The following is a 57,671-nucleotide window of genomic DNA, read 5'->3' on the forward strand; positions in this document are numbered from 1 at the left end:
CATCCATCCGCAGGTTCTCCATGGCGCCCTTGACGTCCTTGGTCCAGGTGCGGATCGCCGGCGCCTCGCCGTCGATCGCGGTCTTGGCGGTGCGCAGGAAGTTCGTCACGGTGACGCCGGGGATCTCCACCGGGTACTGCATCGCGAGGAAGAGACCGGCACGCGCTCGCTCGTCGACGCTCATCTCGAGGACGTCCTCACCGTCGAGGGTGATGGAGCCGCTCGTGACGGTGTACTTCGGGTGACCGGCGATCGTGTACGCCAGGGTCGACTTGCCGGAGCCGTTGGGGCCCATGATGGCGTGGGTCTCGCCGGTGCGCAGCGTCAGCGTCACACCGTTGAGGATCGGGGTCGTGCCGGCATCCGTCTCGACCGTCACGTGGAGGTCGCGGATCTCGAGGACAGACATGGTGTTCCTTACTCGGTAGTTCGGGGAGTCGTGGAGGGCGCGGCCGTCAGGCCGACGCCTTGGTCACGGCGGGGTCGATGAGCACGTCGTCGCCGTCGATCACGACCTCGTACACGGGAACCGGCTCGAAGGCCGGGAGGTTCAGGGGGTGGCCGGTCCGCAGCGAGAACGCGGATCCGTGCGCCCAGCACTCGAGCGTCTCGCCCTCGACGAAACCGTCGGAGAGCGAGATGTCGCCGTGCGTGCAGACGTCGCCGATGGCGTGGACCTCGCCGTTGCCGTCGAGCACGACCGCCATGGCGACGCCGTCCACCTCGACCCGGCGGGCCTCGTCCTGCACGAGCTCGCTGAGCCCGCAGACGCGGGAGGCGCTCACGCCGCGGCTCCCTCGGCCAGCTCGCGCTCGATGGCCTCGATCAGCTCGGTCTCGAGCTCGGGGATGCCGATGCGCTGGACGATCTCGCTGAGGAAGCCGAGCACGACCAGACGGCGCGCCTCGCCCTCGGCGATGCCGCGGGCCTGCAGGTAGAAGAGCTGCTCGTCGTCGAAACGACCGGTCGCGCTCGCGTGTCCGGCACCCTGGATGTCGCCGGTCTCGATCTCGAGGTTCGGGATCGAGTCGGCGCGGGCGCCGTCGGTGAGCACGAGGTTGCGGTTGGCCTCATAGGAGTCGGTGCCGGTGGCATCCGGTCCGATGAGGACGTCACCGATCCAGACGCTGCGCGCGCTCTCGCCCTGCAGCGCGCCCTTGTAGAGCACGTCGCCGACGGTGTGCGGGCCCTTGTGGTGCAGGTAGACCTGCGACTCGAGGTGCTGACCGGCGTCGGCGAACGACAGGCCGTACAGGCGCCCCTCGGCACCGGGACCGGCCAGCTCCACCGACGGGTTGACGCGCACGACCCCGCCGCCGAAGCTCACCACGACATGGGTCAGCTTCGCGTCGCGGTCCACGCGCGCCTGGTGCGAGGAGGCGTGCACCGCGTCGTCGTCCCAGCGCTGCACCGAGACGACCGTGAGGTCGGCGCCGTCGCGGACGAGGATCTCGACGTTCTGCGCGTGATGGACGCTGCCCTCGTGACGGAGCACGACCGTGCCGCGCGAGTTCGGCTGCGCCTCGATCACGACGTGGGCGTGCGCGAGGCCGCCGGTACCGGTGAGGCGGACGACGATGGGCTCGTCCAGCTCGACGTTCGCGGGGATCCGCAGCAGGGGCGCCTCGGGCTCGTGGGCCCACGCCAACGCGGCGGGCAGGTCTTCCGGCCGGAAGTGCTCACCACGCGGGGCCTCCCCGACGGCGAGGCGCAGCTGCTCCACCGCGTCCGGGGCGGTCACCTCGACGCGCATGATGCCCTCGGGGCCCGCCTGGTCCACGAACAGCGGCGCGAGGCGGCTGATCGGGCTCAGCTTCCAGTTGACCTCACGGCCGGTGGGCGTGCCGAAGTCGGCGGGATCGAAAGAGGTCGGGCGCTCGGACCGCGTCTGGACGGGAACGACGGATGCCACGAGGGCGGCAGGATCGATATGACCCTCCGCCGCAGCGGCGGGGGTCTGGGTCGCAGTCGACATTTAGCCTACGGATCCTTCCATGCCCATCTCGATGAGCTTGTTGAGTTCGAGGGCGTACTCCATGGGGAGCTCGCGGGCGATCGGCTCGATGAAGCCGCGCACGATCATCGCCATGGCTTCGTCTTCCGGGAGCCCGCGGGACTGCAGGTAGAACAGCTGCTCCTCGCTGACCTTCGAGACGGTGGCCTCGTGACCGAGCTGGACGTCGTCCACGCGGATGTCGATCGCGGGGTACGTGTCGGAGCGAGAGATCGTGTCGACCAGCAGCGCATCGCAGCGCACGGTGTTCGCGGAGTGGTGGGCGTTGGCATCCACTCGGACCTCGCCGCGGTAGCCGGCGCGACCGCCACCGCGGGCGATGGACTTCGACACGATCGAGGACTGCGTGTACGGCGCCATGTGGATCATCTTCGCGCCGGCGTCCTGGTGCTGCCCGGGACCCGCGAAGGCGACCGAGAGCGTTTCGCCCTTGGCGTGCTCGCCCATCAGGTAGATCGACGGATACTTCATCGTCACCTTGGAGCCGATGTTGCCGTCGACCCACTCCATCGTCGCGCCCTCGTGCGCGACCGCGCGCTTGGTGACGAGGTTGTAGACGTTGTTCGACCAGTTCTGGATCGTCGTGTAGCGCACGCGGGCGTTCTTCTTCACGATGATCTCGACCACGGCCGAGTGGAGCGAATCGCTCTTGTAGATCGGGGCGGTGCAGCCCTCGATGTAGTGCACGTAGCTGTCTTCGTCCGCGATGATCAGGGTCCGCTCGAACTGACCCATGTTCTCGGTGTTGATGCGGAAGTACGCCTGGAGCGGGATCTCGACGTGCACGCCCTTGGGGACGTAGACGAAGGAGCCGCCCGACCACACGGCCGTGTTGAGGGCGGCGAACTTGTTGTCGCCGGCCGGGATGACCGTGCCGAAGTACTCCTCGAAGAACTCGGGATGCTCCTTGAGCGCGGTGTCCGTGTCCATGAAGATGACACCCTGCTGCTCGAGGTCTTCCCGGATCTGGTGGTAGACGACCTCGGACTCGTACTGCGCGGCCACGCCGGCGACGAGACGCTGACGCTCCGCCTCGGGGATGCCGAGCTTCTCGTACGTGTTCCGGATCTCCTCGGGGAGGTCCTCCCACGACTGCGCCTGCTTCTCGGTCGAGCGCACGAAGTACTTGATGTTGTCGAAGTCGATCTCCGACAGGTCGGCACCCCACGTGGGCATGGGCTTGCGGCCGAAGAGCTGATAGCCCTTGAGGCGCGTCTTCAGCATCCACTCGGGCTCGGACTTCAGGGCGGAGATGCCCCGGACGACGTCTTCGTTGATACCGCGCTGCGCGATCGCGCCCGCGGCATCCGTGTCGTGCCAGCCGAACTCGTATTGCCCCAGGCCCTCGAGCTCTGGTCGGTCGATGAGTACATCGGACATGGTGGTCACTCTCCTTCTCGGGCCGCAACGGTGTCATCCGCCCCGGCATTCCGCGACGGACTCCGGTCGGAGTCACAGGAACGTCGCTGGTGGGCCCGCTCGAAGGCGCTGGCTGCGCGCCTAGACTGTCAGAGGTGCGAGGCGCGCGAGCGCTGCACCGGAAGACCCTTCGATTCTACAGGCAACGCCCGCTCCCGGCACGGCACGCGCAACCCTCGCGGCCCGCCCGAGCGCCCCGCCGCCAGGAGGCTGCGCGCATGTCCACCGCTTCGTCCCCCCGCGTCCTCCGACGCGTCGTCGACTGGCTGCCCGCGACGATCGACCGTCGCGTCCGCGTCCTCGCGTGGCTGTCCTTCGTGGCGGAGGTGCTGATCATCGGCACGGGCGGCGCCGTCCGGCTGACCGGATCGGGCCTCGGCTGCCCCACGTGGCCGCGCTGCACCGCCGACTCGCTCGTGAACACCCCCGAGATGGGGATCCACGGGATCATCGAATTCGGGAACCGGACGCTCACCGGCCTCGTCGGCATCCTGGCCCTCGCCGTCCTGGTCCTGATGTGGCGTCTGCGCCACGAGCGGCGCGCGATGTTCATCCTCGCCGCCGTCGTGCTCGGCGGGATCGTCGCTCAGGCCGTCGTCGGCGGCATCACGGTCCTCACGGGCCTGAACCCCTTCATCGTGGGCTTCCACTACATCGCCTCGGTCGCACTCGTCACGGTGTGCGCGGCGTTCCTCACGCTCATGTACCTCCCGGCCGGGCCGCGCGAGCGCGTCGTCCCCGCCTGGTTCGCGGGACTGGTGCACGCCACCACCGGCGTACTCGCCCTCACCGTCGTCTTCGGCGTCCTCACCACGGGCGCCGGTCCCCACTCGGGCGACGCGGCGGCGGTGCAGCGCAACGGCTTCGACGCCGAAGTCCTCGAGCACGTGCACTCCTGGCCCGGCTACGCCCTGTTCGCCCTGACCCTCGTGATCGTGGTGCTCGCGTGGCGTCTGCAGCTGCCCGTGCGGCGCTGGGCGACCGCCCTGCTCGCGGTGGAGGTGGTGCAGATCGCGGTGGGCCTCTACCAGGCGCGCAACGGCCTGCCCGAACTCGCCGTCGGCGTCCACATGGTGCTCGCCGCCCTCGCCGCCGCGGCCATGACCGTCGTCGTGCTCCGCCTGAAGGCTCCCGCTGCGGCGCCCCGCACCGACGCGCGCGACACGGTGTCCGCAGCGCGGCGCTGACCCTAGCCCCTCATAGGGGATTCATCGAGGGCCCAGAGGCGACGCACCGATCAGTGCGAGACTGTGGACGCTCCGGTGCCGACCGCGCCCGGAGATCGAAGGAGTTCTTCCATGCAGACCCGCCCCCGCCTGGTGACCAGCATCCCGTTCTGGGTGCTCCTGGTGCTATCCCTGGCCTCCGTGATCGGCGGACTGGTCATCGTCTTCCAGCAGATCGACGCGATGCAAGCGGTGCTGAACGACCCGAATGCGACCGTCGTCACGGTCTACGTCGCCCAGTCGTGGGCGATCGTCGGCGCCGCCGTGATCGGCGCCGGCGCCATCGGACTCGTCGCGACGCTCGCCGTCGCCGCCGTGGTGTCCACGCGCCCGCGCGCCGACGTCGCGGTCGAGACGATCGACTGGACCAGCGACGACGAGAGCGCGCCGTTCGTCGCCGCTCCCAGCGTGGCCGCTCCCAACGTCGCCGCCGCGACGACGACCGCCCCGGCCGCCCCCCTCGTCCTCGAGGATGCCGACATCGAGACCCCGTCGGACGCTCCGGCTCCCGCCGAGGCCGCCGCGGCGAGCCACGACGCCCCGAAGCTCGACACGGGCGACGAGACCCCGCGCGCCTGATCGCCCCGCACGACGCGAAACGCCCGCTCCCTCACGGGGGCGGGCGTTTTCGCGTGGACCGGGTGGGCTCAGAACGGGAGGAGCGGGTCGACCGCGATCGCCACGAAGAGCAGTGTCAGATAGGTGATCGACGCGTGGAACACGCGCATCGGGCGGGGCTCTCCGCCCTGCACGGCGCGCGAGTAGAGGCGGTGCGACTCGTAGACGAACCAGCCGCCGAAGACCAGCGCGGACACGCTGTAGACCAGACCCATGGATGCCACGGGGATCAGCAGCAGCGAACACGCCACCGTCGCCCAGGCGTACAGGATCACCTGCAGTCCGACCTGCGACCCGCTGCGGGTGGCACCCAGCATCGGCACGTCGACGTCGTCGTACTGGTCGGCGTACTTCATCGACAGCGGCCAGTAGTGCGGCGGCGTCCAGAGGAACACCAACGCGAAGAGGATGAACGGCGCCCACGAGAGCGAGCCCGTCACGGCGGACCAGCCGATGAGCACCGGGAAGCAGCCCGCGATCCCGCCCCACACGATGTTCTGCTCGGTGCGGCGCTTGAGGATCATCGTGTAGATCACGACGTAGAAGAAGATGGCCGCCGCCGACAGGCCGGCCGCGAGCGGGTTGGTGAACACCCAGAGCCACACGGTGGAGACCGCGGCCAGGGTCCAGGCGAACGTCAGCGCGCCGCGGGGCGACACCTCGCCGGTGACGAGCGGCCGGTTCTCGGTGCGCTGCATGTGCGCGTCGATGTCGCGGTCGAGGTACATGTTGAACGCGGCCGCCGAACCGGCGCTCAGCGAGCCGCCGATGACGGTCGCGAAGATGAGCCAGATGTCGGGCAGACCGCGCGCGGCGAGGATCATGACCGGGACGGTCGTGACCAGCAGCAGCTCCAGCACACGAGGCTTCGTCAACGCGACGTAGGCGCGGACCGTGCGTCCGAGAGAGCGGCGATCGGTCGTCGCAGTGACGTGCGACGTCGTCGAGATGTCCATCGTCCCCCGGGGTAGAGCGTGCGAATCCCTCCGATTCTATGGCATCCCCACCACACCTCCGGCCGACTGTCGACCCCCTCGGGAACAGTCTCGGGCGTTCGCACGTTCTCGGTATGCTGGCGATGAACGCGCGCCCCGCGCCGACCACCCCACCCCACTCCCGCTCCTACGGCGTCGAGTGCGGCGTCGGATCGTGACCCGGGCGCAAAGTGACGAGAAAGGCACCGTGTTGTCGGACTTCGAATGGGATGAGATCGATCGGCGCGCGGTGGACACCGCACGCGTTCTGGCGGCGGATGCCGTCGAGAAGGTGGGGAACGGACACCCCGGCACCGCGATGTCTCTCGCACCGGCCGCTTACCTGCTCTACCAGCGCGTCCTGCGCCACGACCCGGCCGACACGCACTGGCCCGGCCGCGACCGCTTCATCCTCTCGGCGGGGCACTCCTCGCTGACGCAGTACGTCCAGCTCTACCTCGGCGGGTTCGGCCTCGAGCTGAGCGACCTCGAGGCGCTGCGCACGTGGGGATCCCTCACTCCCGGCCACCCCGAGTACGGTCACACGGCGGGCGTCGAGATCACCACCGGCCCCCTCGGCCAGGGTCTCGCCTCCTCCGTCGGGTTCGCGTACGCCGCCCGCTACGAGCGGGGTCTCTTCGACGCCGAGACCCCTGCCGGCGAGAGCCCCTTCGACCACTACGTCTATGTGATCGCCGGTGACGGCGACCTCCAGGAGGGCGTGACCAGCGAGGCCTCCTCGCTCGCCGGCCACCAGGAGCTCGGCAACCTCATCGCGATCTACGACTCCAACCAGATCTCCATCGAGGACGACACCAACGTCGCCTTCACGGAGGACGTCGCGAAGCGCTACGAGTCCTACGGCTGGCACGTCCAGACCGTCGACTGGAAGAAGACCGGCCAGTACGTCGAAGACGTCGCCGAGCTCCACTCCGCGATCGAGGCCGCCAAGGGCGAGACGAGCAAGCCCTCGCTCATCATCCTCAAGACGATCATCGGGTGGCCCTCCCCCGGCAAGCAGAACTCCGGCAAGATCCACGGCTCCGCGCTGGGCGCCGACGAGCTGAAGGCCACGAAGGAGGTGCTCGGCTTCGACCCCGAACAGCACTTCGCGGTCGCCGACGACGTCATCGCCCACACCCGCGAACTGGTGAAGCGCGGCGAAGCCGAAAAGGCCGCCTGGCAGCAGAAGTTCGACGCCTGGGCCGAAGCGCACCCCGAGCGCAAGCAGCTGTGGGATCGCCTGCAGGCGCGCGAGCTGCCCGCCGGCATCGCCGACGCCCTCCCCGCCTTCGCGGCCGGCAAGGACGTGTCGACCCGTGCCGCTTCGGGCACCGTGATCAACGCCCTCGCCGCCGAGCTCCCCGAGCTGTGGGGCGGTTCGGCCGACCTCGCCGAGTCCAACCTGACCACGATCAAGGATGCCAAGTCCTTCATCCCGACCTCGTGGTCGACGCACGAGTGGTCCGGCGACCCCTACGGCCGGGTGCTGCACTTCGGTATCCGCGAGCACGCGATGGGCGCGATCCTCAACGGCATCGTGCTCCACGGCCCGACGCGTCCGTTCGGCGGCACGTTCCTCATCTTCAGCGACTACATGCGCCCGCCGGTGCGTCTGGCCGCCCTGATGAACATCCCCACGATCTTCGTCTGGACGCACGACTCGGTCGCCCTCGGTGAGGACGGTCCGACGCACCAGCCGATCGAGCAGCTCGCGACGCTCCGCGCGATCCCGAACTTCACGATGGTGCGTCCGGCGGATGCCAACGAGACCGCGGTCGTGTGGCTCGAGATGCTGCGCCGCACCGCGGGCCCCTCCGGCATCGCGCTCACGCGTCAGAACATCCCCGTGTTCGAGCGCGGCGAGGGCGCGGCTTCGGGCGACGAGTTCGCCTCCGCCGAGAACGCGGTCAAGGGAGCGTACGTGCTGGCCGAGGCGGCAAACGGCGAGCCCGACGTCCTCCTCATCGCCACCGGCTCCGAGGTGCAGCTGGCCGTCCAGGCCCGCGAGACGCTCGCCGCCGAGGGCATCCACGCCCGCGTCGTGTCGGCGCCGTCGCTGGAATGGTTCGCCGAGCAGGACGAGGCGTACCGCGAGTCCGTGCTGCCCTCCTCCGTGAAGGCGCGCGTGTCGGTCGAGGCCGGCTCCGCGCTCAGCTGGCACGGCATCGTCGGCGACGCCGGACGCTCGGTCGCGATCGAGCACTTCGGCGCGTCGGCCGACTACAAGACCCTTTTCCAGAAGTTCGGCATCACGGCTGAGGCCGTCGTCGAGGCTGCGCGCGAGTCGCTCGCCGCGGCCCAGAAGTAACCCGAGGAGAACAGACACATGAGCACTCCCACCGAAGACCTGTCCGCCGCGGGCGTCAGCATCTGGCTCGACGACCTCTCGCGTCAGCGCATCCAGTCCGGCAACCTCGCCGAACTCATCCAGTCCCGCAACGTCGTCGGCGTGACCACCAACCCGACGATCTTCGCCGGCGCGCTCTCGAAGGGCGAGGCGTACGAGGGTCAGGTCCGCGAGCTCGCCGCCCAGGGCGCCGGCGTCGACGAGGCGATCTTCTCGATCACGACCGACGACGTGCGCGACGCCTGCGACATCTTCCTCCCCGTGTTCGAGTCCACCGGCGGCGTCGACGGCCGCGTGTCGATCGAGGTCTCCCCCGACCTCGCCCACGACACCGAGGCGACCGTCGCGCAGGCGAAGGACCTGTCCGCGCGGGTCGACCGCCCGAACGTCCTCATCAAGATCCCCGCGACCAAGGCCGGCCTCCCCGCCATCACCGAGGTCATCGGCGCGGGCATCTCCGTCAACGTCACGCTGATCTTCAGCCTCGAGCGGTACGCCGAGGTCATCGACGCCTACCTCGCCGGAGTCGAGAAGGCCCGGGACGCAGGGCACGACATCTCGACCCTCCAGTCGGTCGCGTCGTTCTTCGTCTCGCGCGTGGACACCGAGGTCGACAAGCGCCTCGCCGCGATCGGCACCGACGAGGCCGCCGCCCTGAAGGGCAAGGCGGGTCTCGCCAACGCGCGCCTGGCGTACGAGCTCTACGAGCAGAAGTTCGCCGAGGACCGCGCGAAGGAGCTCCTCGCCGCCGGTGCGACGGTCCAGCGTCCGCTGTGGGCCTCGACCGGCGTCAAGGACCCGGCGCTGCCCGACACCCTCTACGTGACCGAGCTCGTCGCGGCGGGCACGGTCAACACCATGCCCGAGAAGACGCTCGAGGCGACGTTCGACCACGGTGTCATCACCGGCGACACCATCACCGGTGCGTACGCCGAGGCCCACGAGGTCTTCGACCAGCTCGCCGCGGTCGGCGTCGACTTCGCCGACGCGACGCAGGCGCTCGAGGACGAGGGCGTCGAGAAGTTCATCGCCTCGTGGCACGAGCTGCAGCAGACCGTCGCCACCGCGCTCGAGGCCGGAAGCGCCCAGGCCGCGAAGTGACGTTCGCCGTCAAGGTCACCGGCCACGTCGAGTCGGTCGTCCACGCCGAGCTCCCGGCGCTGGTCGATTCGCTCGTCGCGTCCGGCATCACGGCCGGGGACTCCAGCCTGTGGGGTCCCGCGGCCGAGGATGAGGCATCCCGTCGGCTCGGGTGGGTGCAGGCGGTCTCCGTCTCGCGTCCGCTCGTGCCCGAGATCACCGCCCTGCGCGACGAGTTCGTCGCGCAGGGCGTGACCCGCGTCGTGCTGGCCGGGATGGGCGGCTCGTCGCTCGCGCCCGAGGTGATCGCGCGTTCCGCCGGTGTGCCGCTGGTGATCCTCGACTCGACCGCGCCCGGCCAGGTCCTCGCCGCCATCGACGGCGACGCCGAAGCCGGCGGGCTGCGCGAGACCGTGCTCGTCGTTTCGAGCAAGTCCGGGTCGACCATCGAGACGGATTCGGCCCGGCGCGCGTTCGAGGCCGCCTACCGCGACCTCGGCATCGACCCCGCGGAACGCATCGTCGTGGTGACCGACCCCGGCTCGCCGCTCGATCAGGCGGCGCGCGCCGACGGGTACCGCGTCTTCACCGCCGACCCCACCGTCGGCGGCCGTTACTCGGCGCTCACCGCCTTCGGGCTCGTGCCGGCGGGTCTCGCCGGCGTCGACATCGACGACCTGCTCGACGAAGCGGATGCCACCCTCCTCGAGGTCGCGATCGACTCGCCGGAGAACCCGGCGCTGGTCCTCGCGGCGGCGATCGCGGGCGGCGGCGCATCGCGCCGCGACAAGCTCGGGCTCGTCACCGACGGCAGCCACCTTCCGGGGCTCCCGGACTGGATCGAGCAGCTCGTCGCCGAGTCGACCGGGAAGGACGGGACGGGGATCCTCCCCGTCGTCCTGCTGCCCGTCTCCCCCGAACTCGAGTCGAAGCCCGCCGACCTGCAGGTCGTGCGCTTCGTCGATCACGCCGACGCGTTCCACCTGTTCGACCGTCACGAGGGCGAGATCCTCGTGAGCGGCTCGCTGGGCGCCCAGTTCGTCGTCTGGGAGTACGCGACGGCGATCGCCGGGCGCCTGCTCGGCATCGACCCGTTCGACCAGCCCGACGTGGAGGCGGCGAAGGTCGCCGCGCGCGGTCTGCTCGAGGAGCGTCCGGAGCCGGCGGCACCGGCGCTCGTGCTCGACGGCGTCGAGGTCCGCGTGTCGGACCCCGCACTGGCATCCGGGGGCACGCTCGCCAGCGTGCTCGACGCCCTGTGGGCGCTCGTCCCGGCCGACGGCTACGTCAGCGTCCAGGCGTACGTGAACCGCCTCGATGTCCCGCAGCTCGCGGGACTGCGAGAGCTCGTCGCGGCCGACTCCGGTCGCCCGACGACATTCGGGTGGGGACCCCGGTTCCTCCACTCGACGGGCCAGTACCACAAGGGCGGACCCGCCACCGGCGTCTTCCTTCAGATCACCGAACGCACCGACGTCGACCTCGAGATCCCCGGTCGCCCGTTCACGTTCGGTCAGCTCATCAACGCACAGGCCGCGGGCGACGCGAGCGTGCTGGCGGAGGGCCACGGCCGTCCCGTCGTCACGCTCACGCTCACCGACCCGCAGGTCGAGGTGCTCTCACTCTTCGAGGCGGCGCAGTAGAAGCATGGTCGTAGAGATCTCACCCGGTCACAATCCCCTCCGCGATCCCGAGGATCGCCGGCTCAATCGCATCGCGGGTCCGAGCGCCCTGGTGATCTTCGGCGTGACGGGAGACCTGTCGCGCAAGAAGCTCATGCCGGCGGTGTACGACCTCGCCAACCGCGGTCTACTGCCGCCCGGATTCGCGCTCGTGGGTTTCGCCCGGCGCGACTGGGAGGATCAGGACTTCGCGAAGGTCGTTCACGAGTCGGTCAAGCAGTACGCCCGGACCGAATTCCGCGAGGAGACCTGGCAGGAGCTGCTCGAAGGCATCCGCTTCGTCCAGGGCGAGTTCGATGATCCCGAGGCGTTCCGACGTCTTCGCGAGACCGTCGACAAGCTCGACGTCGAGCGGGGCACGATGGGCAACCACGCCTACTACCTCTCGATCCCGCCGAAGGCGTTCCCCCTCGTCACCACGCAGCTCAAGGCCTCCGGCCTCGTCGGCGAAGGGGACCAGAAGACCACGGGGTGGCGTCGCGTCGTCATCGAGAAGCCGTTCGGCCACGACCTGGCCTCGGCGCGGGAGCTGAACGAGGTGGTGGAGAGCGCGTTCCCCGCCGACTCGATCTTCCGGATCGACCACTACCTCGGCAAAGAGACCGTGCAGAATATCCTCGCGCTGCGTTTCGCGAACGAGTTGTACGAACCCATCTGGAACCGCAACTACGTCGACCACGTGCAGATCACGATGGCGGAGGACATCGGGGTGGGGGGTCGTGCCGGCTACTACGACGGCATCGGCGCCGCCCGCGACGTCATCCAGAACCACCTCCTGCAGCTCCTCGCCCTCACGGCGATGGAGGAGCCCATCAGCTTCAACGCCGCGGATCTCCGCGCCGAGAAGGAGAAGGTGCTCGCCGCGGTCCGCCTGCCCGAGAACCTCGCCGAGGCGACGGCGCGCGGGCAGTACGCCGGCGGGTGGCAGGGCGGCGAGAAGGTGCTCGGCTTCCTCGAGGAAGACGGCATGAACCCGGAGTCGGTCACCGAGACCTACGCCGCCATCAAGCTCGAGATCAACACGCGCCGGTGGTCGGGTGTGCCGTTCTACGTGCGCAGCGGCAAGCGCCTCGGCCGTCGCGTCACCGAAGTGGCCGTGGTGTTCAAACGTGCGCCGCAGCAGCTGTTCTCGCGCAGCCAGACGCAGGAGCTGGGGCAGAACGCCCTGGTCATCCGCGTCCAGCCCGACGAGGGCGTCACGATCCGCTTCGGCTCGAAGGTCCCCGGCGACGGCACGCAGGTGCGCGACGTCACGATGGACTTCGGCTACGGCCACGCCTTCACCGAGGCCAGCCCCGAGGCGTACGAACGCCTGATCCTCGACGTGCTGCTCGGCGATCCGCCGCTGTTCCCGCGGCACGAGGAGGTCGAGCTCAGCTGGAAGATCCTCGACCCCATCGAGGAGTTCTGGGCCGCCGAGGGGGGACCGCTCGAACAGTACTCTCCCGGGTCGTGGGGGCCGGCTTCCGCCGACGAACTCCTCGCCCGCGATGGCCGCACCTGGAGGCGTCCGTGATCATCGACCTGCCCGACACCACCGTCAGCGCGATCTCGAAGAAGCTCGTCAGCGTCCGCGAAGAGGGCGGCGCGGTCGCCCTCGGGCGCGTGCTGACCCTCATCATCGTGACGCATCACGGCGCCGAGGAAGAGGTCATCGAGGCCGCGAACGACGCGTCGCGGGAGCACCCGATGCGCGTCATCGCCGTGCTGTTCGGCGATGAGGACGAGGAGCCGCGCCTCGACGCGGAGATCCGCGTGGGCGGCGACGCCGGTGCGAGCGAAGTCGTCGTGCTGCGCGCTCACGGGGCGGCCGCGTCGAACGCCGAGAGCCTGGTCACCGGCCTTCTGCTCCCCGACGCCCCCGTCGTGGCCTGGTGGCCCGCCGAGGCGCCGACCGACCCGTCCCTCTCGGAGATCGGCCGGATCGCCCAGCGGCGCATCACGGACGCCTCGTCGCAGCCCGACCCCACCGCGTGGGTCGCGCATCTCGGCGAGCACTACGCGCCCGGTGACACCGACTTCGCATGGACCCGCGTCACGCGCTGGCGCGAGCAGCTCGCGGCCGTCCTCGACCAGCCGCCCTACGAGCCGGTGACCTCGATCGAGGTCGCGGGCTCCGGCGACTCCCCCTCCACCGCGCTGCTCGCGGCCTGGCTGGGGCTGAAGCTCGAGGCACCGGTGGCGTACACCTACCTGCCCGCAGACGAATGGTCCGGGGGCATCAAGTCGGTGCGGCTGACCCGTGCGAGTGGCGAGACGCTGCTGGAGCGTCCCGTCCCGGGTGTGGCTGTGCTCACGCAGCCCGGGCAACCGACGCACGAACTGGACTTCCCGCGCCGGACTCTCCGCGAGTGCCTCGCGGAGGAGCTGCGTCGCCTCGACCCCGATGTCCTCTACGGCCGGGTCCTGACCCAGTGCACCGAACTCCTCGGCACCCTCGACGAGCGGAGCACGCGATGACGGAGAACGGTTCGGCCAAGCGCGTCATCATCAAGAAGGATGCCGAGACCCTCGCGGACTACGTCGCGACGCGTTTCGTCAACCGGATCGTGAAGCGCGTCGCCGAAGGCAAGCGCATGCACATCTGCCTCACCGGCGGGACGATGGGCGGCGCGGTCCTGCGCTCCGCGGCCCGGGATCCCCGCGTGGCCGAGATCGACTGGTCGCTGGTGCACTTCTGGTTCGGCGACGAACGGTTCGTGAGCCGCGAGTCGGACGACCGCAACGACCGGCAGGCGCGCGCCGCGCTGCTGGACGCCCTGGACGTCCCCGCCGAGAACATCCACGCGGTGGCCTCGACCGACGACGGTCTCGATCTGGATGCCGCGGCGATCGCCTACGCCGATGAGCTGGCGCAGTTCGCCCCCGCCGACCGCAGCGAGACGGGCCCGTGGCCGTCTTTCGACATCTGCTTCCTGGGCGTGGGTCCGGACGCGCACATCGCGTCGCTGTTCCCCGATCGCGCCGAGATCTCGGTGACCGACCGGGCGACGGTGCCGGTGCGCGACTCCCCGAAGCCGCCGCCCGAGCGGGTGTCGCTCACCCGTCCCGTGATCAACTCGTCCAAGCGTGTCTGGATGGTGATCGCCGGCGCCGACAAGGCCGCCGCTCTCGGTCTCGCGCTCGCGGGCGCGAGCTACCAGAGCGTGCCCGCCGCCGGCGCGAAAGGACGCCGTCGCACGGCCTTCTTCGTGGACGAGGCGGCCGCGGATCAGGTTCCCCCGCAGCTCATCGACCGGGAGTACTGACGCAGGATTTCTGTCGGGAATCCGAGGGGGTCACGTGCGACGCACGTGGCCCCTTCGGTGTCAACGGGGAAATCTTCCTCTTGTCATCGTCCGGGAGCGCTGCATACAGTGGCGGTCTGGGGGCATCCAGGACGAAGCGGTGAATCGCCGACCGCCTCGTCCACCGACGCGGTTGGGAGCGTTCGGATGCTATTCGTTGGGCGTGAGCGGGAGATCCAGGTCGCCGAGGCGATCATCGGCACGCGCGAAGGGGCCGCCTGCCTGTTCGTCGGCGACACCGGAGTCGGTAAGACCGCTCTCGTCAGGGAGATCGCCCTCCGGTACGACACCGCGGTCGTCGCGGTGAGCCCGAGCGAACGCATGTGGCCGCTGTCCGGCGTCTCCGCCTTCGCCGCGGGCCTGGCGGGCTCTCGGAACGGGGCCCTCGACGGGGTGCTGGCCCGGGGGCGGGATTGGCCGGAGCACCTGCTCGCCGAGGAGATCAGCCGCACGCTCCACCTCGTCCAGGACGAGCCCCGTGTGGTCGTCATCGACGACCTGGACGAGATGGACGGGGCGAGTCTCAGCATCCTGGCGTTCGTGTGCGCCCGCCTGCGCGGAACGGGGGTGAGCGTGATCGCGACCGCGCGCACGCCGGAGGGACGCCACGATCTCGCGGGCATGACCCATGCCCCCGTCGAGCGCCTGTCGTTCGACGAGTCGGTCGAGCTGGCCCGCGCGACGATCGGTGGTGCCGCGAGCCCGGCTGTGACGCATATCGTCGCCGCCTGGACGGGCGGGGACCCGGGAGTGATCGCGCGCGTTCAACTGACCCCCGGCGAGGCGGCCGGCGAAGACCCGCTCCCGGTGCCGCTGCGCGTGGTCCGCCCCGCGGCGCGGCGTCAGCGCACTGCTCCGCGAGGTTCGGAGAATCCGCGGGTGTCGGCGGTGCTCGATCTCCTCTCCACGGGGCCCCTGTACGCGTACGACGGTCTCCGGACCGCGGCGGCCGAGATCGACGTCGAGTTGGACGAGCTCGTCGACCGCGGGCTCGTGAGTGTGCACGGCGACCTCGCCCGCGTCTCCGATCCCGCTCTGCGCCTGCGTCATCACGCCGCGCTGTCCCCCGAGGATCGGCGCCGGCTCCACGTCCGCGCCGCGAGCGACCATCGGCGGCTGGATCCGGCGACGTTCCTCTGGCATGCCAGCTTCCTCGACCCCACGGGCGATCGCCTCCCGCTCCTCGCGGCGGCGGTGGACCTGGCCCGTGCGGGCGACACGTTCGCCGCGATCGAGTTCGCCGAGCGCGCGCTGGCCGGAGACCTGGACCAGGTCCAGCGGGATCGCGGGCTGGTCGAGCTCGGCGATGCGCTCGTCCTGAACGGACACGATCTGCTCGGTCAACACTTCCTCGGCCGCGCCGTGGACACGGCCGCGGCGGATGTGCGCGTGCAGGCGGCGATCGCGACGCTCCGAGCGGGCGCCCGTCTCGACCACGTCGTCAGCGACGCCCTCCCCGTCACCGTCGAGTGGGAGGACGACGCCGTCGCGACGGAACGCCTCCTGTGCGAGAGTGCGCGTCTCCACATGTCGCGCGGCGAGCTGGACCAGGCGGTCGAGTGTCTCGCTTCCGTCGTCGAGCGGGGAGCGGTGTCCGACGAGACCCGGCTGCTCGCGCGGGTCCTGCGGGCGATGGGGATGGAGGTGCCCGCCGGCCTCGCGGACACCGCCGATCTCACGGCCGGGTGGGGCCCGGACGCCCCGATCGAGGTCGCGAGCCTCGCGGTGGCCGCGCTTCTCCTCGAGGAACGTTACGCCGAGGTCCGTCGCGTCACCGAGACGCTGCTCACCGGCACACCGCGCCCCGCACCGATGTGGCGCGAGCGCCTTCTCCGCATCGTCGTCGCCGCCGAGGTGCGCAGCGGCGATCCCGTCGCGGCGCGACAGGCGGTGGCGACGTGGCGACGCGAGTGGCTTCCCGGACGCGGACCGGATGCCGCCCGCACCCTGCTGCTGGCGCGGGCGGCGGCGATCGATCCGGCGGACCCGACGGCGCGGGAGCTCGTGCGGCAGGGCCGGGAACTCAGTCGACGGGAGGGGACGCCCGCCCTCCTCCCCTTCTTCGCGGCGATCGAAGGGAGCCTGGCCCTGGCGGAGGGCCGATACGACGACGCGATCAGCAGCCTGCGGGCCGCGCACTCGGCCGGACGGGGGGACGATCCGGCGTTGCTGCGCACGGATGCGGATCTGATCGAGGCGCTGTGGCTGAGCGATCGCGTCGTCGAGGCGCGTTCCGAGTTGACGCGGTTGGAGCTCGCTCTCGCGTCGCATCCCCGCCGGTGGACGACGCTGGCGGTGGCCCGGTCCCGCGCGGTGTGCCGGTCGAGCCGGGAGGGGCGTCTCGCGTTCGACATGGCGGAGGCGATGCACCGCACGGACGATTCGCCCCACGAGTACGCGCGCCTGCGTGCGGCGCGCGATCGGTGCGTCCCCGCGGAGGAGTATCGCGTCCTGCGCACGCTCCGGCCCGACGCGCGCACCGACGCGGTCCTCACGCCCGACGAGCAGGAGGTGGTCACGCTCGTCCAACGGGGTCTGCGCAATCGGGAGATCGCTTCGACGCTGTTCATCTCCCTGCGCTCCGTGGAACTGCGGCTCACACGCGTGTACCGCAAGCTCGGTGTCGATTCACGCGCTCAGCTCGTCGCGCACCTGCACGGCGAGGCCTCGGCCTGACGCCGCGGGCGAGCGCGAGGGCGAGGGCGCAGGCGCCGCGGGCAGGGATGCCACGGGCTCCGCCGTGAGCACGGTGCCACCGCCGGCGGCGGGTCGGCGGTCCGGGCTCTTCCACCGTCCGTCGGACGGGCGCCCGAGGGCCGCCGCCAGCGCGCGCAGGCACAGCAGGGCGTCCCAGACGCGCAGCAGGGGGAAGAGCAGCATGGACGGCCGCGGCATCCGTCGGGTCACCGCGCACAGGAAGACGGTCATCGCGGTGTCCACCAGCAGGAAGCCCAGCAGCAGCGGTCCCGCGGGGATGGCCGTCGCCACGCCGTCGGCGACACTCGCCGCCGTTCCCCTCAGCACCTGACCGGTCAGGGCGGCGAGCGCCCCCAGGAGGAGCGCGGGGATGACCGCGGCGATCACCAGGCTGGCGACGACGGTCTCCGCCGCGAAGACCCCCACCGAGGTCCAGAACAGCCCGGGGCGGATGCCGTGCCGCCGGACCGTCTGCCAGAACCCGAGGCTCCAGCGGCGCATCTGTGCCGAGTAGTCGCGGAGCACGGCAGGATCCTGGGTCTCGGCGATCGCGCACTCGGGGTGGAACGCGATCCGGCCGAGCCGTTTGGCGTGCACCTCGAAGGTCATGTTGAAGTCCTCGATCGACAGGCCCGGGGCGTCGATGTCGATCCGGTCCAGCACGTCCGTGCGATACAGGCTCGCGAAGCCCGGGACGATGGCGACCGCGTCGGCGGCGCGCGCGGCCTGGCCGAACTTGTGGAGGTACTGAGTGCACACGTACGTGCGTTCCCGGTAGGAGGTCAGCAGGCGGCCCGCGCGGGTCGCCGGGGCGTCGGCGGCGGTCGTCGCGCGTCCCGCTACCGCGACCACCTGCGGGTCGGTGAACAGGGGCAGCCCCGTGCGCAGGTAGTCCGGACGGGGGCGGGAATCGGCATCCAGAAGGAGCAGGAGGGGGAACCGCTCGGGGATGCGGAAGCGGTCGAGGCCCGCCCGGATCGCGCCGGCCTTGCCGCGGTTGGGGAAGAGGTCCCACGCGACGGCCCCGGCGTCGCGGGCCCGCTCCACCGTCGCATCCCGCGACCCGTCGGACACCACGAACACGTTTCGCGCGGGCACGAGGGCGCGGGCCGCGCGCACGGCGTCGGCGATGACGAGCTCCTCGTCGTGCGCCGCGATGAGGACCGCCACCTCCGCGGGCCGGAAGTACATCGACGGGGTGAGGAGCGCGGAGCGCGGGCGGCGCTCGTGAGCGAGTCGGCCCACAGCGACGGTGCCCCACACCAGGGTGGAGATCCCGATCGTGCACACGGCGACGAGGAGGGCGAGCGCGAGGGTCATGGCATCCCTTCGTCCGGAGTCGGGTCGAGCACGACCGTACGCGCTCTCGGCTCCCCCGGGATCCGCACGGCCCGCAAGCGCACTTGCGGGTTCCCGCACACCGGCCTGCGGGGCGCGGCATCCCGCAGGATCGGACGCGATCGCTTGACCGCTTCTCGTGGGGCGGCGGAAGGTGGGCCGCGGATCAGCACCGACACTCGTTCGGATGCCCCGCCCCGGAACACCCGAACGTCCCGCACGCGGCACATCGCCGCCTGCCGCGGGACCCCCCTGGAGGATGACGATGTCCACACTCGATGTTCGTTCCACCGCGCCGCTGCTGCGGACCGCGACGGAGCCGGCCGCTCCCCCACCGTTCGACTTCGATGTCGCGATCGTGGGATTGGGGTACGTGGGGCTTCCCACAGCACTGGCCTACCGGGCGAGCGGCTCCCGCGTCCTGGCGGTCGACGCGTCGCCCCGACGGCTCCGCATCATCGCCGCCCGCGGCGCCGATCTGATCGATTCCGACCGGGAGCGTCTCGAGGCGGCCCTGCGCACTCCGCGGGAGTTCCGTCTCACCAGCGACGCCTCGGAGCTGACCCGTGCCGCCGCGATCATCGTGTGCGTCCCCACTCCCGTCGACCACCAGCAGGTCCCCGATCTCGCCCCCCTGCGGGCCGCGTGCGCCACCGTCGTCGCCGCGGCCCGCCCCGGACAACTGATCATGCTCACCTCCACGACGTACGTCGGCTGCACGCACGACCTCGTCGAACAACCGCTCCGCGAGCGGGGACTGGACGTCGGGCGTGACGTGTTCGTCACCTTCAGCGCCGAGCGGATCGATCCCGGCAACGTCGGCTTCGCTCAGGAGGTGGTGCCCCGCGTGGTCGGCGGCGCCACGGCCCGGTGTCAGGAGGAGGGCGTGCGCCTGCTGTCGCGGTACGCGGCACGCGTCCACCCCGTCTCGAGCCTGGCGACGGCCGAGATGACGAAGCTGCTCGAGAACACCTTCCGCGCGGTCAATATCGCCCTCGCCAACGAGTTCGCCGACATCTGCGGGGCGCTCGACGTCCCGGTGACCGAGGTGATCGAAGCCGCCAGCACCAAGCCCTACGGATTCATGGCCTTCTACCCCGGGCCGGGCGTGGGCGGACACTGCATCCCCTGCGACCCCCACTACCTGCTGTGGCAGCTGAAGGCCCTGCACGTGGATGCCGGGGTGATCACGGAGGCGATGACGCGCATCGCGGCGCGGCCACGGCGCGTGGTCGACCGCGTCCGCGACGTCCTCGGACGCGCCGGGAAGGGCACGCTCGGCGCCCGCGTCCTCATCGTCGGGGTGACGTACAAGCCCGACGTCGCCGACCTCCGGGAGTCCCCCGCCCTCGAGATCATCGACGGACTCCTCGACGCCGGTGCGGAGGTGCAATACGTGGACACGCACGCCCCGCACATCCATCTCGACTCCGGGCGTGAGCGGGACTCGCTCGCGGACCCCGCGGGCTTCCACCCCGACGTCGTCCTGGTCCACACCCGCCACCACGACTGCGACCTGAACTGGCTCGACGGCGAGGCCGTCGTGCTGGACGGGACCTACCGCAGCTCGGACATCGCCGGGCGGGTGCTGCTGTGAGCGGCGTCCCGATCTACCCGTCCGTCGACCACACGGCCCACCGCACGCTGGTGACCGGTGGCGCCGGTTTCGTCGGCAGCCACCTCGTCGAGCACCTGCTGGCGCAGGGCGACGAGGTCATCGTCCTCGACGACCTCTCGACCGGGTCGGCGCGGAACCTGGCCGGCGCGGCCGACAATCCGCGCCTGCAGATGATCCACGGCTCCATCCTCAACACCAAGACGGTGGGCCAGGCCATGGAGTCCTGCGACCGCGTGTTCCACCTCGCCGCCGCGGTCGGCGTGAAGCTCATCGTCGAGCAGCCGCTGCGCGGCCTGCGGATCAACATCCACGGAACCGAGAACGTCCTCACCGCGGCGATCGAACGGCAGGCGTCGGTGCTCCTGGTGTCCACGAGCGAGGTCTACGGCAAGAACACTGCCGATCGCCTGCGCGAGGACTCCGACCGCATCCTCGGCGACCCTCTCCTCTCCCGGTGGACGTACGCCGGCGCCAAGGGCATCGACGAGGCGTTCGCGAAGGCCTACTGCGATCAGGAGGGGCTCGACGTCGCGATCGTGCGACTGTTCAACACCGTCGGTCCGCGGCAGACCGGTCGCTACGGGATGGTGTTCCCCAACCTCGTGGGCCAGGCCCTCCGGGGGCACCCGCTGACCGTGTTCGGGGACGGGCACCAGACACGCTGCTTCTCGGCGGTGGAGGACGTCGTCCCCGCGATGGTGCGCATCGAACGCGACCCGCGGGCCCGCGGGCAGGCGTACAACCTCGGCGGTGCCCGCGAGATCTCGATCCTCGACCTCGCCCACGAGATCATCCGCACCCTCGACAGCCGGAGCGAGATCGAGCTCATCCCCTACGACCAGGCCTACGCGCCCGGTTTCGAGGACATGCGGCGGCGGGTGCCCGACAACACCAAGGCCAACGATCTCGTCGGGTACGAACCCCAGACCTCGCTCACCACGACCATCCTGCGGGTCGCCGCCGACCTGCTCGCCCGCGAGCGCCTCGCGTCCGACGCCATGCCTCTGGCCGGTTCGTTCCGCGGGGTGCTCTGATGTGCGGCATCACCGCGTTCCGAGGTCCGTCCGCGGCGAGCCACGCCCAGGTCGCGCTCGCGCGGCTGGAGTACCGCGGATACGACTCCGCGGGCATCGCCGCCCGCCGACCCGACGGAACGGCGATGCACGTGCGGACGCTCGACGGCGTCGCCGCGCTCGCCGACGCCGTCGAGCCGGAAACGGATGCCACGACGGCCGCGATCGGCCACACCCGGTGGGCCACCCACGGCGGCGTGAGCGAGCGCAACGCGCACCCCCTGGAAGACTGCGGAGGCCGCCTGTACGTGGTCCACAACGGGATCGTCGAGAACGCCGGCGACCTCCGGAAACGCCTGCGCTCGGCCGGCCACCGTCTCGCGACCGACGTCGACACCGAGGTCATCGTCCATCTGCTCGAGGAGGCCGTGAGCGTGGGCATGGACCTGGGTGCCGCGCTCGCCGACGCCGCCACCCACCTGGTGGGATCGTGGGCGGTCGTGGCCCTGGACACCCGCACCGGCGCGCTGGCCGGGACCGCTCACGGATCTCCGCTGATCCTCGCCGACGGCGGCGACGGGGTGTATCTCGCCAGCGACGTCGGTGCGGTGGCCCCGTTCGTCTCCGCCTTCCGCGTCCTGGAGGACGACGACGTCGTCGACATCGACGCGGGCGGCGCGCACTGGCACCGCTCGGGGGGAAGCGAGCGTCCCCGCGGGCTCTGGCCGGTGCCCGACATCGCGCTCCTCGCCAGCAGCGGACGGCACAACGATCACATGGGCAACGAGATCGACGAGCAACCCGTCGTCGCCCGTCGTGTGCTCGACGCGCTGGCCCCGAGTGTCCGCGACGGGGTCCTGTGGGACCGTCTGGGCCTTCCGTCGCTGGACGGCATCGACCGCGTGGCGGTCCTCGGCTGCGGCACGTCCCTGCACGCCGGTCGGGCGCTCGCCGGCGTGTTCGCGCGAGTGGGGCACATCCCCACGCGCGCGCTCACCGCGAGTGAGGCCGCGCACGAGGTGTGGGAACCGCGCACCCTCGTCGTCGCGATGAGCCAGTCCGGTGAGACCGCCGACGTCCTGCGCGCACTGGACGGCCTGCCCACCGGTCACGGCACGGTGCTCGCACTCACCAACAACGCCGCGTCGTCGCTCGCCCGCCGGTCGGACGCCGTGATCGATTGCCTCGCGGGGCCCGAGATCGGTGTCGCGGCGACGAAGACGTTCATCGCGCAGGTGCTGACCGGCGCCTGCGTGGCGCTGTCGGGACTGTCCGGGTCGGGGCGTGCGGATGCCGCCGCGCTCGACGCCGACCTCACCGCTCTGGCCGCGACGCCGGACGCCCTCTCGGGCGCCCTGCACGCCTGGCGGGATCGGGCCGCCGAGCTGGCGGGCGACCTGGTCACCGCATCCGGGTTCCTGTTCCTCGGGCGCGGTGCGGGACTCGTGTACGCCGCCGAGGGCGCGTTGAAGCTCAAGGAGCTCTCCTACCGCTGGGCGGAGCACCACGCCGCGGGCGAGTTGAAGCACGGGCCCCTGGCCCTGGTGGATGCCGGCACCCCGGTGTTCGTCGTCGACGACGGCGATCCGCGTCTGGACGTGGACATCGCCGAGGTGCAGGCGCGCGGTGGGCGTGTGATCCGCGTCGGCGAACGGGCGCTGCGGGTCGGTGGGCTTCCTCTGCACCTGCCGCGCACCGGTCCGTCGTGGGGTCCGTTGGAGACGGTCGTGCCGTTGCAGCTGTTCGCGCGGGAACTGGCGCTGCGTCTCCAGCGGAACGTCGACAAGCCCCGCAATCTCGCCAAGTCGGTGACCGTCGCATGACGACACCCCCGGCTCGACACGCCCCCTCGAGAAAGGCCGCCCGCATGCTCTCCGGACCCTCACTCCCCACCCGGCGAGGTCGCCGCCTGCGCCTGGCCGTCGCGGCTCTCGCACTCGCCGCCCTCCCGGTCGCCGGGCTCGTCGCCGTCGCACCGTCGCCCGCGCAGGCGGCCACGCGCACCGTCGTGAGCTTGACGTTCGACGACGCCAACGCCGACCAGCTGAGCGCCCTGCCCGCGTTGAAGGCGAACGGGATGAAGGCGACGTTCTACGTCCCGTCCGGTTTCATCGGCGCCGCCGGCCACATGACCCGCGCCGATCTGACGAACCTCGCGAGCGCCGGCCATGAGATCGGCGGGCACACCGTGAACCATCCCGATCTCGCGCAGGTGAGCCTCGACGAAGCGAAGCGTCAGATCTGCACCGATCGCAAGAACCTCACGTCGTGGGGATTCACGGTCCGCAGCTTCGCCTACCCGTTCGCCTCCAGCACGCCGGACGTCGAGAAGGCCGCGGCCGAGTGCGGGTACAACAGCGCCCGACTGCTCGGAGACATCCGCAGCCGCTTCGGCTGCCCGGACTGCGCCTACGCCGAATCGACCAAACCCGCCGACCCGTTCGCGCTCAAGGCGCTCGACCAGGTCGACGCGACCTGGACACTCGACGACCTCAAGGCGGGCGTCACCAACGCCGAGAAGAACGGCGGCGGCTGGGTGCAGTACACGTTCCACGACATCTGCGCCGACGCGTGCAGCGACCTCGCGATCACGCCGACGATGTTCTCCCAGTTCCTGTCGTGGCTCAAGACGCGACAAGCCGCCGGCACGGTCGTGAAGACGATCGGAAGCGTCATCGGCGGCACGACCAAACCCCTCGTGGACGGCCCGTCCGTTCCCGCTCCGACCGGTTCGACCAACGGCATCGTGAACCCCAGCATGGAGCAGGGCGCGCCGGACTGCTGGATGCGGGGCGGGTGGGGCACGAACAACCCGACGTTCGAGACCGGGTCGCCCGCCCACACCGGCGCGATCTCCAGCGGGATCACCATGACCGGCTACGGAGACGGCGACGCCAAGCTCCTTCCGCAGTTCGACCTGGGCCAGTGCGCGCCGACCGTGACCCCCGGTCGCACGTACACTCTGCGCGAGTGGTATCTCGCGAGCGGCGTGACACAGTTCGCGGTGTACCTGCGGTCGACCTCCGGTTCGTGGTCGTACTGGACCTCCAGCCCCTGGTACGCCTCGGCGGCCGACTGGACCGAGGCCGACTGGACGACGCCGGCGATCCCCGACGGGTACAACGGGATCAGTTTCGCGCTGACCATCTTCGGCAACGGCACCCTCCGCACCGACGACCTCGCACTCTACGACAGCGCGGGCGCCCCGGCTCTCGCCCCGGCGACCGGCGTGACCCGACTCGCCCCCGCGACGACGACCCCGCCGCGGGGGCCCGTCGAGCTCTTCCAGCCGACCGAGAGCGACGTCAGCGGATGATCCGGCGCTCGGCGGCGACGAGTGCCCTCGGGGTGTTCGTCGCCGCCGGCGTCGTGGCGTGCGCGCCGACGCCCGCCCCGCTCCCGGACACGGGCTACCCGTGGCACACCGACATCGTCGCCACGACCTTCTGGGTCGGCGAAGTGTTCGACCCGAGCGCGCCCGACGGCAGCCAGCGCCTGTCGACGTACGACTCGCGATGGCTGGCGTCGTACGGCGGATGCGACGGCGTCTCCGAGGGCGCGCAGTGCCGCACCGAACCGCGCACCGCCGCGAACGGGTACTTCCCGACCCGCATGACGCCGCGGGAGAACCCGTTCTACCTCGATCTGCCGTTCGACGACGTCAACGACGAGGTGGGCTTCGCCGAGCGCGGCAGGGTGATCCCGTGGGCGTCGGAGAGCGCGTACGCCGCGCACGTCGACGACCCCGCGGTCAGCCTCATGAAGAACCGCTGGGTCGTGCTCCGCAAGGGCGATCGGCTCTGCTACGGCCAGATCCAGGACGCCGGACCCGGCGAGTACCGCGACGCCGCCTACGTCTTCGGTTCCGACGATCGACGTCCGGACAACGCGCGGTTCAACGGCGCCGGACTCGATGTGTCCCCGGCGCTCAACGGATGCCTGGGCTTCGCCGAACTCGACGGCGAGGACGACCGGGTCGACTGGGCGTTCGTCGACGACCGCGACGTCCCCGACGGGCCGTGGACCCGGATCGTGACGAGCAGCCCCGTGCAGTGAGAACGGAAGAGACCGGATGCCGCGGGCATCCGGTCTCTTCCGTGGGGAGGTCTTACTGGCCCCGACGCTCGCGCAGCTGCTGCAGCGCATCGTCGAGGAGCGACTCCGCTTCCTCGTCGGTGCGGCGCTCCTTCACGTAGGCCAGGTGCGTCTTGTAGGGCTCGGTCTTGGCCAGAGCCGGGGGGTTGTTCTTGTCGCGACCGGCGGGAAGGCCGGAGTGCGGCGAGTCGATCGTCTCGGGGATCTCGTCGTCGGGGATACCCGCGGCGAAGTAGCGGACGGTCTCGTTGCCGAGTGCGTCCCAGTACGACACCGCCACGCGATCGGCGTGGAAACCGTGATCCTGTTCACCCATCGGGCCCGCGCCGACGCGCGTGCCGCGGATGGCGTTGCCGCCAGTGGCCATGTCAGAGCTCCGCGAACTTGGTCAGGAGACCGAGACCGACGATGGTGATGAACCACACCAGCGCCAGGACGATCGTGAATCGGTTGAGGTTGCGTTCGGCCAGGCCCGACGAACCGAGTGCCGAGCTCATGCCGCCGCCGAACATGTCGGACAGGCCGCCCCCACGTCCCTTGTGGAGCAGGATGAGCAGGGTCAGCAGGAGGCTGGTCACGCCCAGGAGAACCTGCAGGACGAACTCGAGAATCTGCACTGTCGAAAGCCTTTCGCGGCGGTCGGAGCCGACCACACAAGCGTCAAGTATACGGGGAGGGCGCGTGAACGCACGGATGCCCGCGGCGCACGGCCGCGGGCATCCGGAGTCGTTCAGACGCCGACGTGCTTCTGGTAGCGGATGATCGCTGCGAACTCATCCACGACGAGGCTCGCGCCACCCACCAGGGCACCGTCCACATCCGGCTCGCGCAGGAAGCTCGCGACGTTCGCGGCCTTCACCGACCCGCCGTACAGCACGCGCGTGCGAGCCGCGGCGTCCTCTCCGAGCTGGGCGGCGACGACGGCGCGCACCGCGGCGCACACCTCCTGCGCCTGCTCGGGCGAAGCGACCTGGCCGGTACCGATCGCCCAGACCGGCTCGTAGGCCACCACGATCTCGGCGTCGGAGGGCACGCCCTCGAGTGCCGTCTGGAGCTGAGCGACCGAGACCGCGGTCGGACCCGACTGCTCGCGCTGCTCCAGCGTCTCGCCGACGCAGACGACCGGCACGAGACCGTGCCGGAGCGCGGCCTTCACCTTCGCGGCGACGACCTCGTCGGTCTCGTGGTGGAACTGACGACGCTCCGAGTGACCGATGATGACGTACTTCGCGTCGAGCTTGGCCAGGAACTGACCCGAGATCTCACCCGTGTAGGCACCGGAGTCGTGGGCCGACAGGTCCTGACCGCCGAGGGCGAAGTCGATCTTGTCGGCATCCAGCAGCGTCTGCACGGTCCGCAGGTCGGTGAAGGGCGGGAAGACCGCCACCTCGACGCTGCCGTTCTCGTGCTTGGCTTCCTTCAGCGTCCAGTGCAGCTTCTGGACGAACGCGACCGCCTGCAGGTGGTCGAGGTTCATCTTCCAGTTGCCGGCGATGAGGGGAGTACGGTTCAGGACCATCCGAGGACCTCCAGTCCGGGGAGCTTCTTGCCTTCGAGGAACTCCAGGCTGGCGCCGCCGCCGGTGGAGATGTGACCGAACTGATCGTCGGCGAAGCCGAGCTGGCGCACGGCCGCGGCCGAGTCGCCGCCGCCGACGACGCTGAGGCCGTCGACCTCGGTCAGAGCCTGCGCCACGGTCCGTGTGCCCGCGGCGAACGCGGCCATCTCGAACACACCCATCGGGCCGTTCCAGAACACCGTACGGGAGTCGCGGATCGCCTCGGCGAACAGGTCCGCCGTGCGGGGGCCGATGTCGAGACCGAGGCCTGCGGCACCGAACGGGGTGTCCTCCAGCGCCACGGCATCCGCGACCACGTGCTCGGCGTCCGCCGAGAACGACGCCGCGACGACGGCATCCACGGGGAGGACGATCTCGACGCCGCGCTCCTTCGCCGTGGCGAGGTAGCCCTTCACGGTGTCGATCTGGTCCTTCTCCAGCAGGCTGGCTCCGACCTTGCTGCCCTCGGCCGCGAGGAACGTGAACATCATTCCCCCGCCGACGAGCAGCTTGTCGACACGCGGCAGCAGGTGCTCGATCACACCGAGCTTGTCGCTGACCTTCGACCCGCCGAGGACGACCGTGTACGGACGTTCGGGGGTCTCGGTCAGACGATCGAGGACCTCGAGCTCCTTCTGGATGAGCAGACCCGCCGCGGACGGCACGATCTGCGCGAGATCGTAGACGCTCGCCTGCTTGCGGTGCACGACGCCGAAGCCGTCCGAGACGAGGGCGTCGCCGAGGTCGGCCAACTGCCGCGCGAACGCCTGGCGCTCGGTCTCGTCCTTCGAGGTCTCCCCCGCGTTGAAGCGGAGGTTCTCGATGACCGCGACGTCGCCGTCCTCGAGCGAGGCGACGGCCTCGCGGGCGGACTCGCCGACGGTGTCGCGAGCGAACGCGACCGGCTGTCCGAGCAGCTCGGACAGGCGCTGCGCGACCGGCTCGAGCGAGTACTTCGGGTCGGGAGACCCGTCGGGACGCCCCAGGTGCGAGCACACGACGACGCGGGCGCCGGCGTTGATGAGGGCGTTGAGAGTCGGCAGCGACGCGCGCACGCGGCCATCGTCCGTGATGACGCCGTCCTTGAGGGGGACGTTCAGGTCACAACGGACGATGACGCGCGTGCCGGCCAGCGACCCCAGCGATTCGAGGGTGCGCAGAGCCATGGAGTGTCAGAGACGCTCGGCGACGTACTCGGTCAGGTCGACGAGACGGTTGGAGTAGCCCCACTCGTTGTCGTACCAGGACGAGACCTTGACGAGGTTGCCGGACACGTTGGTCAGCTCGGCGTCGAAGATCGACGAGTGCGGGTTGCCCTGGATGTCGCTCGAGACGATCGGGTCCTCGGTGTACTGCAGGATGCCGTTGAGGCGTCCCTCGGCCGCGGCCTTCTTGTAGACCTCGTTGATCTGGTCGACGGTCAGGCCCTCGGTGGGCGTGACGATCGTGAGGTCGACGATCGAGCCGGTGGGGACCGGCACGCGGTACGACGAGCCGCTGAGCTTCCCGTTCAGCTCGGGCAGGACCAGGCCGATGGCCTTGGCGGCACCGGTGGAGGCGGGGACGATGTTGATCGCGGCGCCACGGGCACGGCGGAGGTCGCTGTGCGGGCCGTCCTGCAGGTTCTGGTCGGCGGTGTAGGCGTGAGCGGTCATCATGAAGCCGCGCTCGATGCCGAAGGCGTCGTTGAACACCTTCGCCAGCGGGGCGAGGCAGTTCGTGGTGCACGACGCGTTCGAGATGATGACGTCGGTCTCGGGGTTGTACGTCTCTTCGTTCACGCCCATGACGATGGTCGCGTCGTCACCCGTGGCGGGCGCCGAGATGAGCACCTTCTTGGCGCCGCCGGCGACGTGCTTCTTGGCGTCCTCGGCCTTGGTGAAGCGGCCGGTCGACTCGATGACGATGTCGACGCCGAGCTCGCCCCAGGGGAGGTTGGCAGGGTCGCGCTCTTCGAAGACCTTGATGGTCTTGTCGCCGACGGTGATGGAGTCTTCGGTGTACGAGACCTCTTCGGCCAGGACGCCTCCGACGGAGTCGTACTTGAGGAGGTGGGCCAGGGTCTTGTTGTCGGTGAGGTCGTTCACCGCCACGATTTCGAGGTCGGCACCCTGCGCGAGAGCCGCGCGGAGGTAGTTGCGTCCGATACGGCCGAAGCCGTTGATTCCGATCTTGACGGTCACGGAATATCTCCTGAATCAGTTGTGCGCGAGAAGCGCGTGATTGCGGTGTTCGCTGGCGGACAACGGCGTCCCGACGGGGTGTCCCGTCGGGACGCCCACGCCGTTTACGACAGTACCAGCAGACCCGTGGTCTTCTCACGGGCGGCCGCGAAGCGCTCCTGCGCATCGGCCCAGTTGGCGATGTTCCAGAACGCCTTCACGTAGTCCGCGCGCACGTTCTTGTAGTCGAGGTAGTACGCGTGCTCCCACACGTCCAGGAGCAGCAGCGGGACGGTGCCGGCGACGATCTGACCCTGCTGGTCGAAGAACTGCTGGATGAGCAGGTTCTGACCGATGGAGTCCCAGAACAGACCCGCCCAGCCCGAGCCCTGCACGCCGAGGGCCGCCGCGGTGAACTGACCGCGGAAGGCGTCGAACGAACCGAACTGGTCGTCGATCGCCGCCTCGAGGTCGCCGGTGGGCTTGTCGCCACCGTTGGGAGAGAGGTTGGTCCAGAAGATCGAGTGGTTGGTGTGACCGCCGAGGTTGAACGCGAGGTCCTTCTGCAGACGGTTGATGTTCGCGAAATCGCCCTTCTCGCGCGCCTCGGCGAGGAGGTCCAGCGTGGTGTTCGCGCCGTTGACGTACGTCTGGTGGTGCTTGCTGTGGTGCAGCTCCATGATGGTCGCGCTGATGTGCGGCTCCAGCGCGGAGTAGTCGTAGGGCAGTTCGGGCAGCGTGTACTTCGCCATGTTCTCTACTTCCGAATCGGCGCTGCACCGAAGCCTCGGCGCAGCGAGGGTGACGTGTTCATCCTACTGAGCGGCAACGCACGGACCACGGGGTTGCTTCCCCGAATGACGAGGGATAACGAAAACGGATGCCATGGATCATGGCATCCGTTCGTCATCGGGCTCGTGCGGGCTAGTCGTCGGCGCCGACCGGCACCGCGGACTCGGTGCCGGGGATCCCCTCGACCTCCGCCTTCTTGTCGGCCATCGCCAGCAGGCGCCGGATCCGACCGGCGACGGCATCCTTCGTCAGCGGCGGGTCGGCGTGATGGCCGAGCTCGTCCAGGCTCGCGTCGCGGTGGGCCAGACGCAGTTCGCCGGCCTGCTGCAGGTGCGCGGGGACCTCGTCGCCGAGGATCTCGAGCGCGCGCTCGACACGGGCGCACGCGGCCACCGCGGCCTGCGCGGAGCGACGGAGATTGGCGTCGTCGAAGTTGACCAGGCGGTTGACGCCCGCGCGCACCTCGCGGCGCTGACGCATCTGGTCCCACTCCCCCGCGGTGCGACGGGCGCCCATCTCGTACAGGGCACCACGGATCGCCTCGCCGTCGCGCACGACGACGCGCGGCACGCCCCGCACCTCACGCGCCTTGGCGGGGATGCCGATGCGATGACCGGCTCCGACGAGCGCCATGGCCGCCTCGGAGGACGGGCACGAGATCTCGAGCGCCGCGGAGCGGCCCGGGTCGCTGAGCGAGCCGCTGGCGAGGAACGCCCCGCGCCAGATGGCACTGAGGTCGGGACGCGAACCGGTGGTGAGCTTGTTGGGGAGGCCCCGCACGGGGCGGCGGCGCTGGTCGAGGAGCCCGGTCTGCCGGGCGAGCGTCTCACCGGCCTCGATGACGCGGACCGCGAAGTGACCGCCGGTGCGCCCACCCGAACCCTGCACGTGGTGCAGTTCGGGGCGGACGCCGTACAGCTCCATGAGATCGCGGGCCACGCGACGGGCGAGGATGTCCGAGTCCAGTTCGGCTTCGACGGCCACGCGGTTCGCGATCGAGTGCAGACCACCCGAGAAGCGCAGGATCGCCGTGAGTTCGGCGACGCGCGCCGTCGGACGCGGGTCGCGTACGGTGATCAGCTCGGCCTTCACGTCGGCGGTCAGCGGCACGGTTCTCCTCGGTTCAGGACGATGGGGCAGCGCTCGGGACAGCACGGGTGAGGCTGTCGAGCGGCGGGGACGAGGGTACAGCCTACTCGCGGCCGAGGTCTCGGTGAGTCACACGGACCGCGACACCGGGCAGGTCGCCGAGGCGGGCGGCCAGCTCGCGGACCATGACGACCGATCGGTGCTTCCCGCCCGTGCAGCCGATCGCGATGACCGAGTGCCGCTTGTTCTCGCGCTCGTACCCCGCGAGGACGGGCCGCATCGCCGCGGCGTACGCGTCGAGGAACTCGGTCGCGCCCTCCTGACCGAGCACGTACTCCCGCACCGCGGGATCCTCCCCCGTCAGCGGCCGCAGATCCTCGTTCCAGAACGGGTTCGGCAGGAATCGCATGTCCGCGACGAGATCGACGTCCGTGGGCAGGCCGTACTTGAACCCGAAGCTCATGAGGGTGACCGTGTGCCGGGCCGCGCCTTCTTCACCGAACAGCTCGACCGTCCGGATCGACAGTTGGTGGACGTTGTACGACGAGGTGTCGATCACGACGTCGGCTGCTTCCCGCAGGGGAGTCAGCCGTTCGCGCTCGCGCCGGATGCCGTCGAGGATGGTGCCGTCGCCCTGCAGAGGGTGAGGACGACGCACGGCCTCGAACCGCCGCACGAGCACCGAGTCGGAGGCATCCAGGAAGACCACGCGGACCTGACCGTCGGCCTGGAGCGCGCGCATCGCCTCGGGAAGGTCGCCGAACAGCGAACGTCCTCGGACGTCCACCACGACGGCCACCTTCGGGACCGCGCCGGCGGCGCGCTCCGTCAGATCCAGGAGCGGCCGCAGCATCCGCGGGGGAAGGTTGTCGACCACGTACCAGTCGAGATCCTCCAGGGCGTTGGCGACCGTGGAACGGCCCGCGCCCGACATCCCCGTGACGATCAGCACCTCGCCGGGCGCATCCCGTGCCGCCTGCATGATTCGCCCTTCCGTCGGGGGTTCCAGCCTAGCGAGCCAGGCGCGCATGGATGGCCTCGGCCAGGGTGGGACCGATGCCGGGCAGCGCCATGATCTCGTCGGGAGAGGCGTTCTTCAGGGCCGTGACCGAACCGAAGTGCCGCAGGAGGGCCTTGATGCGGGCGTCTCCGAGACCCGGGACCTCCGTCAGCACACTCGAGATGTCGCGCTTGCGCCGCTTGCGCTGGTGCGTGATCGCGAATCGGTGCGCCTCGTCACGGAGTCTCTGCAGCAGATACAGCGCCTCCGACGTGCGTGGGAGGATGACCGGGTAGTCCTCCCCCGGCAGCCACACCTCTTCGAGCCGTTTGGCGATGCCGCACAGGGCGATCTCCTCGTGGCCCGCGTCGGCGAGGGCGCGCGCCGCCGCGGCGACCTGCGGCTGGCCGCCGTCGACGACGAGCAGTTGGGGACGATACGCGAACCGCGGACGCTTGCGCGTGGTCACCACCTCGCCGTCCGCCGTCGCCTCGGGGCTCTCGGCATCCGCGACGATCGCTCCCCCGAGGGTCTCGCGCTCGTCGTCGTCGGGCCTGTCGAGGTAGGCCAGCCGGCGCGTGAGCACCTGATACATCGAGTCGGTGTCGTCGGTGGTCTCGGCGACGCCGAACGAGCGGTACTGGTCCTTGCGGGGCAACCCGTCCTCGAAGACGACCATGGATGCCACGACATTGGTGCCCGACAGATGCGAGACGTCGTAGCACTCGATGCGCAGCGGCGCCTCGGCGAGCCCCAGGGCCTCCTGCAGATCGGTGAGCGCCTGCGAGCGGGCGACGTAGTCGCTCGTGCGGCGCGTCTTGTGGAGCATGAGCGCCTGCTGCGCGTTGAGCGTTGCGGTCTTCAGCAGGTCGGCCTTCGGTCCGCGTTGGGCGACCTGCACCGACACGGGCCGACCGCGTCGGTCGCGCAGCCACGCCTCCAGCTGAGCGGCGTCGTCCGGCAGCTCCGGCACGAGCACCTGCCGGGGGATGTCGGCGGCCGCGGCGTCGCCGTACGTCCGCTGCACGACCTGATCGACGAGATCGGCGCCGGCGATGTCGATCTCCTTCTCGATCGTGGTGGCCCGCACCCCTCGGACACGGCCCCCGCGCACCACGAAGTGCTGGACGGTCGCCGCCAGCTCGTCCTCGGCGATGCCGAAGAGATCGGCATCCGTGTCGGCCGGGAGCACGAGGGCGCTCTTGCCGAGCACGGCGTCGATGGCCTGCAGCTTGTCGCGGTACCGTGCGGCGGCCTCGTAGTCCATGGCCGCCGAGGCCTCCATCATCCGAGCGGTGAGCGCCTTCGTGAAGCGCTGGTCGCCGCCCGACATGAAGGCCACGAAGTCGTCGACGATCGCGCGGTGCTCCTCGATGGTCACTTTCATCGAGCAGGGACCACCGCAGCGCCCGATCTGCCCCGGGAAGCAGGGCCGCCCCGATTGCATCGCCTTCTTGTACGACGAGTCGCTGCACGTGCGGATCGGGAAGACCTTGATCATCAGGTCGATCGTGTCGTGCACCGCCCAGACCTTCGGGTACGGCCCGAAGTACTTGGCGCCGCGGATCTTCGGATTGCGCGTGACGATGACCCGAGGCGCCTCGTCGGCGAGGGTGATCGCCATGAACGGGTAGGACTTGTCGTCGCGGTAGCGCACGTTGAAGGGCGGATCGAACTCCTTGATCCACATGTATTCGAGCTGCAGCGAGTCGACGTCACTCGGCACCACGGTCCACTCGACCGAGGTCGCGGTCGTCACCATCCGCCGGGTGCGCTCGTGCAATGAATACAGCGGTGCGAAGTAGTTCGACAGACGTGCACGGAGGTTCTTCGCCTTGCCGACGTACAGCACGCGCCCCTCCGCGTCCCGGAAGCGGTAGACCCCCGGGTTGGTTGGGATCTCCCCCGCCTTGGGGCGATAGGGCAGCTGCGACAGCCGCTCTCGGGCCGCCACGGATCAGACTCCCGCGCGGGCCAGTTCCGGCTCGCGCTCGGCGGTGTTGCGCTGGGCGCCGGTGCGACCGGTCTCGAGGAGTTCCGCGAGGAACGCGCCCGTGTGGCTCTCGGTCACGGTCGCGACCTGCTCGGGTGTTCCGGTCGCGACGATCGTGCCGCCGCCGGCACCGCCCTCGGGACCGAGGTCGATGACCCAGTCCGAACTCTTGATCACGTCGAGATTGTGCTCGATGACGATCACGGTGTTGCCCTTGTCGACGAGTCCGTTGAGCACCTTCAGCAACAGCGAGACGTCCTCGAAGTGCAGACCCGTGGTCGGCTCGTCGAGCACGTAGATCGACCGGCCGTTGCTGCGGCGCTGGAGTTCGGTCGCGAGCTTGACGCGCTGCGCCTCGCCGCCCGAGAGCGTCGTGGCCGACTGACCCAGCCGCACGTAGCCGAGGCCCACGTCGACGAGCGTCTTGAGGTACCGGTGGATCGCCTGGATGGGCTCGAAGAACTCCGCGGCCTCCGAGATCGGCATCTCGAGCACCTCGGCGATGTTCTTGCCCTTGTAGTGCACCGAGAGCGTGTCGCGGTTGTACCGCTTGCCGTGGCAGACCTCGCAGTCGACGTACACGTCGGGCAGGAAGTTCATCTCGATCTTCAGGGTGCCGTCGCCCGAGCACGCCTCGCACCGGCCGCCCTTGACGTTGAAGCTGAAGCGTCCGGCCTGGTAGCCGCGCACCTTGGCCTCGGGTGTCTCGCTGAACAGGGTGCGGATGCGGTCGAACACACCGGTGTACGTCGCCGGGTTCGACCGCGGGGTGCGGCCGATCGGCGCCTGGTCGACGTGCACGACCTTGTCGAGGTTGTCGAGCCCGGTGACGCGCGTGTGCTTGCCCGGCACACGGCGCGCACCGTTGAGTTTCGACGCGAGCACTTCGTAGAGGATGCCGTTGACCAGCGTCGACTTGCCGGAACCGCTCACGCCGGTCACCGACGTCAGCACCCCCAACGGGAAGTCGACCGTGACGTTCTGCAGGTTGTTCTCGCGCGCACCGACGACCGTGACCTGTCGCTTCTTGTCGATCTTGCGGCGCTTCTTCGGGGCCTCGATCGAGCGACGGCCCGACAGGTATGCGCCGGTCAGCGATCGGTCGTCGCTGAGGAGTTGGGCCAGGGGCCCGGAGTGCACGACGTTGCCGCCGTCCACACCCGCCCGCGGTCCGATGTCGACGACCCAGTCGGCGGCGTGGATCGTCTCCTCGTCGTGCTCGACGACGATGAGGGTGTTCCCGAGGTCGCGGAGCGTCTCGAGGGTCTGGATCAGACGGCGGTTGTCGCGCTGGTGCAGACCGATGGACGGCTCGTCCAGCACGTACAGGACTCCGGTCAGGCCCGAGCCGATCTGCGTCGCGAGACGGATGCGCTGGGCCTCGCCGCCCGAGAGCGTGCCGGCGGCGCGACCGAGGCTGAGGTAGTTCAGGCCGACCTGCAGCAGGAAGTCCAGGCGCGCCCGGATCTCGCGCAGGACGGCCGCGGCGATCGTCGCCTCACGGTCGGTGAGCGTGAGCTGCGAGAAGAACTCGCGCGCATCGGCGAGGCTCATGCGGGATGCCGCCGCGATCGAGGTGCCGTCGACCAGCACGGCGAGCACCTCGGGCTTGAGACGGTCGCCGTCGCAGACCGCGCACGGCACCTCGCGCAGGTACTCCGACCACCGCTGACGCTGCGCGTCGGACTCGGCCTGCAGATACTGTCGCTCGATGTAGGGCACGACGCCTTCGAAGCCGGACGAGTACCGCATCTCACGCCCGTAGCGGTTCTTCCACTTGACGGTGACCTTGTAGTTCTCCCCCCGCAGGACGGCGTCCTGCACGTCCTTCGAGAGGTCGCGCCAGGGCGTGTCGAGGGAGAACTCCAGGTCGCGTGCGAGGCCCTCGAGCAGCCGCTCGTAGTACTGGAAGAGACCCTTGCCCTGCGTCGTCCACGGCAGGATCGCCCCGTCGCGGATCGAGAGCTCTTCGTCGCCGAGCATGAGGTCGACATCGACCGACATGCGCGTGCCGAGGCCGGAGCACACCGGACAGGCGCCGAACGGCGCATTGAACGAGAACGTCCGCGGCTCGATCTCGGTCAGCTGCAGCGGGTGGCCGTTGGGGCACGCGAGCTTCTCGGAGAACGACTGCCAGGCGGCATCCCCCTCCTCGTCGACGAAGTTCACCTGCATGATGCCGCCGGCGAGCCCGAGGGCCGTCTCGACCGAGTCGGTGACGCGGCTCAGGATGTCGCCGGAGGCCACGAGTCGGTCGACCACGACCGCGATGTCGTGCTTGTAGCTCTTCTTCAGTGTCGGCGGCTCGGCGAGCTGCACGAGTTCGCCGTCGACGACGGCGCGTGCGTACCCCTTCGCGCTGAGCTCCTTGAAGAGGTCGACGAATTCGCCCTTCTTCTGGGTCACCACGGGCGCGACGATCTGATAGCGGGTGCGCTCGGGCAGCTCCATGAGCTGGTCGGCGATCTGCTGCACCGTCTGCCGTTGGATGGGAGCACCGCAGTCGGGACAGTGCGGCACGCCGATGCGCGCCCAGAGCAGACGCATGTAGTCGTGGATCTCGGTGATCGTGCCCACGGTCGACCGGGGATTGCGGTTGGTCGACTTCTGGTCGATCGAGACCGCGGGGCTCAGGCCCTCGATGAAGTCGACGTCCGGACGATCGACCTGCCCGAGGAACTGGCGGGCATACGCGCTCAGCGATTCGACGTAGCGGCGCTGCCCCTCGGCGAAGATCGTGTCGAACGCCAGGCTCGACTTCCCCGACCCGGAGAGACCGGTGAAGACCACGAGGGAATCGCGCGGAATGTCGAGGTCGACGTTCTTCAGGTTGTGGACGCGGGCACCGCGAACACTGAGCTTTCCGCTGGTGTTTCCGGGAGACGAGACAGGAACGATGGGCACCCGTCAAGTCTAGGTTCCCCCTCCGACATCGGTCCCGGGTTCGCCTCCGGCGCACATGTGTGCGAAGGTGCGGTGCCGCGTCGCGTGGGCCGCGAGTCCCTCGCGAAGGCGCGTCGGGCCGCGGTCGGGGCGGGGGAAACGCCTCAGTCGGCGGCGTCGAGACGCCCCGTGAACGGGGCGAGCCCGTCGCGCAACGCGACGAGCGCGCTCTCGTCGATGCCGACCCGCTCCATGATCCGCGCGGGCACCTCGAGGGCGCGTTCCCGCAACGCGCGGCCGTCATCGGTCAGCTCGATGTCCAGGACGCGCTCGTCGTCGACGCGACGCGTACGCCGCACCCTCCCCTGCGCTTCGAGCCGCTTGACCAACGGAGAGAGCGTCGCGGGCTCCATCGCGAGCTCCCCGGCCAGTGCGCCGAGCGATCGGGGCGCCCGCTCCCAGAGCGCGAGCATCACGAGGTATTGGGGATGCGTGAGACCGAGCGGCTCGAGAACCGGGCGGTAGATCGACACCACGTTGCGCGCGGCGGTGACGAGCGCGAAGCACACCTGGTTCTCCAAACGCAGCGGATCGTCCACGCACCCTCCTCGAATACTTAGTACACTAATTATCATGGCACACAGGGATGCCGACCGACCCCCGCTGCGCGAACGCGTGCGGGCTGCCGGCGGGTGGTACCAGTACATCAACTCGCGTCTGATCCGCGTCGCCGGTCCCGCATCGGTCGGTCCGTACGAGACGACGCCCGAACCGGTGCGCACCGCGCGCCCCTGCCCCCTGTGCGGTCACCCGATGTCGGAGCACAGCGTCGACCGGTCGGGGCCGAAGCCCCTTCTGCACTGCCCGTGAGACCGGGCACAAGGCCGAGGCCCCGCGAGTGGCCGGAGCACCGCCCGTCAGGCGAGCTGCGGTCGCCCGTCGGCGTCCAGGGGCCAGCCGGGGTTGACCGCGACCTCCCACGGATGACCGTCCGGATCCACGAACACCCCCGAGTATCCGCCCCACGGGGTCGGCGCGCCCGAGCGCCCCAGCGTCGCGCCGGCCGCCACCGCGTCGGCGAGGATGCCGTCGACCTCGCGCGGCGTGCCGACGTTGTGCGCGAGAGTGACGCCACCCCACCCTCCACCGTCCGGGACGGCCGAATCGGAGGCGAGCTCCTCGCGACCCCAGATCGCCACGACCATTCCGCCGACGTCGAAGAACGCGACCTCACGGTCGACCGAGTCGACGTGCCGACGCCAACCGAGACGCTCGTAGAACTCCAGCGACCGCTCCAGGTCCGCCACGCCGAGCGTGACCAGCGAGACTCTCTGCTCCATCGGACTCCCCGGCTCAGGCGTGGCCGGCGCGCTCCATGGCGCGCAGTTCCTTCTTGAGGTCCTGCACCTCGTCGCGCAGACGTCCCGCGAGCTCGAACTTCAACTCGCTCGCCGCCGCGAGCATCTGCTGCGTGAGGTCGGCGATCGTGGACTCGAGCTGATCGGCGCCCTCCGCGGCGATCCCCGTCCGCCGCAGCTGCGGTGTCGGCGACTTGCCCTTGCCCGCCTTGTCGTTGCGGGACAGCAGATTCCGCGTGTCCGATGCCTCGCGGGCCAGGACCTCGGTGATGTCGGCGATCTTCTTGCGCAACGGCTGCGGGTCGATGCCGTTCGCCTTGTTGTAGGCGACCTGCTTCTCTCGGCGCCGCTCCGTCTCCTCGATCGCGTTCCGCATCGAGTCGGTCATCTTGTCGGCGTACATGTGCACCTCGCCCGACACGTTACGGGCCGCACGGCCGATCGTCTGGATGAGCGACGTCCCACTGCGGAGGAACCCCTCCTTGTCGGCATCCAGGATCGCGACGAGCGACACCTCGGGAAGGTCGAGGCCTTCCCGCAACAGGTTGATGCCGACGAGGACGTCGTACACGCCCGCGCGCAGCTCGGTGAGCAGCTCGACGCGGCGGAGCGTGTCGACGTCGGAGTGCAGGTAGCGCACGCGCACCCCGTGCTCGCCGAGGAAGTCGGTGAGCTCCTCCGCCATCTTCTTGGTCAGCGTGGTGACCAGCACTCGTTCGTCGCGCTCGACGCGCAGCCGGATCTGCTCGAGCAGATCGTCGATCTGCCCCTTCGACGGCTTCACGACGATCTCGGGGTCGACGAGGCCCGTCGGGCGGATGATCTGCTCGACCACGCCGTCCGCGATACCCATCTCGTAGCGGCCGGGCGTGGCCGACAGGTACACCGTCTGACCGATCCGATTCTTGAACTCGTCCCACCGCAGCGGACGGTTGTCCATCGCGCTCGGGAGACGGAAGCCGTGCTCGACGAGCGTCCGCTTGCGCGAGGCGTCGCCCTCGTACATCGCGCCGATCTGCGGGACCGTCACGTGCGACTCGTCGATGACGAGCAGGAAGTCGTCGGGGAAGAAGTCGAGCAGGGTGTGCGGCGGATCGCCCGCGTTGCGCCCGTCGAGGTGGCGGGAGTAGTTCTCGATTCCCGAGCAGAAGCCCAGCTGCTGCAGCATCTCGAGGTCGAACGTCGTACGCATCCGCAGACGCTGAGCTTCGAGCAGCTTGTTCTGCGACTCGAGCTCCTTCAGCCGCTCGGCGAGCTCGTGCTCGATCGTGCCGATCGCGCGCTGCACGGTGTCGGTGCCTGCGACGTAGTGGGATGCCGGGAAGATCGGCACGGAGTCCATCTTCTGCACCACATCTCCCGTGAGCGGGTGCAGCATGTACAGCGCTTCGATCTCATCGCCGAACATCTCGATGCGGATCGCGTACTCCTCGTACACCGGAATGATCTCGATCGTGTCGCCGCGCACGCGGAAGTTGCCGCGCGAGAAATCGACGTCGTTGCGGTTGTACTGCATCGCGATGAACTTACGGATGAGGGCGTCGCGGTCGTACCTCTCCCCCACCTGCAACGCGACCATGGCCCGCAGGTACTCCTCGGGCGCACCGAGGCCGTAGATGCACGAGACCGTCGAGACCACGACCACGTCGCGACGCGACAGCAGGGAGTTCGTGGTGGAGTGGCGGAGGCGCTCCACCTCCGCATTGATCGAGGAATCCTTCTCGATGAACGTATCCGTCTGCGGGACGTACGCCTCGGGCTGGTAGTAGTCGTAGTACGACACGAAGTACTCGACGGCGTTGTGGGGCATCAATTCACGGAACTCGTTGGCCAGCTGCGCCGCGAGGGTCTTGTTGTGCGCGAGGACCAGCGTCGGCCGCTGCACCGCCTCGACCAGCCAGGCGGTCGTCGCGGACTTACCGGTACCGGTGGCACCGAGCAGCACGACGTCCGTCTCACCGGCGTTGATACGCGCGGCCAGATCGGCGATCGCCTGCGGCTGATCGCCGGACGGGGAGTACTCGCTGACGACCTCGAAGGGGCGGACGGAACGTGTGGCCTGCATGATTCCAGCGTAGGCGGGGCCTCCGACATCGGGGCGGCGAGCTGTTCGCCGTGCGCGAGCGCGCCGCGGCGGGTCAGCGCGCCGACACCCGTTCCCACAACTCGTCCACCTGGCGTCGCGTGGCATCCATGTCGCCGGCGGTGTCGATGACGACGTCCGCGAGTGCCAGCCGCTCGTCGTCACCGGCCTGGGCGGCGATCCGGGCGCGGGCGTCCGCTTCGGAGAGACCGCGCTGTTCGACCAACCTCCGCACCCGCATCTCGGCCGGGGCGTGGGCGACGGCGACGAGGTCCCATTCGCCCGTACCGCGCGACTCGGCGAGGAGCGGGACGTCGTACACGACCACGGCCCCAGGATCGGCGGACAGCGCCGCCCCGAATCGCCGCTGCGACTCCTCGCGCACGGCCGGATGGACCAGCGCGTTCAACGCGGCGAGCCTTTCGGGGTCGCCGAAGACCCGCGCGCCGAGCGCCGGTCGGTCGAGAGAGCCGTCGGGCGTCAGGACCTCGTCGCCGAACTCCGCGGCGATCGCGGCGAGTACGGGCGATCCGGGCGACTGGACCTCCCGCACGATGGCGTCCGCGTCCACGATCACCGCGCCCTTCTCAGCGAGCATGCGGGAGATCGTGGACTTTCCCGACGCGATTCCGCCGGTCAGCGCGAGAAGGGTCACCCGTCGAGGATGCCACAGCACGCGCGCAGGGGCCCCTCGGCATCCGGGGTGGTCTACGATTTCCCTCAAGGCCGCGTCCGCGCCTTCCGACCGGTTGGCGAGAGTGTCATCATGCCGAATCCCAACGTCGTGGTCGTCATCGAGGATGACGTCGACATCCGATCGCTCCTCACCGCGACCCTCGAACCGGAGGGTTTCGTCGTACACACGGCGGTCGACGGGCTGACCGGGATCGACACGGTGCGCCGCACCGACCCGGCGGTGACGACCCTCGACGTGAGCATGCCCGGCCTCGACGGCTTCGAGACCGCACGGCGCATCCGCGAGTTCAGCCGGACGCGCATCCTGATGGTGAGTGCCCGCGTGGATGCCACCGAGGAACGGCTGGCCCGCGAGGCCGGCGCCGACGACTACCTCACGAAACCGTTCCGCCCGCGAGAGCTCCGTGCGCGCGTGCACGCCCTCGTGGCCGCCCGGGACGAGGACTGATCGCGAGGACTTCAGCCCGAGGTGAGACCGAAGGGCTGTTCGCCCGTCGCTGCCGCGCGACTCGCGTTGGCATCGGCCCGGTCGACGAGGGTCGGACCGTCCGCCCCGTCGACCGAGGCGAGCGCCACACCGATCCCCACCACCGGCACGACGGAGGTCCCGAGGTCGGTGAGGTCCGCGACGACCCGCTCGTGCAGCACGCGGACGAGCCGACGCTGATCCACGGCGATCGACGTCGAGAACGCGACGGACAGGCCCGTGGCATCCGTCTCCCCCACGAGTGCCATCGTCGGAGCATGCCGACGCACGGATGCTCGGAACGCGCGCGCCATCTCCTCCGCCTCCTCCGGACCGAACGCGGTCGCCACGCGGCGCAGATCGTCGACCCGGATGCCGATGACGCACATGTCCTCGCCGGCCGCGCGGGCGCGGGCGACCAGGATCGTGACGACCGCGCCGAACGACTCGCGCAGCAGGACGCCGTTGCGGTCGACGACGAGCTGACGGGTCTCGGGGTTGCCGCGCAGAGCGGATTCGCTGGTCCGGAGAACGGAGGTGACCACGACGGCGGCGACGACCAGCGACATCGTCAGGAAGGCCGAGACGCTCGTGCCGAAGTACGTCAGGAACACCGGGCTGTCCGGTCCCTGCGCGACGAAGACGATCGTGCGGACGAAGAACCAGATCGCTTCGATCGCCAGGACCGTCGTCAACGCCGCCGCGCTCCATCGTCGTCCGATGGCGCCGCGCCGCGTTTCGATCGCCCCGAGCACCGCGAACAGCGCATTGGCGAGGAACAGCGGCACCGCTCCCGCCCAGTCCCCCGCCGCGGGACCGTCGACGAGTGCGAGCACCACGACCGCCACCAGAGCCACCGCGGTGATGATGACCGGGATCCTCAGCGGCCGGCCGTTGAAGGCCACGCTGCCCAACCAGATGAACGAGGTCGCCGCGACGAAGGCGCCGTTGCCCAGCGCGAGGGCGATGAACGCTCCGGGAACGGAGATCCAGACCAGGTAGCAGACCGAGGACAGAACCCCGGCCAGGAACGCCGTCGCCCATAGCCGACCCGGGAGCGCGTCGCGCAGCATGAGCGTGTCGAGCAGGTACATCACCGCCGACACCAGGATCACCAGGGACGACGCTGTCTGCAGGCTCAGGACGTCGAAGACCATGGCGCGGCTCCTTCCTTCTGAGGCAGACGCACGGTGAAGACGGACCCTGCCCCCGGCTCGGTCATCATCGCGATGTCGCCGCCGTGGGCGCGCGCGATGTCGCGGCTGATCGCCAGGCCCAGTCCGCTGCCGTGAACGCTCGAGTTCCGCACGGCATCCGCGCGGAAGAAGCGCTCGAAGATGCGGCCCTGCTCGCTGGGAGAGATCCCGGGCCCGTCGTCGGCGACGGTGACGAGCACGGTGTCGGCCTCGCGCCCGACGGACACCACCACGACACCGCCGCGGGTGTTGTACTTCACCGCGTTGGACAGCAGGTTGTCGACGACCTGGCGCAGACGGTGGGCATCGACGAACGCGGGGCACGAACGCACGCCGGACGCGTCGATCCGGATGCCGTGCGCCACCGCGCGCGGCGCCACCGAGGTCACGGCGCTCTCGACGATGTCGGCGACGTCCGTCTCGGCCTTTTCGAGCGCGAATCCGATGCCGTGCCGCGAAGCCGCGGACATCGCCAGGATGTCGGCGACGAGCTCGCGCAGGCGGCTCGCATTGCGCTCCGCGATCTCGAGCTGTTCCCGCGTCGTGTCCGCAAGGTCGTCGTCGTCGAGAGCGAGCTCGAGGTAGCCGATGATCGAGGTCAGCGGCGTCCGCAACTCGTGCGAGACGCTGGCCACCAAGTCTTCGCGGGCGCGGAGCGCCAGTTCCTCGGTCGTGACGTCGCGGGAGACGACGACGCTCCCCGGGCCGACACCGTCGCGGGCCGGGAGATGACGTGCCGTCACGCTCAGGGCGCGGCGATCGTCGCCGGGGGTCCCGAACCAGACGAGCTCGCCCTCGAACGACTCGCCGGCGCGGGCGCGGGCGAACGGCGTCTCGTCCGTGCCGAGCGGCGTGATGCCGTCAGCCGCGTACGCCCGGGTCGCGGATCCGAGGCTCCCGGCACCGGCCTGCAACCGCGCGTGCGCCTCGTTGCTCACCGAGTACTCGCCGTCGGCCGTGATGCGGATGACACCGAAGTCCACCGCGTCCAGAACCTCGGTGACCAGGTCCTCCTGCCGACGCGAGCGCTCGAGGGAACGCCGCAGCTCGGCCGACTGCTTCTCGAGCAACGATCGCTGCGCACGGGTGCGCGTGGCCGCGAAATGCGACATGGTCGCCAGCGCCGCGAGCGTGAACGGCAGGACAAAGGTCGACGCGGCGACGCGCTGCATCTCGTCGAACGCCTGGTAGGTGATGATCGCCGACACGGCGGCCGTCACACCGACGACCCCCCGGACGCCGAACGCCGATCCGATCCAGATCGCGGGAAACGCCCAGAGCAGACCGACGCCTGCGACCGGAGCGCTCTCGCGCATCAGCCCGATCGCCGCCACGTCCACGACGGGAGCGAGGAGAACCAGCCACGGCGGCAGATCATCGCGCGGCGAGAGGACGACGATCGCCGCGCAGACGAAGATCATTCCGGCGCCCGCGACGAACAGGCTGACATCCTGAATCTGCCCGAGCACGAGAGTGACGGCGACGGCGAGCACCGTGGCAGCGGCCTGCAGCAGCTGGCTGGTCAGCAGGCTGCGGTGAAGACCGAGCCGCTCGCTCGGCGACGAGCCGGACATGGCCTCGACCCTAGCGCGCACGGCCCCCGCACGCATGGTGCCCACGCGGCGCATGCCGCGACGCGGCTTCCGTCGTCCGACCCGGCGGCGGGTGGGCCGCGCCGCGGACGTCAGAAGCCGAAGTCGCCTCCGAAATCGCCCCCGAAATCTCCGAACCCGGCGGCGTCGGACACCCCCGGATCGTCGAACGATGCCGCGTCGCCACCGTCCGCCGCCATGCCGTCCTCGAAGCCCGCGGCATAGCCGGGGTCGAAGAGCGATCCGACGAGCGCGGACCCGATCACGTATCCTCCGATCGTGCCGAGCATGGAGGCGCCGAGCATCGACCCGAACCCCGGCCCGCCCACGCCGCCGCCGAACGAGCGCCCCCCGAACGTGCGTTCCATGAAGCCCGGCCGGGTGTACTCGGCCCGTGTCGCCGCGCGGGCGAGCGACGCTGGGTCGTCGCCGACCGGACGCTCCGATGCGGGCAGCCCGGACGAGAGCTCCTGGAGGACCTGCTGCCGCTGACCCGGCGTCAACCGCGCGAACGCCTCCGCGTGGACCTGCTCGACGGTCTCGGGCGGCGCCGTCCGAAGGAGATACCGATACCGTTCGAGCGCCCGCGCGTCGTCACCCGCCGGCACGGATGCCGGGCCTGCGGTCCCGGGCGGGGGCGGCGGGGAATAGCGACCGTCCACGTCGCGGAAACCGCTCGCCGACGACGGCGGCTGCGGCGGAACAGACGGGCGGCGCTGGTCCTCGCCGCCGCCGAAGAGTCGATCGAGGAAACCCATGAGTGCCTCCGGTGTCTGGGGACATCACGCTAAGTCCGCCGGCTTTGAGTCTCCTGTGTCGCGGGAGGCTCAGCCGCGCCGAGCGAACGCTTCGCTCGTCCAACGTGCGAACAGGTCCCACGGGTCGTCCACGCCTGCGGAGAGCGAGTCGATGTGCGTGTCGAGGGCCTCGCTGAGGGCGAACCACTCCGACCCGCCCAGCCGCTCGGCGGCGAACTGCGCGTGTCGGCGCTTCTCGACCGACCGGTCGCCCTGTTCGAACGCGAGGAGCTCATCGTGGCGGATCGCCCGAAGTCGCTGCCGGGGCTGAGCGCTCGTGCCGATCTTCACGCGATCTCGGAACCGCAGGTAATAGACCACGTCGACACGGGGTGGGGGCAGCTCACCGTCCACGGGCTCGCCGTGGCGCCATTCGCACACGGCGCAGAGCCATCCGCTCGGCCAGCGAACACCCCACCGTGAACCGCACAACAGGCACGGCGTCGGCAGGACGTCGGCGACTCCGTCGCGGCGTCCCACCCATTCCGCGGCGACGATCAGGTGTTCCTGGCACATACGGAGTGGAGCATCCGGCGCAGCGACGGCACCGCACGCGGGCACGAGGCAGAGGGCCTGTTCGCTCATGCCCGAAGCGTAGGCGAGACCCCCGACACGAGCTCCCGGTCAGCCCTCCGTCGGCTCCGGCGCCTGGAGCCGCAGGAAGAGGCCGGCGTAGGGTCCCAGTTCGAGCGCGAAGCTCTGCAGCTCGTCGACGCGTCCCACGACGTCGCCCGTCGCGGCATCCACCGCGGTGCTCTGCGGAACCAGCCACTCCGAACGCACCGTCCCCTCGATGCTCTCGCCCGAGAAGTTGAGCACGGTGATCTGCAGGAGCGCATCCTCCCGACGGCGATCGCCGCCGTCGAGGCGATGGACCATGACGAGCATGCTGGGATGCCCCACCTGCGGGATGTCGACCTGGGAGGCCACGGCGATCTCGTTCTCGCTCCTGATCCGGAGGATGTCGCGGAGCCCGGCGAGGAAGGACTCCGGATCGGCCTGCTGACGGGCGAGGGATCCGTACAGCGACCGGGCGCGCGGCATCCCCGAGGCGGAGGTCGACGCCTCCGGAGCCACGTCGAGCAGGTCGTGAGCTCCCCGTTCGATCCAGCGTGTGTCACCGGAGGAGATGAGGTGATGGACATCCGCCGCCGGGACGGTGAGCGACCCCGTGAGGTCCCAACCGGAGAGGGCGAAGACACCGGGCTGCCACGAGTTGTACTTCGCCAGCAGCAGATGCGCGTCGCGGATCGCGGGGACGTCGGATTCGGTGATGTCGTCGAGCGTCGCCTTGCCCTGCGTCGCGGCGATGAGGGACGCCGTCGTGCAGGCGATGCCGTTCTGCGTGAAGACGAGGTTGTAGTCCGCGTCGACGGTGAGGGACTGCGTGAGCTCGCCGCGCACGGTCTCGGCGATCTCCGCGCCCGTCGACTCGCCGTGGCGGAACGGGTAGACGGTGTCGCGGTGAGTCGTGGCCCAGTGGACCAGCTCGTACGTCAGCTCGTCGTGGTTCTGCATGCCGTGGACCAACTGCGCGGGCTCGACACCGGTCTCCAACGCTGTGGTGAGCGCGAGCCGCAGGAACTCCGTGTTGGCCGTCGCGAGGGCGTGCTGATAGCCGGGACGCGTGACGAAGTCATAGGACAGATCCGCGCCCACAGCCCCCGTGTCGCGGATGTCCTCCATCGTGAGGTTCAACTCCTGGAAGGTGAAGCCGCCCACCTTGCGCACCATCCCCGCGATGATGTGGTTCGCGGCGTGCGAGAGCGGATGGCCTTCCGACCATGCCGGCAGTCCCTCCGCGCTCTTCTCGACTCCGAGGAACCCGTTCGCATCCAGCCGCAACGCACTCGTGCCGAGGTCACCGAGGGAGTGGAGCGCGTCGCCGATCACCAGACGCATGCCCGCGAAGGTGGGGTCCAGCCAGTTGATGGACGGCTGGCCCTCCTTGAAGTAGTGCAGGTACACCCAGCGGCGTTCGAGTCCGTCCGTGCCGACCACCGGCGCCGTGGCACTCCAGTTGGTCTCCTTGACCCCGGGCGTATAGAAGATCACGCGCTGCAGCTCGCCGATGATGTAGCCGCGGGCGCTCAGTTCGCGCTCCGTGTCGGCATCGAGGTTCACCGAGTCCCGACCGGCCGGGACCTCCGGGAGAAGGCCCCAATCCTCGCGGGGGATCTCGACCATGTGGTAGATCCCTGGGTAGTCCTTGTAGGCCATCTCCGCGAGACGGAAGTCCGCGCCCTTACCGGTGTGGCCGGGCACGATGTCGTCGATCACGCTGCCGCCGTGCGCCTCGGCAACGTCGGCCATGCGGCGGAAGGCGTTCTCATCACCGAACTCGGGATCGATCTGGGTACTGATGCGGTCGAAGTGCCCGTCGACGCTGGGGGTCTCCTGCCATCCGCTGATTCCCCCCGCCCGCTTGACGGGTCCGGTGTGGATGCCGTTGATCCCGACCCACTCGAAGGCCTCCCACAGCGCCTCGTCGCCGAGGGCGTCCAGGAAGGACTCCCCCGGTCGCGCCATGAGCGAGATCGGGTAGGCGGTGAACCACACATCCGTGGACTCGATCGCCCGCCGCGCATCCGGACGCGCGTAGGGATTGCGCCACATCGACGGCTGTCCCGAGAGCTGGCGGCTGAGCACGTCGGCATCTTTGAGCATCGACTGCCGGACGAGCCACTCGACGTACGACGGATTGCCGCCGTTCGCGTTACGCGGATCCGTGAGGAACCGACGCAGCGTCCCCCCACGGAACTGGTCGCGCGGACGCAGACGGCGAGGGCGCGCAGGATACCGCTGTTCGTCGTAGCTGATCTCGGCCACCGGCTCCCCGGCCTCGTCGCCCGTGATGCTGCTGTCGATACCGTCCTCCGGCGTCCGTGCTGTCGTCAGCTCGTCGGCGTCGTCCACTCGCGACCTCCTCATGTCGTCGTACCGACGCTAGTCGGGATGCACGACATCGTGGTGAGGGATTGACCCGGATCCGCGCGAACCTCGCCTCACGAGACGCGGGGCGGGCGCAGTGCCGCCCACGCGAGCATCGCGGCGATCGCGCACATCGCGATCACGGAGCCCACGAACCACGTCCACCCGATCGTCGTGAAGACCCCTCCGAGCAACCACCCGAAGAGGCTGGACCCGCCGTAGTAGCCGAGGTAGTACAACGAGGATGCCTGTGCACGCGCGTCCGGCTCCGCCGCGACCGGCGTCCACCCGGATGCCACCGAGTGCGCGGCGAAGAAGCCCGCCGTGAACACGACGAGACCCACGATGACCACGATCGTCGACGGCACCGCCATGAGCGCTGCACCGACCGCAGTGATCGCGACCGAGGCCAGGAGCACCGGGAAGCGTCCGCGCCGGACGGCGACGGCGCCCGCGCGAGGCGAGGACACGGTCCCGGCCAGGTAGGCCAGGAAGAGGAGCGTCACGACCGCGGGCGAGAGCGCGAACGGAGGTTCGGTGAGGTGGAACCCGAGGTAGTTGTACACCGCCACGAAGGCCCCCATCAGCAGGAATCCTTGCGCGTAGAGCGCCAACTGGGTCGGCGACCGGAGGTTGACGCGCAGACGCGACATCACCGACTGTCCCGGACGGGCACGCATCCGGCCCGGAACGAACCCGCGCGCGGCGGGGACGAGGAGCAGGAATATCGCGGCCGCGACCGCGCACAGAAGAATCACGGATGCCACGCCCCACCGCCATCCCGCGACCTCACCGATCGGGCCCGAGACGAGCCGCCCGCTGAGGCCTCCCACGGTCGTACCCGCGATGTAGGCCCCCGCCGCCGCAGCGACATGTCGTGGGGCGACCTCTTCACTCAGGTAGGCGAGTGCGACCGCGGGCACGGCCCCCAAGGAGGCTCCCTCGAGCAGACGCAGCGCGAGGAGGACGGTGATGTCCTGAGAGAACGCCGCCGCCGCACCCAACAGGGTCGCGGCGATCACTCCCCACGCCATGGCGGGGACACGGCCCAGCCGATCCGCGACGAGCGACCACGGCAGGACCGCCACCGCCAGACCGAGAGTGGAGGCGGAAACGGTCAGCGCCGCCGTCGCGGGGTCGCTCCCGGTGTCCGCGGCGATCTGCGGGAGCAGGGCCTGCGTCGCGTAGAGCTGCGCGAACGTCGCCACGCCCCCGAAGAACAGCCCCACGAGAAGTCGGCGGTAGTCACGGCTTCCAGGTACATGTCCTTGAAACCCACTCACGCACCGACCCTATCCGTTGCTCGAACGGCGCCCACCAACGCAAAAGGCGTCGATCTCGCCTCGAAAGAGGTTCGATCGACGCCTGGAGCAACGAATTGTGTCCGTATATGCGAAATGGCCACCCAGCGTTGGGTGGCCATTTCGTCTTAGAAGAAGTCCGGCGGTGTCCTACTCTCCCACAGGGTCCCCCCTGCAGTACCATCGGCGCTGAGAGGCTTAGCTTCCGGGTTCGGAATGTAACCGGGCGTTTCCCTCTCGCTATGGCCGCCGAAACACTATTGATGTTTCAAAAACCAACAACGATCATGTCATTGTTGCGTTCCCGACCGTACATCGAGAACCACTCAGTGGACGCAAGCACCAAAAACGGTGTGTTATCAAGTCATCGGCTTATTAGTACCGGTCAGCTTCACGTATTACTACGCTTCCACATCCGGCCTATCAACCCAGTAGTCTGGCTGGGAGCCTCTCACCATAAATGGTATGGAAGTCTCATCTTGAGGCCGGCTTCCCGCTTAGATGCTTTCAGCGGTTATCCATCCCGAACGTAGCTAATCAGCGGTGCTCCTGGCGGAACAACTGACACACCAGAGGTTCGTCCAACCCGGTCCTCTCGTACTAGGGTCAGATCCTCTCAAACTTCCTACGCGCGCAGCGGATAGGGACCGAACTGTCTCACGACGTTCTAAACCCAGCTCGCGTACCGCTTTAATGGGCGAACAGCCCAACCCTTGGGACCTACTCCAGCCCCAGGATGCGACGAGCCGACATCGAGGTGCCAAACCATGCCGTCGATATGGACTCTTGGGCAAGATCAGCCTGTTATCCCCGAGGTACCTTTTATCCGTTGAGCGACAGCGCTTCCACAAGCCACTGCCGGATCACTAGTCCCGACTTTCGTCCCTGCTCGACCTGTCAGTCTCACAGTCAAGCTCCCTTGTGCACTTACACTCGCCACCTGATTGCCAACCAGGTTGAGGGAACCTTTGGGCGCCTCCGTTACATTTTGGGAGGCAACCGCCCCAGTTAAACTACCCACCAGGCACTGTCCCTGAACCGGATCACGGTCCTAAGTTAGATATCCAGAGTGACCAGAGTGGTATTTCAACAATGACTCCACGAACACTGGCGTGTCCGCTTCACAGTCTCCCACCTATCCTACACAAGCCACACCGAACACCAATACCAAGCTGTAGTAAAGGTCACGGGGTCTTTCCGTCCTGCTGCGCGTAACGAGCATCTTTACTCGTAATGCAATTTCGCCGAGTTCGCGGTTGAGACAGTTGGGAAGTCGTTACGCCATTCGTGCAGGTCGGAACTTACCCGACAAGGAATTTCGCTACCTTAGGATGGTTATAGTTACCACCGCCGTTTACTGGGGCTTAAATTCTCAGCTTCGCCTTGCGGCTAACCGGTCCTCTTAACCTTCCAGCACCGGGCAGGCGTCAGTCCGTATACATCGTCTTGCGACTTGGCACGGACCTGTGTTTTTAGTAAACAGTCGCTACCCACTAGTCTCTGCGGCCACCACACCCTTTCGGAGCAAGTCCTAATAAGTGGATGGCCCCCCTTCTCCCGAAGTTACGGGGGCATTTTGCCGAGTTCCTTAACCACGATTCTCTCGATCTCCTTGGTATTCTCTACCTGACCACCTGAGTCGGTTTGGGGTACGGGCAGCTAGAACCTCGCGTCGATGCTTTTCTCGGCAGCATAGGATCACCCACTTTTTATCCGCATCGTGTCTCAGCCTGTAAGAGTGACGGATTTGCCTATCACTCGGCCTACGCACTTGCACCAGGACTACCATCGCCTGGCTTGGGCTACCTTCCTGCGTCACACCTGTTAATACGCTAGCCGCACCAGCATGGGGTCGAGCGTTCACACAGACAACCATCACCCCGAAGGGATCCGGAAAATTCTGAGCTAGGACTCTTAGCACCACTGGATTAGCTTGGGCGGTTCTTCGCCGGTACGGGAATATCAACCCGTTGTCCATCGACTACGCCTGTCGGCCTCGCCTTAGGTCCCGACTTACCCAGGGAAGATTAGCTTGACCCTGGAACCCTTGGTCTTTCGGAGGACGTGTTTCTCACACGTCTTTCGCTACTCATGCCTGCATTCTCACTCGTGTCGCGTCCACGGCTGGGTCACCCCGCCGCTTCACTCGCGACACGACGCTCTCCTACCCATCAACACGGCTGGACCACGAAGGCCTACCAAAAATGTCAATGCCACAACTTCGGTGGCGTGCTTGAGCCCCGTTACATTGTCGGCGCGGAATCACTTGACCAGTGAGCTATTACGCACTCTTTCAAGGGTGGCTGCTTCTAAGCCAACCTCCTGGTTGTCTAAGCAACTCCACATCCTTTCCCACTTAGCACGCGCTTAGGGACCTTAGATGGTGGTCTGGGTTGTTTCCCTCTCGACTATGAAGCTTATCCCCCACAGTCTCACTGCTGCGCTCTCACTTACCGGCATTCGGAGTTTGGCTGACGTCAGTAACCTTGTAGGGCCCATCGGCCATCCAGTAGCTCTACCTCCGGCAAGAAACACGCAACGCTGCACCTAAATGCATTTCGGAGAGAACCAGCTATCACGAAGTTTGATTGGCCTTTCACCCCTATCCACAGCTCATCCCCTCAGTTTTCAACCTAAGTGGGTTCGGTCCTCCACGACGTCTTACCGTCGCTTCAACCTGGCCATGGATAGATCACTTCGCTTCGGGTCTAGGACACGCGACTGAATCGCCCTATTCAGACTCGCTTTCGCTACGGCTACCCCACACGGGTTAACCTCGCCACGTATCGCTAACTCGCAGGCTCATTCTTCAAAAGGCACGCTGTCACACCTACCAGGGGTGCTCCAACGGTTTGTAAGCAAACGGTTTCAGGTACTATTTCACTCCCCTCCCGGGGTACTTTTCACCTTTCCCTCACGGTACTTGTCCGCTATCGGTCATCTGGGAGTATTTAGGCTTATCAGGTGGTCCTGACAGATTCACACGGGATTTCTCGGGCCCCGTGCTACTTGGGATACTCTTCACGCCAAGAACAGGCATTTCGACTACGGGGTTCGCACCCTCTATGACCGGCCATTCAAAACCGTTCGTCTATACCCTCTTGTCACGTCGACTGCTCGGCAGAACAATCAGAAAAGTCCCACAACCCCCAACATGCAACGCCTGCCGGCTATCACACACGCTAGGTTTAGCCTCTTCCGGTTTCGCTCGCCACTACTCACGGAATCGCTGTTGCTTTCTCTTCCTGTGGGTACTGAGATGTTTCACTTCCCCACGTTCCCTCTACCCGCCCTATATATTCAGGCGGGAGTCACCAGGTACGCACGCGCCCTGGCGGGGTTTCCCCATTCGGACACCCTCGGATCAAAACTCGCTTATCAGTTCCCCGAGGCTTATCGCAGATTGCTACGTCCTTCTTCGGCTCCAGATGCCAAGGCATCCACCGTTTGCTCTTAAAGACTTGAAATCACATGAGTTGAATCGTCAAAAAATTGACTAATGATCTTTAAGATCATCTACACCACACAACCCCGAAAGGTTGCATGGAAGATGCTCGCGTCCACTGTGTAGTTCTCAAAGTACGGGCGGTACCCCTCCCCCACACCCACCAACCGGCAAGCGCAAGAAGAGGCCCACGAGGAACAGCCACCAACCACAAGCCCAAAGACCCGCAATCAGCGCCCGGCCCCTCAGGACCCAACAGCGTGCATGTATCAGAAACTCCGACCCGAACCGTTCCAGTGGAAAACCACGTACTAAACCCGGAAACCTCGTCCCCGACACCCCATCAAATGTTCCACCCATGAGCTAACCGGCAGACACATTCGGTCTGATCCGGCGCCTGGACACCCACGATTCGAAAACCCCGGATGCCAGATGCTCCTTAGAAAGGAGGTGATCCAGCCGCACCTTCCGGTACGGCTACCTTGTTACGACTTAGTCCTAATTACCGATCCCACCTTCGACGGCTCCCTCCACAAGGGTTGGGCCACCGGCTTCAGGTGTTACCGACTTTCATGACTTGACGGGCGGTGTGTACAAGACCCGGGAACGTATTCACCGCAGCGTTGCTGATCTGCGATTACTAGCGACTCCGACTTCATGAGGTCGAGTTGCAGACCTCAATCCGAACTGGGACCGGCTTTTTGGGATTCGCTCCACCTCACGGTATTGCAGCCCTTTGTACCGGCCATTGTAGCATGCGTGAAGCCCAAGACATAAGGGGCATGATGATTTGACGTCATCCCCACCTTCCTCCGAGTTGACCCCGGCAGTATCCCATGAGTTCCCACCATTACGTGCTGGCAACATAGAACGAGGGTTGCGCTCGTTGCGGGACTTAACCCAACATCTCACGACACGAGCTGACGACAACCATGCACCACCTGTTCACCAGTGTCCAAAGAGTCCCGTATTTCTACGGTGTTCTGGTGTATGTCAAGCCTTGGTAAGGTTCTTCGCGTTGCATCGAATTAATCCGCATGCTCCGCCGCTTGTGCGGGTCCCCGTCAATTCCTTTGAGTTTTAGCCTTGCGGCCGTACTCCCCAGGCGGGGAACTTAATGCGTTAGCTGCGTCACGGAAACCGTGGAATGGTCCCCACAACTAGTTCCCAACGTTTACGGGGTGGACTACCAGGGTATCTAAGCCTGTTTGCTCCCCACCCTTTCGCTCCTCAGCGTCAGTTACGGCCCAGAGATCTGCCTTCGCCATCGGTGTTCCTCCTGATATCTGCGCATTCCACCGCTACACCAGGAATTCCAATCTCCCCTACCGCACTCTAGTCTGCCCGTACCCACTGCAGGCCCGAGGTTGAGCCTCGGGATTTCACAGCAGACGCGACAAACCGCCTACGAGCTCTTTACGCCCAATAATTCCGGATAACGCTTGCGCCCTACGTATTACCGCGGCTGCTGGCACGTAGTTAGCCGGCGCTTTTTCTGCAGGTACCGTCACTCTCGCTTCTTCCCTGCTAAAAGAGGTTTACAACCCGAAGGCCGTCATCCCTCACGCGGCGTTGCTGCATCAGGCTTCCGCCCATTGTGCAATATTCCCCACTGCTGCCTCCCGTAGGAGTCTGGGCCGTGTCTCAGTCCCAGTGTGGCCGGTCACCCTCTCAGGCCGGCTACCCGTCGACGCCTTGGTGAGCCATTACCTCACCAACAAGCTGATAGGCCGCGAGCCCATCCCAGACCGAAAAATCTTTCCAACCCCCACCATGCGGAAGAGGCTCATATCCAGTATTAGACGCCGTTTCCAGCGCTTATCCCAGAGTCCAGGGCAGGTTGCTCACGTGTTACTCACCCGTTCGCCACTGATCCACCAAGCAAGCTTGGCTTCACCGTTCGACTTGCATGTGTTAAGCACGCCGCCAGCGTTCATCCTGAGCCAGGATCAAACTCTCCGTAAAAGAAAAATGCCCACCCAACCGGAATAAAGTCGGGACAAGCGAGTTCAATCTGACCAAACAGGAAGTCAAAACTGACTATCCAGATGCCAACCCCCGAAAGAGTTGGACTTTGATCCAAAGGAATTTCTCGCAATCCGAAAAACGGACCGACGAGGAATAAATTGGCATTTGACAAGTGCACGCTGTTGAGTTCTCAAGGAACGGACGCACCCACAGAACCAGTCCCTAGACCGTAACCGTGAGGCAGTTCACTTCTATATGTGCCACCGCGCTACAAATCACACGAGAATCCGAGGATTCGGTCATGGAAGACAAGCGCCGAGTGGCAGAATCCGATGTTAGACCTTCAAGCCGAAGCTTGCAAGTTCTGATCTGGGTTGTTCACCGCTTGAGAGGACGCGGGGCCTTCCGGCCGCTCCGCTCTCCCCTGTGGGGCGAACAAGTAATAAGTTACGCGGATCCGGCCCACCCGTCCAATCCACACCGCACCCCGGGCGTGTCGCACCCCAGAATCCGCGGAAAAACGCGGAACTACGGCGTTCGAGCCGCACGCGGCCGTCTGGCCCTCCTGAGGGTCAGATTCGCGAGGGGATCGACGCCTGCGGGGCCGCGGCATCCATCGATCCCCCGGTGAACTCGATGCCACCGAAGAAGATCACCCCGAAGACCAGCACGTATACGAACGCGATCGCGAGGAAGAGCACGGCGGAGCCGGCGAGAGCGAGGAGGAGCGGGAGTCGCGACATCATGCCCTCATCATCCAGAAGACAGGCGTCGGGTGAGGGGGGCTTGCGCAAGAACGACCGAAGGCCGGCACCTCCGCAGAGGTACCGGCCTTCGGTGAGGACGAGAGGATCAGCGACCGCTGAGCTTCTCCCGCAGTGCGGCGAGGGACTCGTCGTCCGCGAGGGTGCCCTGGGCGGGCGACTCGGACGAGAAGGATCCACCGAACGAACCCGAGTCGATCGGGTTGGCAGCCTCGGCCTCGAGGGCCTTGGCGACGGCGGCCTTGTGAGCCTCCCAACGACCCTGTGCAGCGGCGTACTCCTGCTCCCACGCCTCGCGCTGGGTGTCGAAGCCCTCGAGCCAGGCACCCGACTCGGGGTCGAAGCCCTCGGGGTACTTGTACTCGCCACGCTCGTCGTACTCCGTGACCATGCCGTACAGGGCAGGGTCGAACTCGGTGCCGTTGGGGTCGACCGACTCGTTGGCCTGCTTGAGCGACAGCGAGATGCGGCGACGCTCGAGATCGATGTCGATGATCTTGACGAAGACCTCTTCGCCGACCGACACGACCTGCTCGGCGAGCTCGACGTGCTTGCCCGACAGCTCGGAGATGTGCACGAGGCCCTCGATGCCGTCCGCCACACGGACGAAGGCACCGAACGGAACGAGCTTGGTGACCTTGCCCGGAGCGATCTGACCGATCGCGTGGGTACGGGCGAACACCTGCCACGGGTCTTCCTGGGTGGCCTTGAGCGAGAGCGACACGCGCTCGCGGTCGAGGTCGACCTCGAGGATCTCGACGGTGACCTCCTGGCCCACCTCGACGACCTCGGAGGCGTGCTCGATGTGCTTCCAGGAGAGCTCGGAGACGTGGACGAGACCGTCCACGCCGCCCAGGTCGACGAACGCACCGAAGTTGACGATCGACGAGACCGTGCCCTTGCGGACCTGACCCTTGTGGAGGTTGTTGAGGAACGTGGTGCGCGACTCGGACTGCGTCTGCTCGAGCAGGGCGCGGCGCGAGAGCACGACGTTGTTGCGGTTCTTGTCGAGTTCGAGGATCTTCGCCTCGATCTCCTGGCCGAGGTACGGCGTGAGGTCGCGGACACGGCGGAGCTCGATGAGCGAAGCCGGCAGGAAGCCACGGAGACCGATGTCGACGATGAGACCGCCCTTGACGACCTCGATCACGGAGCCGGTGACCACACCGTCGTTCTCCTTGATCTTCTCGACGTCGCCCCACGCGCGCTCGTACTGTGCGCGCTTCTTGGACAGGATCAGACGGCCTTCCTTGTCCTCCTTCTGGAGAACGAGGGCCTCGACGTGATCGCCGACGTTGACGACCTCGTTCGGGTCGACGTCGTGCTTGATCGAAAGCTCACGCGAGGGGATGACACCCTCGGTCTTGTAACCGACGTCGAGGAGGACCTCGTCGCGGTCGATCTTCACCACGGTGCCCTCGATGAGGTCGCCGTCGTTGAAGAACTTCAGGGTCTTTTCGACCGCGGCCAGGAAGTCTTCAGCAGAGCCGATGTCGTTGATCGCGACCTGCTTGATGGCCGGGGCGGTCGTTGCGGTAGTCATGTAGTGGGTTGTCCTAGTTGGATTGGTGTCGGGCTTCGACTCTTACGACGCGACCCGGGAGGATCCCGCCGGCCGGGGCACCCCCGCCCGAGGGCGAACGGATGCCGCGAGCCGAAGCGAAGCGGAGTTTTTTCGTGCGATGCCACTGGGCCGGAGCCCAGGCGTGCGGAACGAGCCACACGAGTGACACTCGAGGTTACCAGAATCAGGGGCCTGTTCGCGGGGCGACGCCGCGCTCCCGGATCAGCCCGCCGAGCCCGTCGTCGCCGTCGGAGCCGATCGGGGTCAGAACTCCTCCGCGGTGGTTCCGTCCCGGCGGCGGAAAGGTCACGGATCAGCCCTTTTCCTGCCCCCGGAAATGCCTCACCGCCCAGGTTCCGTCCAGACTGGCGTGCCAGGCTCCCCGTTTCGTGCCCGCTTCCCGCGGACCGGACGTGCGATACCCGCGCCGTCCTCCCGACACGAAACCGGTTTTATGCGCTCTGATTCGACGCCCTCCCCCAACCGCCGCGACCGTCGTCTGGCCTCCCGCCGGACACGACGCCGCCCCGCACTGACCGCCGGCGTCCTCGCCGTCGGAGTGCTCGCCACCGTGGCCCTCACGGGCACCGCTCCCGTGGCATCCGCCGCCCCCGCCGGCGAC

45 protein-coding genes and 3 rRNA genes (2 of these 48 running past the window's edge) are annotated in these 57,671 nt (G+C 68.3%); 17 read left to right on the forward strand and 31 right to left on the reverse strand.

Translation table 11 applies throughout. The features are described from left to right. The 4 genes in view from sufC to sufB are tightly spaced (at most 46 nt apart) and all read right to left on the reverse strand, a layout consistent with a single transcriptional unit that may run on beyond the window. A protein-coding gene (gene sufC / locus BW982_RS03045) for a Fe-S cluster assembly ATPase SufC (protein WP_063257896.1) crosses the window boundary here: on the reverse strand, positions 1-409 show its 5' portion. Its footprint begins 362 nt before the window's first position; only the first 409 of its 771 coding nucleotides appear in the window; it begins with the start codon at positions 407-409; its stop codon lies beyond the left edge, outside the window. A gap of 46 nt (positions 410-455) precedes the next feature. After that, a complete protein-coding gene (locus tag BW982_RS03050; protein WP_076490599.1) occupies positions 456-785 on the reverse strand; it encodes a non-heme iron oxygenase ferredoxin subunit in 330 nt (109 codons plus the stop codon). After that, positions 782-1,975: a Fe-S cluster assembly protein SufD gene (sufD, locus tag BW982_RS03055; RefSeq protein WP_076490600.1), complete on the reverse strand. Its 1,194-nt coding sequence runs from the start codon at positions 1,973-1,975 to the stop codon at positions 782-784. The genes BW982_RS03050 and sufD overlap by 4 nt, the downstream gene beginning before the upstream one ends. Further along, the gene (gene sufB, locus BW982_RS03060) at positions 1,976-3,394 is read right to left on the reverse strand and encodes a Fe-S cluster assembly protein SufB (protein WP_076490601.1); all 1,419 of its coding nucleotides are present in this window, start codon (positions 3,392-3,394) and stop codon (positions 1,976-1,978) included. A 257-nt stretch (positions 3,395-3,651) separates the two neighbouring features. On the opposite strand from sufB, the gene BW982_RS03065 reads away from it, so the two are divergent. Further along, on the forward strand, positions 3,652-4,620 hold the full coding sequence (locus tag BW982_RS03065; protein WP_076490602.1) for a COX15/CtaA family protein: 969 nt from the start codon (positions 3,652-3,654) through the stop codon (positions 4,618-4,620). A 111-nt stretch (positions 4,621-4,731) separates the two neighbouring features. Next, on the forward strand, positions 4,732-5,238 hold the full coding sequence (locus BW982_RS03070; protein WP_076490603.1) for a hypothetical protein: 507 nt from the start codon (positions 4,732-4,734) through the stop codon (positions 5,236-5,238). 68 nt (positions 5,239-5,306) lie between these two features. Here BW982_RS03070 and BW982_RS03075 read toward each other — a convergent pair whose 3' ends face one another. Beyond that, on the reverse strand, positions 5,307-6,233 hold the full coding sequence (locus BW982_RS03075; protein ID WP_076490604.1) for a heme o synthase: 927 nt from the start codon (positions 6,231-6,233) through the stop codon (positions 5,307-5,309). 229 nt (positions 6,234-6,462) lie between these two features. Here BW982_RS03075 and tkt point away from each other — a divergent pair, with 229 nt between their 5' ends. The 7 genes from tkt to BW982_RS03110 all read left to right on the forward strand — a co-directional run bounded on the left by tkt (position 6,463) and on the right by BW982_RS03110 (position 17,326). Then, positions 6,463-8,562 (forward strand): transketolase, encoded by a 2,100-nt coding sequence (gene tkt / locus BW982_RS03080; RefSeq protein WP_076491803.1) that lies wholly within the window; start codon positions 6,463-6,465, stop codon positions 8,560-8,562. A gap of 18 nt (positions 8,563-8,580) precedes the next feature. Further along, on the forward strand, positions 8,581-9,702 hold the full coding sequence (tal, locus tag BW982_RS03085; protein ID WP_076490605.1) for a transaldolase: 1,122 nt from the start codon (positions 8,581-8,583) through the stop codon (positions 9,700-9,702). Continuing rightward, a complete protein-coding gene (locus BW982_RS03090) occupies positions 9,699-11,324 on the forward strand; it encodes a hypothetical protein (RefSeq protein WP_076490606.1) in 1,626 nt (541 codons plus the stop codon). The genes tal and BW982_RS03090 overlap by 4 nt, the downstream gene beginning before the upstream one ends. A gap of 4 nt (positions 11,325-11,328) precedes the next feature. Next, positions 11,329-12,879, forward strand: coding sequence for a glucose-6-phosphate dehydrogenase (zwf, locus tag BW982_RS03095; RefSeq protein ID WP_076490607.1), 1,551 nt, complete (start codon positions 11,329-11,331; stop codon positions 12,877-12,879). Further along, positions 12,876-13,823 carry a glucose-6-phosphate dehydrogenase assembly protein OpcA gene (locus BW982_RS03100; RefSeq protein WP_076490608.1) on the forward strand — a complete coding sequence of 316 codons (948 nt, stop codon included), beginning with the start codon at positions 12,876-12,878 and terminating at the stop codon, positions 13,821-13,823. The genes zwf and BW982_RS03100 overlap by 4 nt, the downstream gene beginning before the upstream one ends. Beyond that, a complete protein-coding gene (gene pgl, locus BW982_RS03105; protein ID WP_076490609.1) occupies positions 13,820-14,611 on the forward strand; it encodes a 6-phosphogluconolactonase in 792 nt (263 codons plus the stop codon). The genes BW982_RS03100 and pgl overlap by 4 nt, the downstream gene beginning before the upstream one ends. 186 nt (positions 14,612-14,797) lie before the next feature. After that, on the forward strand, positions 14,798-17,326 hold the full coding sequence (locus tag BW982_RS03110; RefSeq protein ID WP_076490610.1) for a helix-turn-helix transcriptional regulator: 2,529 nt from the start codon (positions 14,798-14,800) through the stop codon (positions 17,324-17,326). Here BW982_RS03110 and BW982_RS03115 read toward each other — a convergent pair. Next, positions 17,279-18,667, reverse strand: a complete 1,389-nt coding sequence (locus BW982_RS03115) for a glycosyltransferase family 2 protein (RefSeq protein ID WP_076490611.1) — start codon at positions 18,665-18,667, stop codon at positions 17,279-17,281. The genes BW982_RS03110 and BW982_RS03115 overlap by 48 nt on opposite strands. Before the next feature lie 283 nt (positions 18,668-18,950). Between BW982_RS03115 and BW982_RS03120 the strand changes: the two genes are divergently transcribed. The 5 genes from BW982_RS03120 to BW982_RS03140 are packed head-to-tail and all read left to right on the forward strand — an operon-like array spanning position 18,951 to position 25,372. Beyond that, positions 18,951-20,282 carry a nucleotide sugar dehydrogenase gene (locus BW982_RS03120; protein WP_083696489.1) on the forward strand — a complete coding sequence of 444 codons (1,332 nt, stop codon included), beginning with the start codon at positions 18,951-18,953 and terminating at the stop codon, positions 20,280-20,282. After that, a complete protein-coding gene (locus BW982_RS03125) occupies positions 20,279-21,337 on the forward strand; it encodes an NAD-dependent epimerase/dehydratase family protein (protein WP_254845511.1) in 1,059 nt (352 codons plus the stop codon). Before BW982_RS03120 ends, BW982_RS03125 begins: the two co-directional genes overlap by 4 nt. Beyond that, a complete protein-coding gene (glmS, locus tag BW982_RS03130; protein WP_076490612.1) occupies positions 21,337-23,139 on the forward strand; it encodes a glutamine--fructose-6-phosphate transaminase (isomerizing) in 1,803 nt (600 codons plus the stop codon). Before BW982_RS03125 ends, glmS begins: the two co-directional genes overlap by 1 nt. 44 nt (positions 23,140-23,183) lie before the next feature. After that, positions 23,184-24,632, forward strand: a complete 1,449-nt coding sequence (locus BW982_RS03135; RefSeq protein ID WP_076490613.1) for a polysaccharide deacetylase family protein — start codon at positions 23,184-23,186, stop codon at positions 24,630-24,632. Beyond that, entirely contained in the window at positions 24,629-25,372 is a 744-nt protein-coding gene (locus BW982_RS03140) for a hypothetical protein (protein WP_076490614.1), read from the forward strand. The genes BW982_RS03135 and BW982_RS03140 overlap by 4 nt, the downstream gene beginning before the upstream one ends. Positions 25,373-25,424: 52 nt before the next feature. Here the strand turns inward: BW982_RS03140 and BW982_RS03145 are convergent, their stop codons facing one another. From BW982_RS03145 to BW982_RS03195, 11 genes are all read right to left on the reverse strand, one after another. Then, on the reverse strand, positions 25,425-25,778 hold the full coding sequence (locus BW982_RS03145) for an RNA polymerase-binding protein RbpA (protein ID WP_076490615.1): 354 nt from the start codon (positions 25,776-25,778) through the stop codon (positions 25,425-25,427). 1 nt (position 25,779) lies between these two features. Beyond that, positions 25,780-26,028, reverse strand: coding sequence for a preprotein translocase subunit SecG (secG, locus tag BW982_RS03150; RefSeq protein ID WP_063257885.1), 249 nt, complete (start codon positions 26,026-26,028; stop codon positions 25,780-25,782). Between the two features lie 113 nt (positions 26,029-26,141). Then, positions 26,142-26,930 (reverse strand): triose-phosphate isomerase, encoded by a 789-nt coding sequence (gene tpiA, locus BW982_RS03155; protein ID WP_076490616.1) that lies wholly within the window; start codon positions 26,928-26,930, stop codon positions 26,142-26,144. Then, on the reverse strand, positions 26,921-28,135 hold the full coding sequence (gene pgk, locus BW982_RS03160) for a phosphoglycerate kinase (RefSeq protein ID WP_076490617.1): 1,215 nt from the start codon (positions 28,133-28,135) through the stop codon (positions 26,921-26,923). Before pgk ends, tpiA begins: the two co-directional genes overlap by 10 nt. A 6-nt stretch (positions 28,136-28,141) precedes the next feature. Next, entirely contained in the window at positions 28,142-29,152 is a 1,011-nt protein-coding gene (gene gap / locus BW982_RS03165; protein WP_076490618.1) for a type I glyceraldehyde-3-phosphate dehydrogenase, read from the reverse strand. A 104-nt stretch (positions 29,153-29,256) separates the two neighbouring features. Further along, positions 29,257-29,883, reverse strand: a complete 627-nt coding sequence (locus tag BW982_RS03170; RefSeq protein WP_076490619.1) for a superoxide dismutase — start codon at positions 29,881-29,883, stop codon at positions 29,257-29,259. Positions 29,884-30,055: 172 nt separating this feature from the next. Then, a complete protein-coding gene (gene whiA, locus BW982_RS03175; RefSeq protein ID WP_076490620.1) occupies positions 30,056-31,033 on the reverse strand; it encodes a DNA-binding protein WhiA in 978 nt (325 codons plus the stop codon). Positions 31,034-31,115: 82 nt separating this feature from the next. After that, a complete protein-coding gene (gene rapZ / locus BW982_RS03180; protein WP_076490621.1) occupies positions 31,116-31,994 on the reverse strand; it encodes an RNase adapter RapZ in 879 nt (292 codons plus the stop codon). A 28-nt stretch (positions 31,995-32,022) separates the two neighbouring features. Further along, the gene (gene uvrC / locus BW982_RS03185; RefSeq protein ID WP_175611014.1) at positions 32,023-33,966 is read right to left on the reverse strand and encodes an excinuclease ABC subunit UvrC; all 1,944 of its coding nucleotides are present in this window, start codon (positions 33,964-33,966) and stop codon (positions 32,023-32,025) included. 3 nt (positions 33,967-33,969) lie between these two features. Then, the gene (gene uvrA, locus BW982_RS03190; protein WP_076490622.1) at positions 33,970-36,909 is read right to left on the reverse strand and encodes an excinuclease ABC subunit UvrA; all 2,940 of its coding nucleotides are present in this window, start codon (positions 36,907-36,909) and stop codon (positions 33,970-33,972) included. A 143-nt stretch (positions 36,910-37,052) separates the two neighbouring features. Next, positions 37,053-37,487, reverse strand: a complete 435-nt coding sequence (locus BW982_RS03195) for a MarR family winged helix-turn-helix transcriptional regulator (protein ID WP_254845512.1) — start codon at positions 37,485-37,487, stop codon at positions 37,053-37,055. 34 nt (positions 37,488-37,521) lie between these two features. Between BW982_RS03195 and BW982_RS03200 the strand changes: the two genes are divergently transcribed. Beyond that, entirely contained in the window at positions 37,522-37,758 is a 237-nt protein-coding gene (locus tag BW982_RS03200; protein ID WP_076490624.1) for a hypothetical protein, read from the forward strand. A gap of 47 nt (positions 37,759-37,805) precedes the next feature. Here BW982_RS03200 and BW982_RS03205 read toward each other — a convergent pair whose 3' ends face one another. The 3 genes from BW982_RS03205 to coaE all read right to left on the reverse strand — a co-directional run bounded on the left by BW982_RS03205 (position 37,806) and on the right by coaE (position 40,984). Next, positions 37,806-38,228, reverse strand: a complete 423-nt coding sequence (locus BW982_RS03205) for a VOC family protein (RefSeq protein ID WP_076490625.1) — start codon at positions 38,226-38,228, stop codon at positions 37,806-37,808. A gap of 13 nt (positions 38,229-38,241) precedes the next feature. Next, positions 38,242-40,311 (reverse strand): excinuclease ABC subunit UvrB, encoded by a 2,070-nt coding sequence (uvrB, locus tag BW982_RS03210; protein ID WP_076490626.1) that lies wholly within the window; start codon positions 40,309-40,311, stop codon positions 38,242-38,244. A 73-nt stretch (positions 40,312-40,384) separates the two neighbouring features. Beyond that, positions 40,385-40,984 (reverse strand): dephospho-CoA kinase, encoded by a 600-nt coding sequence (gene coaE / locus BW982_RS03215; protein ID WP_076490627.1) that lies wholly within the window; start codon positions 40,982-40,984, stop codon positions 40,385-40,387. A 111-nt stretch (positions 40,985-41,095) separates the two neighbouring features. Here coaE and BW982_RS03220 point away from each other — a divergent pair, with 111 nt between their 5' ends. Continuing rightward, a complete protein-coding gene (locus BW982_RS03220; RefSeq protein ID WP_076490628.1) occupies positions 41,096-41,473 on the forward strand; it encodes a response regulator transcription factor in 378 nt (125 codons plus the stop codon). Positions 41,474-41,484: 11 nt separating this feature from the next. On the opposite strand, the gene BW982_RS03225 is transcribed toward BW982_RS03220, so the two are convergent. From BW982_RS03225 to rpsA, 11 genes are all read right to left on the reverse strand, one after another. After that, positions 41,485-42,648: a hypothetical protein gene (locus tag BW982_RS03225; protein WP_076490629.1), complete on the reverse strand. Its 1,164-nt coding sequence runs from the start codon at positions 42,646-42,648 to the stop codon at positions 41,485-41,487. Continuing rightward, positions 42,630-44,261 (reverse strand): sensor histidine kinase, encoded by a 1,632-nt coding sequence (locus BW982_RS03230; RefSeq protein ID WP_076490630.1) that lies wholly within the window; start codon positions 44,259-44,261, stop codon positions 42,630-42,632. The genes BW982_RS03225 and BW982_RS03230 overlap by 19 nt, the downstream gene beginning before the upstream one ends. Positions 44,262-44,371: 110 nt before the next feature. Then, entirely contained in the window at positions 44,372-45,037 is a 666-nt protein-coding gene (locus BW982_RS03235; RefSeq protein ID WP_076490631.1) for a hypothetical protein, read from the reverse strand. A gap of 69 nt (positions 45,038-45,106) precedes the next feature. After that, positions 45,107-45,661, reverse strand: coding sequence for a GIY-YIG nuclease family protein (locus BW982_RS03240; RefSeq protein ID WP_076490632.1), 555 nt, complete (start codon positions 45,659-45,661; stop codon positions 45,107-45,109). Between the two features lie 39 nt (positions 45,662-45,700). After that, entirely contained in the window at positions 45,701-48,007 is a 2,307-nt protein-coding gene (treS, locus tag BW982_RS03245; RefSeq protein WP_254845513.1) for a maltose alpha-D-glucosyltransferase, read from the reverse strand. Between the two features lie 74 nt (positions 48,008-48,081). Further along, entirely contained in the window at positions 48,082-49,290 is a 1,209-nt protein-coding gene (locus tag BW982_RS03250; protein WP_076490633.1) for an MFS transporter, read from the reverse strand. 155 nt (positions 49,291-49,445) lie between these two features. After that, positions 49,446-49,562, reverse strand: a 5S ribosomal RNA gene (gene rrf / locus BW982_RS03255). 101 nt (positions 49,563-49,663) lie between these two features. After that, a 23S ribosomal RNA gene (locus tag BW982_RS03260) occupies positions 49,664-52,775 on the reverse strand. Between the two features lie 421 nt (positions 52,776-53,196). Continuing rightward, positions 53,197-54,718: ribosomal RNA gene (locus tag BW982_RS03265) — 16S ribosomal RNA — on the reverse strand. Together the 16S, 23S and 5S rRNA genes form the textbook arrangement of a ribosomal RNA operon. 575 nt (positions 54,719-55,293) lie before the next feature. Next, complete coding sequence (locus tag BW982_RS18095) at positions 55,294-55,467, reverse strand: hypothetical protein (protein WP_175611015.1); 174 nt, start codon at positions 55,465-55,467, stop codon at positions 55,294-55,296. Between the two features lie 106 nt (positions 55,468-55,573). Further along, entirely contained in the window at positions 55,574-57,028 is a 1,455-nt protein-coding gene (gene rpsA / locus BW982_RS03270; RefSeq protein ID WP_076490634.1) for a 30S ribosomal protein S1, read from the reverse strand. A gap of 475 nt (positions 57,029-57,503) precedes the next feature. Here rpsA and BW982_RS03275 point away from each other — a divergent pair, with 475 nt between their 5' ends. Further along, positions 57,504-57,671, forward strand: the 5' end (the start) of a protein-coding gene (locus BW982_RS03275) for an aggregation-promoting factor C-terminal-like domain-containing protein (protein ID WP_175611016.1). 789 nt of this gene lie beyond the right edge of the window; the window shows 168 of its 957 coding nt (coding positions 1-168); it begins with the start codon at positions 57,504-57,506; the stop codon falls past the right edge of the window.

It is taken from the genome of Microbacterium sp. RURRCA19A (assembly GCF_900156455.1).
Taxonomy (GTDB): Bacteria; Actinomycetota; Actinomycetes; order Actinomycetales; family Microbacteriaceae; genus Microbacterium.

Coding starts and splice junctions, on each gene's coding strand:
- sufD (WP_076490600.1), bottom strand. CDS start 1,975: ATGTCGACTGCGACCCAGACCCCCGCCGCTGCGGCGGAGGGTCATATC.
- sufB (WP_076490601.1), bottom strand. CDS start 3,394: ATGTCCGATGTACTCATCGACCGACCAGAGCTCGAGGGCCTGGGGCAA.
- BW982_RS03065 (WP_076490602.1), top strand. CDS start 3,652: ATGTCCACCGCTTCGTCCCCCCGCGTCCTCCGACGCGTCGTCGACTGG.
- BW982_RS03070 (WP_076490603.1), top strand. CDS start 4,732: ATGCAGACCCGCCCCCGCCTGGTGACCAGCATCCCGTTCTGGGTGCTC.
- BW982_RS03075 (WP_076490604.1), bottom strand. CDS start 6,233: ATGGACATCTCGACGACGTCGCACGTCACTGCGACGACCGATCGCCGC.
- tal (WP_076490605.1), top strand. CDS start 8,581: ATGAGCACTCCCACCGAAGACCTGTCCGCCGCGGGCGTCAGCATCTGG.
- zwf (WP_076490607.1), top strand. CDS start 11,329: ATGGTCGTAGAGATCTCACCCGGTCACAATCCCCTCCGCGATCCCGAG.
- pgl (WP_076490609.1), top strand. CDS start 13,820: ATGACGGAGAACGGTTCGGCCAAGCGCGTCATCATCAAGAAGGATGCC.
- BW982_RS03110 (WP_076490610.1), top strand. CDS start 14,798: ATGCTATTCGTTGGGCGTGAGCGGGAGATCCAGGTCGCCGAGGCGATC.
- BW982_RS03115 (WP_076490611.1), bottom strand. CDS start 18,667: ATGACCCTCGCGCTCGCCCTCCTCGTCGCCGTGTGCACGATCGGGATC.
- BW982_RS03120 (WP_083696489.1), top strand. CDS start 18,951: ATGTCCACACTCGATGTTCGTTCCACCGCGCCGCTGCTGCGGACCGCG.
- glmS (WP_076490612.1), top strand. CDS start 21,337: ATGTGCGGCATCACCGCGTTCCGAGGTCCGTCCGCGGCGAGCCACGCC.
- BW982_RS03135 (WP_076490613.1), top strand. CDS start 23,184: ATGCTCTCCGGACCCTCACTCCCCACCCGGCGAGGTCGCCGCCTGCGC.
- BW982_RS03140 (WP_076490614.1), top strand. CDS start 24,629: ATGATCCGGCGCTCGGCGGCGACGAGTGCCCTCGGGGTGTTCGTCGCC.
- BW982_RS03145 (WP_076490615.1), bottom strand. CDS start 25,778: ATGGCCACTGGCGGCAACGCCATCCGCGGCACGCGCGTCGGCGCGGGC.
- tpiA (WP_076490616.1), bottom strand. CDS start 26,930: ATGGTCCTGAACCGTACTCCCCTCATCGCCGGCAACTGGAAGATGAAC.
- pgk (WP_076490617.1), bottom strand. CDS start 28,135: ATGGCTCTGCGCACCCTCGAATCGCTGGGGTCGCTGGCCGGCACGCGC.
- BW982_RS03170 (WP_076490619.1), bottom strand. CDS start 29,883: ATGGCGAAGTACACGCTGCCCGAACTGCCCTACGACTACTCCGCGCTG.
- rapZ (WP_076490621.1), bottom strand. CDS start 31,994: ATGCAGGCGGCACGGGATGCGCCCGGCGAGGTGCTGATCGTCACGGGG.
- BW982_RS03200 (WP_076490624.1), top strand. CDS start 37,522: ATGGCACACAGGGATGCCGACCGACCCCCGCTGCGCGAACGCGTGCGG.
- BW982_RS03205 (WP_076490625.1), bottom strand. CDS start 38,228: ATGGAGCAGAGAGTCTCGCTGGTCACGCTCGGCGTGGCGGACCTGGAG.
- uvrB (WP_076490626.1), bottom strand. CDS start 40,311: ATGCAGGCCACACGTTCCGTCCGCCCCTTCGAGGTCGTCAGCGAGTAC.
- BW982_RS03220 (WP_076490628.1), top strand. CDS start 41,096: ATGCCGAATCCCAACGTCGTGGTCGTCATCGAGGATGACGTCGACATC.
- BW982_RS03225 (WP_076490629.1), bottom strand. CDS start 42,648: ATGGTCTTCGACGTCCTGAGCCTGCAGACAGCGTCGTCCCTGGTGATC.
- BW982_RS03230 (WP_076490630.1), bottom strand. CDS start 44,261: ATGTCCGGCTCGTCGCCGAGCGAGCGGCTCGGTCTTCACCGCAGCCTG.
- BW982_RS03235 (WP_076490631.1), bottom strand. CDS start 45,037: ATGGGTTTCCTCGATCGACTCTTCGGCGGCGGCGAGGACCAGCGCCGC.
- BW982_RS03240 (WP_076490632.1), bottom strand. CDS start 45,661: ATGAGCGAACAGGCCCTCTGCCTCGTGCCCGCGTGCGGTGCCGTCGCT.
- treS (WP_254845513.1), bottom strand. CDS start 48,007: ATGAGGAGGTCGCGAGTGGACGACGCCGACGAGCTGACGACAGCACGG.
- BW982_RS18095 (WP_175611015.1), bottom strand. CDS start 55,467: ATGATGTCGCGACTCCCGCTCCTCCTCGCTCTCGCCGGCTCCGCCGTG.
- rpsA (WP_076490634.1), bottom strand. CDS start 57,028: ATGACTACCGCAACGACCGCCCCGGCCATCAAGCAGGTCGCGATCAAC.